This is a genomic window from Vibrio echinoideorum (assembly GCF_024347455.1).
GTDB classification, from domain to species: Bacteria; Pseudomonadota; Gammaproteobacteria; order Enterobacterales; family Vibrionaceae; genus Vibrio; species Vibrio echinoideorum.
The window spans coordinates 403,334-461,004 of record NZ_AP025484.1; the positions used below are offsets into that span (position 1 = coordinate 403,334).

The 57,671-nt window shown below is 43.4% G+C and carries 52 protein-coding genes, 2 pseudogenes and 1 riboswitch (1 of these 55 cut by a window edge); of the genes and pseudogenes, 35 read left to right on the forward strand and 19 right to left on the reverse strand.

Going from position 1 to position 57,671, the window contains the following annotated elements:
* Nucleotides 1-282: the 5' end (the start) of a glyceraldehyde-3-phosphate dehydrogenase gene (locus OCV36_RS18115; protein ID WP_017075853.1), read on the reverse strand. The gene continues 1,155 nt to the left of window position 1, outside the view; 282 of the gene's 1,437 nt are visible here — the first part of the coding sequence; it begins with the start codon at nt 280-282; its stop codon lies off the left edge, out of view.
* An 814-nt stretch (nt 283-1,096) separates the two neighbouring features.
* Between OCV36_RS18115 and OCV36_RS18120 the strand changes: the two genes are divergently transcribed.
* Entirely contained in the window at nt 1,097-3,679 is a 2,583-nt protein-coding gene (locus tag OCV36_RS18120; protein ID WP_135458377.1) for an ATP-binding protein, read from the forward strand.
* A gap of 160 nt (nt 3,680-3,839) precedes the next feature.
* Here the strand turns inward: OCV36_RS18120 and OCV36_RS18125 are convergent, their stop codons facing one another.
* The 3 genes from OCV36_RS18125 to OCV36_RS18135 all read right to left on the reverse strand — a co-directional run bounded on the left by OCV36_RS18125 (nt 3,840) and on the right by OCV36_RS18135 (nt 5,414).
* Nucleotides 3,840-4,076 carry an SMP domain-containing protein gene (locus OCV36_RS18125; protein ID WP_017075851.1) on the reverse strand — a complete coding sequence of 79 codons (237 nt, stop codon included), beginning with the start codon at nt 4,074-4,076 and terminating at the stop codon, nt 3,840-3,842.
* 170 nt (nt 4,077-4,246) lie between these two features.
* Nucleotides 4,247-4,873: a D-Ala-D-Ala carboxypeptidase family metallohydrolase gene (locus tag OCV36_RS18130; RefSeq protein ID WP_135458264.1), complete on the reverse strand. Its 627-nt coding sequence runs from the start codon at nt 4,871-4,873 to the stop codon at nt 4,247-4,249.
* Between the two features lie 226 nt (nt 4,874-5,099).
* Entirely contained in the window at nt 5,100-5,414 is a 315-nt protein-coding gene (locus tag OCV36_RS18135) for a DUF496 family protein (RefSeq protein ID WP_004742367.1), read from the reverse strand.
* Nucleotides 5,415-5,609: 195 nt separating this feature from the next.
* Between OCV36_RS18135 and OCV36_RS18140 the strand changes: the two genes are divergently transcribed.
* The 5 genes from OCV36_RS18140 to luxQ all read left to right on the forward strand — a co-directional run bounded on the left by OCV36_RS18140 (nt 5,610) and on the right by luxQ (nt 10,820).
* Nucleotides 5,610-5,810 (forward strand): hypothetical protein, encoded by a 201-nt coding sequence (locus OCV36_RS18140; RefSeq protein ID WP_135458263.1) that lies wholly within the window; start codon nt 5,610-5,612, stop codon nt 5,808-5,810.
* 63 nt (nt 5,811-5,873) lie between these two features.
* Nucleotides 5,874-6,533 (forward strand): YceH family protein, encoded by a 660-nt coding sequence (locus tag OCV36_RS18145; protein ID WP_135458261.1) that lies wholly within the window; start codon nt 5,874-5,876, stop codon nt 6,531-6,533.
* Nucleotides 6,534-6,848, forward strand: a complete 315-nt coding sequence (locus OCV36_RS18150; protein WP_135458259.1) for a GIY-YIG nuclease family protein — start codon at nt 6,534-6,536, stop codon at nt 6,846-6,848.
* A gap of 307 nt (nt 6,849-7,155) precedes the next feature.
* Entirely contained in the window at nt 7,156-8,250 is a 1,095-nt protein-coding gene (locus OCV36_RS18155; protein ID WP_135458257.1) for an autoinducer 2-binding periplasmic protein LuxP, read from the forward strand.
* Nucleotides 8,250-10,820 carry a quorum-sensing autoinducer 2 sensor kinase/phosphatase LuxQ gene (gene luxQ / locus OCV36_RS18160; protein WP_135458255.1) on the forward strand — a complete coding sequence of 857 codons (2,571 nt, stop codon included), beginning with the start codon at nt 8,250-8,252 and terminating at the stop codon, nt 10,818-10,820. Before OCV36_RS18155 ends, luxQ begins: the two co-directional genes overlap by 1 nt.
* A 251-nt stretch (nt 10,821-11,071) precedes the next feature.
* On the opposite strand, the pseudogene OCV36_RS18165 reads toward luxQ, so the two are convergent.
* Nucleotides 11,072-11,341 (reverse strand): annotated as a pseudogene (locus tag OCV36_RS18165) (PilZ domain-containing protein); the annotation flags it as partial.
* An 82-nt stretch (nt 11,342-11,423) separates the two neighbouring features.
* On the opposite strand from OCV36_RS18165, the gene tnpA reads away from it, so the two are divergent.
* Genes tnpA through tnpC form a run of 3 tightly spaced genes read left to right on the forward strand, consistent with a single transcriptional unit; the run spans nt 11,424 to nt 13,680 of the window.
* Nucleotides 11,424-11,741, forward strand: a complete 318-nt coding sequence (gene tnpA, locus OCV36_RS18170; RefSeq protein ID WP_017037717.1) for an IS66 family insertion sequence element accessory protein TnpA — start codon at nt 11,424-11,426, stop codon at nt 11,739-11,741.
* Nucleotides 11,738-12,091: an IS66 family insertion sequence element accessory protein TnpB gene (gene tnpB, locus OCV36_RS18175; RefSeq protein WP_076645428.1), complete on the forward strand. Its 354-nt coding sequence runs from the start codon at nt 11,738-11,740 to the stop codon at nt 12,089-12,091. The genes tnpA and tnpB overlap by 4 nt, the downstream gene beginning before the upstream one ends.
* 59 nt (nt 12,092-12,150) lie before the next feature.
* Nucleotides 12,151-13,680, forward strand: coding sequence for an IS66 family transposase (gene tnpC / locus OCV36_RS18180; RefSeq protein WP_135459318.1), 1,530 nt, complete (start codon nt 12,151-12,153; stop codon nt 13,678-13,680).
* Between the two features lie 23 nt (nt 13,681-13,703).
* On the opposite strand, the pseudogene OCV36_RS18185 reads toward tnpC, so the two are convergent.
* A pseudogene (locus OCV36_RS18185) lies at nt 13,704-14,108 on the reverse strand (flagellar brake domain-containing protein); the annotation flags it as partial.
* A 195-nt stretch (nt 14,109-14,303) separates the two neighbouring features.
* Here OCV36_RS18185 and OCV36_RS18190 point away from each other — a divergent pair.
* The gene (locus OCV36_RS18190; protein ID WP_102551222.1) at nt 14,304-14,654 is read left to right on the forward strand and encodes a HopJ type III effector protein; all 351 of its coding nucleotides are present in this window, start codon (nt 14,304-14,306) and stop codon (nt 14,652-14,654) included.
* 181 nt (nt 14,655-14,835) lie between these two features.
* On the opposite strand, the gene OCV36_RS18195 is transcribed toward OCV36_RS18190, so the two are convergent.
* Entirely contained in the window at nt 14,836-15,144 is a 309-nt protein-coding gene (locus OCV36_RS18195; protein ID WP_017075842.1) for a DUF1289 domain-containing protein, read from the reverse strand.
* Between the two features lie 160 nt (nt 15,145-15,304).
* On the opposite strand from OCV36_RS18195, the gene yegD reads away from it, so the two are divergent.
* The 4 genes from yegD (at nt 15,305) to OCV36_RS18215 (ending at nt 19,992) form a co-directional block, all read left to right on the forward strand.
* The gene (gene yegD / locus OCV36_RS18200; RefSeq protein WP_135457473.1) at nt 15,305-16,657 is read left to right on the forward strand and encodes a molecular chaperone; all 1,353 of its coding nucleotides are present in this window, start codon (nt 15,305-15,307) and stop codon (nt 16,655-16,657) included.
* Nucleotides 16,658-17,149: 492 nt separating this feature from the next.
* Complete coding sequence (locus OCV36_RS18205; RefSeq protein ID WP_135457475.1) at nt 17,150-18,205, forward strand: porin; 1,056 nt, start codon at nt 17,150-17,152, stop codon at nt 18,203-18,205.
* A gap of 351 nt (nt 18,206-18,556) precedes the next feature.
* Nucleotides 18,557-19,189: a fumarylacetoacetate hydrolase family protein gene (locus OCV36_RS18210; RefSeq protein WP_135457476.1), complete on the forward strand. Its 633-nt coding sequence runs from the start codon at nt 18,557-18,559 to the stop codon at nt 19,187-19,189.
* 170 nt (nt 19,190-19,359) lie between these two features.
* A complete protein-coding gene (locus tag OCV36_RS18215) occupies nt 19,360-19,992 on the forward strand; it encodes a LysE family translocator (RefSeq protein WP_017075838.1) in 633 nt (210 codons plus the stop codon).
* A gap of 118 nt (nt 19,993-20,110) precedes the next feature.
* On the opposite strand, the gene OCV36_RS18220 is transcribed toward OCV36_RS18215, so the two are convergent.
* A complete protein-coding gene (locus tag OCV36_RS18220) occupies nt 20,111-21,835 on the reverse strand; it encodes a phospho-sugar mutase (protein WP_135457478.1) in 1,725 nt (574 codons plus the stop codon).
* A gap of 523 nt (nt 21,836-22,358) precedes the next feature.
* On the opposite strand from OCV36_RS18220, the gene coxB reads away from it, so the two are divergent.
* From coxB to OCV36_RS18240, 4 genes are read left to right on the forward strand one after another with little or no spacing between them, the layout of a single operon-like run.
* Complete coding sequence (gene coxB / locus OCV36_RS18225; RefSeq protein WP_135457480.1) at nt 22,359-23,612, forward strand: cytochrome c oxidase subunit II; 1,254 nt, start codon at nt 22,359-22,361, stop codon at nt 23,610-23,612.
* The gene (gene ctaD, locus OCV36_RS18230; protein ID WP_017075835.1) at nt 23,609-25,270 is read left to right on the forward strand and encodes a cytochrome c oxidase subunit I; all 1,662 of its coding nucleotides are present in this window, start codon (nt 23,609-23,611) and stop codon (nt 25,268-25,270) included. Before coxB ends, ctaD begins: the two co-directional genes overlap by 4 nt.
* An 11-nt stretch (nt 25,271-25,281) precedes the next feature.
* A complete protein-coding gene (locus tag OCV36_RS18235; protein WP_135457482.1) occupies nt 25,282-25,956 on the forward strand; it encodes a cytochrome c oxidase assembly protein in 675 nt (224 codons plus the stop codon).
* Nucleotides 25,957-25,994: 38 nt separating this feature from the next.
* Nucleotides 25,995-26,879 carry a cytochrome c oxidase subunit 3 gene (locus OCV36_RS18240; protein WP_135457484.1) on the forward strand — a complete coding sequence of 295 codons (885 nt, stop codon included), beginning with the start codon at nt 25,995-25,997 and terminating at the stop codon, nt 26,877-26,879.
* A gap of 37 nt (nt 26,880-26,916) precedes the next feature.
* Here OCV36_RS18240 and OCV36_RS18245 read toward each other — a convergent pair whose 3' ends face one another.
* Nucleotides 26,917-27,147, reverse strand: coding sequence for a DUF2909 family protein (locus OCV36_RS18245; protein WP_029225153.1), 231 nt, complete (start codon nt 27,145-27,147; stop codon nt 26,917-26,919).
* Between OCV36_RS18245 and OCV36_RS18250 the strand changes: the two genes are divergently transcribed.
* The 4 genes from OCV36_RS18250 to cyoE are packed head-to-tail and all read left to right on the forward strand — an operon-like array spanning nt 27,035 to nt 30,662.
* Complete coding sequence (locus OCV36_RS18250) at nt 27,035-27,976, forward strand: SURF1 family protein (protein WP_135457486.1); 942 nt, start codon at nt 27,035-27,037, stop codon at nt 27,974-27,976. The two genes, OCV36_RS18245 and OCV36_RS18250, sit on opposite strands and share 113 nt — an antisense overlap.
* Nucleotides 27,969-28,577: a hypothetical protein gene (locus OCV36_RS18255; protein ID WP_135457488.1), complete on the forward strand. Its 609-nt coding sequence runs from the start codon at nt 27,969-27,971 to the stop codon at nt 28,575-28,577. Before OCV36_RS18250 ends, OCV36_RS18255 begins: the two co-directional genes overlap by 8 nt.
* A 47-nt stretch (nt 28,578-28,624) precedes the next feature.
* On the forward strand, nt 28,625-29,680 hold the full coding sequence (locus OCV36_RS18260; RefSeq protein WP_135457491.1) for a COX15/CtaA family protein: 1,056 nt from the start codon (nt 28,625-28,627) through the stop codon (nt 29,678-29,680).
* Nucleotides 29,670-30,662, forward strand: a complete 993-nt coding sequence (gene cyoE / locus OCV36_RS18265) for a heme o synthase (RefSeq protein ID WP_135457493.1) — start codon at nt 29,670-29,672, stop codon at nt 30,660-30,662. The genes OCV36_RS18260 and cyoE overlap by 11 nt, the downstream gene beginning before the upstream one ends.
* Before the next feature lie 111 nt (nt 30,663-30,773).
* Here cyoE and gbpA read toward each other — a convergent pair whose 3' ends face one another.
* Nucleotides 30,774-32,240: an N-acetylglucosamine-binding protein GbpA gene (gene gbpA, locus OCV36_RS18270; RefSeq protein WP_135457495.1), complete on the reverse strand. Its 1,467-nt coding sequence runs from the start codon at nt 32,238-32,240 to the stop codon at nt 30,774-30,776.
* Nucleotides 32,241-32,312: 72 nt separating this feature from the next.
* Nucleotides 32,313-32,402: riboswitch (cyclic di-GMP riboswitch) on the reverse strand.
* A 323-nt stretch (nt 32,403-32,725) separates the two neighbouring features.
* On the opposite strand from gbpA, the gene OCV36_RS18275 reads away from it, so the two are divergent.
* From OCV36_RS18275 to aroG, 4 genes are all read left to right on the forward strand, one after another.
* Complete coding sequence (locus OCV36_RS18275) at nt 32,726-33,079, forward strand: XRE family transcriptional regulator (protein ID WP_135457497.1); 354 nt, start codon at nt 32,726-32,728, stop codon at nt 33,077-33,079.
* Between the two features lie 98 nt (nt 33,080-33,177).
* Nucleotides 33,178-33,855, forward strand: coding sequence for a DUF3313 domain-containing protein (locus OCV36_RS18280; RefSeq protein ID WP_135457499.1), 678 nt, complete (start codon nt 33,178-33,180; stop codon nt 33,853-33,855).
* Between the two features lie 12 nt (nt 33,856-33,867).
* Nucleotides 33,868-34,083, forward strand: a complete 216-nt coding sequence (locus OCV36_RS18285) for a DUF3820 family protein (protein WP_004730103.1) — start codon at nt 33,868-33,870, stop codon at nt 34,081-34,083.
* 313 nt (nt 34,084-34,396) lie between these two features.
* Complete coding sequence (gene aroG, locus OCV36_RS18290) at nt 34,397-35,449, forward strand: 3-deoxy-7-phosphoheptulonate synthase AroG (protein ID WP_135457501.1); 1,053 nt, start codon at nt 34,397-34,399, stop codon at nt 35,447-35,449.
* Between the two features lie 121 nt (nt 35,450-35,570).
* Here the strand turns inward: aroG and OCV36_RS18295 are convergent, their stop codons facing one another.
* The 3 genes from OCV36_RS18295 to OCV36_RS18305 form a co-directional block, all read right to left on the reverse strand.
* Complete coding sequence (locus tag OCV36_RS18295; RefSeq protein ID WP_135457503.1) at nt 35,571-36,995, reverse strand: phosphohexomutase domain-containing protein; 1,425 nt, start codon at nt 36,993-36,995, stop codon at nt 35,571-35,573.
* Between the two features lie 16 nt (nt 36,996-37,011).
* Entirely contained in the window at nt 37,012-38,547 is a 1,536-nt protein-coding gene (locus OCV36_RS18300) for a mannose-1-phosphate guanylyltransferase/mannose-6-phosphate isomerase (RefSeq protein ID WP_135457505.1), read from the reverse strand.
* A gap of 74 nt (nt 38,548-38,621) precedes the next feature.
* The gene (locus tag OCV36_RS18305; RefSeq protein ID WP_135457507.1) at nt 38,622-39,737 is read right to left on the reverse strand and encodes a mechanosensitive ion channel family protein; all 1,116 of its coding nucleotides are present in this window, start codon (nt 39,735-39,737) and stop codon (nt 38,622-38,624) included.
* 184 nt (nt 39,738-39,921) lie between these two features.
* Here OCV36_RS18305 and OCV36_RS18310 point away from each other — a divergent pair, with 184 nt between their 5' ends.
* Together OCV36_RS18310 and OCV36_RS18315 are read left to right on the forward strand one after the other, a co-directional pair.
* On the forward strand, nt 39,922-40,581 hold the full coding sequence (locus OCV36_RS18310; protein WP_065205894.1) for a potassium channel family protein: 660 nt from the start codon (nt 39,922-39,924) through the stop codon (nt 40,579-40,581).
* Between the two features lie 9 nt (nt 40,582-40,590).
* Nucleotides 40,591-41,946 carry a TrkH family potassium uptake protein gene (locus OCV36_RS18315; protein ID WP_135457509.1) on the forward strand — a complete coding sequence of 452 codons (1,356 nt, stop codon included), beginning with the start codon at nt 40,591-40,593 and terminating at the stop codon, nt 41,944-41,946.
* Nucleotides 41,947-42,043: 97 nt separating this feature from the next.
* Here OCV36_RS18315 and msrB read toward each other — a convergent pair whose 3' ends face one another.
* Nucleotides 42,044-43,186 (reverse strand): peptide-methionine (R)-S-oxide reductase MsrB, encoded by a 1,143-nt coding sequence (gene msrB, locus OCV36_RS18320; protein ID WP_135457511.1) that lies wholly within the window; start codon nt 43,184-43,186, stop codon nt 42,044-42,046.
* 198 nt (nt 43,187-43,384) lie between these two features.
* Here msrB and OCV36_RS18325 point away from each other — a divergent pair, with 198 nt between their 5' ends.
* Nucleotides 43,385-43,783: an OsmC family protein gene (locus tag OCV36_RS18325; RefSeq protein WP_135457513.1), complete on the forward strand. Its 399-nt coding sequence runs from the start codon at nt 43,385-43,387 to the stop codon at nt 43,781-43,783.
* Nucleotides 43,784-43,948: 165 nt separating this feature from the next.
* Here OCV36_RS18325 and OCV36_RS18330 read toward each other — a convergent pair whose 3' ends face one another.
* The 4 genes from OCV36_RS18330 to phnW form a co-directional block, all read right to left on the reverse strand.
* Entirely contained in the window at nt 43,949-45,016 is a 1,068-nt protein-coding gene (locus OCV36_RS18330) for an OmpA family protein (RefSeq protein WP_135457515.1), read from the reverse strand.
* A gap of 336 nt (nt 45,017-45,352) precedes the next feature.
* Entirely contained in the window at nt 45,353-46,171 is an 819-nt protein-coding gene (phnX, locus tag OCV36_RS18335; RefSeq protein WP_135457517.1) for a phosphonoacetaldehyde hydrolase, read from the reverse strand.
* Nucleotides 46,172-46,282: 111 nt separating this feature from the next.
* Nucleotides 46,283-47,740, reverse strand: coding sequence for an aspartate aminotransferase family protein (locus OCV36_RS18340; protein ID WP_135457519.1), 1,458 nt, complete (start codon nt 47,738-47,740; stop codon nt 46,283-46,285).
* Nucleotides 47,740-48,843, reverse strand: a complete 1,104-nt coding sequence (phnW, locus tag OCV36_RS18345; protein WP_135457521.1) for a 2-aminoethylphosphonate--pyruvate transaminase — start codon at nt 48,841-48,843, stop codon at nt 47,740-47,742. The genes OCV36_RS18340 and phnW overlap by 1 nt, the downstream gene beginning before the upstream one ends.
* Nucleotides 48,844-49,209: 366 nt before the next feature.
* On the opposite strand from phnW, the gene OCV36_RS18350 reads away from it, so the two are divergent.
* The 6 genes from OCV36_RS18350 (at nt 49,210) to OCV36_RS18375 (ending at nt 56,684) form a co-directional block, all read left to right on the forward strand.
* Complete coding sequence (locus tag OCV36_RS18350) at nt 49,210-50,220, forward strand: putative 2-aminoethylphosphonate ABC transporter substrate-binding protein (RefSeq protein WP_135457522.1); 1,011 nt, start codon at nt 49,210-49,212, stop codon at nt 50,218-50,220.
* Between the two features lie 184 nt (nt 50,221-50,404).
* A complete protein-coding gene (locus tag OCV36_RS18355) occupies nt 50,405-51,826 on the forward strand; it encodes an FAD-dependent oxidoreductase (protein ID WP_135457524.1) in 1,422 nt (473 codons plus the stop codon).
* Nucleotides 51,827-52,054: 228 nt separating this feature from the next.
* A complete protein-coding gene (locus OCV36_RS18360; RefSeq protein ID WP_102551382.1) occupies nt 52,055-53,164 on the forward strand; it encodes a putative 2-aminoethylphosphonate ABC transporter ATP-binding protein in 1,110 nt (369 codons plus the stop codon).
* A 21-nt stretch (nt 53,165-53,185) separates the two neighbouring features.
* The gene (locus tag OCV36_RS18365) at nt 53,186-54,895 is read left to right on the forward strand and encodes a putative 2-aminoethylphosphonate ABC transporter permease subunit (protein ID WP_390903447.1); all 1,710 of its coding nucleotides are present in this window, start codon (nt 53,186-53,188) and stop codon (nt 54,893-54,895) included.
* Between the two features lie 68 nt (nt 54,896-54,963).
* Nucleotides 54,964-55,668 carry a phosphonate utilization transcriptional regulator PhnR gene (gene phnR, locus OCV36_RS18370; protein WP_017075809.1) on the forward strand — a complete coding sequence of 235 codons (705 nt, stop codon included), beginning with the start codon at nt 54,964-54,966 and terminating at the stop codon, nt 55,666-55,668.
* 113 nt (nt 55,669-55,781) lie between these two features.
* On the forward strand, nt 55,782-56,684 hold the full coding sequence (locus OCV36_RS18375; protein ID WP_135457528.1) for an EamA family transporter: 903 nt from the start codon (nt 55,782-55,784) through the stop codon (nt 56,682-56,684).
* A 103-nt stretch (nt 56,685-56,787) separates the two neighbouring features.
* On the opposite strand, the gene OCV36_RS18380 is transcribed toward OCV36_RS18375, so the two are convergent.
* The gene (locus tag OCV36_RS18380; RefSeq protein ID WP_135457530.1) at nt 56,788-57,570 is read right to left on the reverse strand and encodes a siderophore-interacting protein; all 783 of its coding nucleotides are present in this window, start codon (nt 57,568-57,570) and stop codon (nt 56,788-56,790) included.
* Nucleotides 57,571-57,671 lie beyond the last annotated feature (101 nt).

Genomic DNA, 57,671 nt, shown 5'->3' on the forward strand with positions numbered 1-57,671 from the left:
ATGAGCAAGGCGACCAACATCGATACGACATGGAGACAAGTCCATAGTGAGAAGGTGTTGAATGATTGGTTGAGTCTGTTCTGCGGTTAGCGGGGAACCAGTGTAACGTTTTGCGATGCGGTGAGCTTTGATGATGTCGATAGTTGTCGCGTTAACTAGGGTCTTACCGAAGAGGATAACTTCTACGCCTTTTTGGCGGTATAACTGACCTAAAGTTGGAGCGATGGATTCAGCAATGGTTTGACTAGTTTGCCAATCTAGGAGGTGCTTTTCGGGACTCATCTTTACTCGGGACCTTTCACGTTATTTTTGTATTTATAGCGAATGTAGGGTTGCTATAAATACAAGGGGGAATTGAGCTATACAAGCTATAGTGGTCTTTAATGCCACTTAGAATGTGCTTGATATACCTTGTGTGTAACTTGTGATTTTTATGTGGCAGGATTGTAATGTACGACTGGTTATTCTGCTAGGAAAATTAAATGCAGACAAATTAGCTGTTAACTTGCCATTATATAGCGATAAGACGTGGTTTTTATACTGAGAAAGACCATTGACTTTAACAATCTGTAGCACTTAATTTTCACCAAAAAATACTCAAATCAAAAATCAATATGTAACAAGTATCAGTACATCATTAAAAGTGTGACATTTGACTTAACTTCCACGAAAAAAGTAAACAACAAATAAGGAAATGGACGGAGTTGGTCGGACAAGTCTTTAATGAAGCGAAATCAAAGCCGAAAAGTGGATTAACCGTAGGGTTCATTCTAAAAAATGGCTTAATTTAGTCTCGCTTGCTCAATGGTTTTGTTTCGTTTTCTCTATGGTGACGAGAATTACCTCAATATTGGGCCTAATCTGATTATTTAGGTACGTTGTCGATCTTCAATATCGGCGTCTGGGTAAAGATAAATCTTTATTCTGGACTCAGAATATCGTTTGTCATATCCAATTTGATCAATAAGTTCTGTTAATGTCCTATTCTTAGTTTGGGCTAGGTAAAATTACTTGTGGGAAGGGAGTCGTTATAAAAATGATAAACATGTCAATTAGATGGCGTCTTATTTTTCTTTCCACGGTTTCTGTATTCATCATGCTTGGATTTACAGTCAATGAAGTGTTAAAGAACGATAAAAAAATGAGTCACCTTGAAACAACACGTATTAAGGTTGAAGCGCTTCAATCTTTTAATACTATTTCAAGTGATGCTTATCGATGGTTGGTTCTGTCTAATGATTCCCCCGAAAAAAGTCAGTTGCTTTCAAAACTACAAACTGAATTAGATAGGCTATCTCGGTTCGAGACAAAACTTCAATCGCTCGACATCAATTGGAATGTCGAATCGCAACTGGTAGAGCTTAAGAGTGTGTTGGTGAGCCTTGCTGGCGCAGGGCAAAATATAGACGCAACGCAAAGCAGTGATAATGCACTGCTGACAGAGCGCGCCTTCGACTTGCTAGAAAACGTATTAATGGAGCTGTCTGAATATCGCATTAACTTAGTGGATGAAAATATCATTCAAGCCGATGCGATGTTTATCAACCTGACTAACTATGTGTTTTGGACTCAGCGAGAAGCGTGGTTAAGTTATCGCTTGTATCGTTCTCCAGAGCTGAAGAATCAATATTTGATGAGCTATGTGGGTGCTTTAGAAAGGCAGCAACAGTTGTTGGACACATTTTTTCGCTCGGGTAGTCGCTCGCCTGAAATTAGAAAACTGTTAAATACGTTCTCCAAAGATGAATTTCAAGACAGTTTTACAGCTCGAATCCTCAAAGGAGACTTCTCGTCACCTGAAATATATGAACATGTTGAAGGTCTAGAACGAAAGAAGCAGGCCATTTCAGAAGCGGTTAGCGCTTACACAAAGCAACTTCAATCTGATTTAACAAAAAATATTTCATTGCAGAAAAGACAGGCACTGAGCATGACATTGCTGATTCTTGTCGTTTCAGGTGTTTTGTTATGGTTGGGTATCGCGACGTCTTTGCGTTTAAACAGAAACCTGTCACTGATACTCAAAGGGGTTTCTGAATGTGCCGATAGTTACGGTAAGCCAACGGTTATTCAAGTTACAGGCAACGATGAGCTTGCAGAGTTCACTCAAACTCTAAATAGAGTGATGGAGCGTAACCATCAACACAACAAAGAGTTAATAGAAGCAAAAGAAGACGCGATTTCGGCAAATAAGGCCAAAAGTGCATTCTTAGCAAACATGTCACATGAAATACGTACCCCGCTTAACGGGATTATTGGTATGGCAGAGATTTTATCTCTGAGTCAACTGAGCGCCAATCAAAAAGAAGTACTCAGTGATATCGAATCGTCTTCACATTCGTTGTTGGTGCTACTGAATGACATTCTCGATCTTTCTAAGATAGAGTCGGGTAACTTGATGTTGTCGCCACATAACGCTGATTTACGAGAAGCGGTTTATGATTCAGTGAGCGTGATTTTGTCGAAAGCGATAAGTAAAGATATTGAACTTGATATCAATATCGATTCTCACACTCCACCACAACTGTTTTTCGATGAGTACCGTGTTAGGCAAGTACTCACTAACCTGCTGTCTAATGCGATCAAATTTACGTCAAAGGGAACCATCACAACAGATATAGCTTATACACCGATGTCTTTGGGCAGAGGGAAGCTTGAGTGCAGCGTCTCTGATACAGGGATTGGGATTGAGCAAGAGAAATTGGAATCTATTTTTGAGCCTTTCACCCAAGAAGATGGCAGCATTACTCGTCAATTCGGTGGTACAGGACTGGGGCTTGCGATCTGTCGACAACTTGTTGATCTTATGGGTGGATACATTACCGCGCGCTCGGTGAAAGGAGAGGGTGCGACTTTCACTTTTTGTTTGTATGTTGACGTCGTTGAAACTGATGTTCCAACTTTCGATAATTTACGTAGCGCGACTATCATCTCGAACTCTTTCAACTATCTCGATCAACTAATTAAAGAGTGTCAGCGCTTAAATCTCAGCCCAAAGGTCGTATCATCTATATCGACCCTCGATGAAAGCTTGAAAGAAAGTGATTTAGTACTTTATTGTCATACGCTGCACCATTCTATGGAGAATGACCTTGCTGCGCTGAAAGAGTTATATCCACTCACTCGCGTTATTGTATGCCAGCATCACCTATTTAAAACCAATCTAATAACAGAGACGGTTCACTCGACCCACACGTTGCCATTTTTAGGTAGACGCTTTCTAAACAGCCTGAAATCTCTTGATGTAGATGAAGAACAAGCACCGCTAGTGGAGCCAAAGGATGAAGAAGTTCGTTCTCTGAATCGACGTATTTTGATTGTTGAGGATAATCTGATGAATCAGAAAATAGCTAGCTTCTTCCTTGAGCAAGCCGGTTATGAATATTTGATTGCCAGTAACGGGCAAGAAGCGGTAGATGTGATAACTCAAGGTGCTCAGTTTGATGCGATCTTAATGGATTGCATGATGCCTGTTATGGACGGCATAACGGCGACTCGTGCGATTCGACAATGGGAACTCGATCAACAAACCCCGCCACTGCCGATCATTGCCTTAACCGCCAGTGTTTTAGAAGAAGACATCAAAGATTGCTTTGAAGCGGGCATGAATGCTTATTTACCGAAACCTTATAAGTCTCATCAGCTTTACGACCTTTTTAGTAGCCTTGATATCGTTTAGCCATCTCGTTACTAGGTAGATATAACTTGAACTATCCACTAGTGAAGCGTTGGCTTAGAAGGCTGTATTCAGGGTCTTAATTGTTCTCTTAATAAAGACATAGAGCTTCACGAGTTAATAGAAGAATAGGTTGGACCACTCTCAAATGGCTGCTCAGTCTCTAGCGTACTTCCAATCCAAGGTTGTATTGTGCAAGACAACGACCTACGTAACTAATTTTGAGTAATGCGGCGACTAATATAGTACTGATGTGTGCGACGATCTGAATGGGCAGAGAGAAATGATCTGCCATAGGGTAGGCAACAATAATACTAAGTAGCATAAGTAATGCGGTAATCGCTAGACTGAAGTTTGATACAGAAAGTAGAGTTTGAAAGCGTTGAGTCATAGTCTTCATATTGAATTCCTAATTGCTATTAATAATTATGATACTTGTTATCAATAGCAATTAGCGTTCCACTTGTTCTAGATCAATTTTATCAATGGCTTGCGTTGGTTTTATGTCTTAATGCGTCAAATTGACTCTGGCACATTAGTTGTCAATATGACTCTTTGGTGTGTTAATGATTACCATTGTCTAAAACCGCAAGTGTCGATATGAAAGCGAACTCCTGAATATAAGCCCAGCCCGACATTATTTTTTTGCCCAAACTCGGCATGAATCTTTTTGAGTTTAACGTGCAGATCTTCACGAGATATGCCATTAGCAGGGACGAGATCTAAGGCGCAAAATTCCAAATGCTTGCTTCGAAGCGCTCCGCCAGCCTGTTGGTTATAGATCTTAGAACGTTCACCCGAAACAGGGATAACAACACCAATTTCAGGTTCAATATATTGTTGTATGTATTTCAAAGTATTGATCATGTTAGGCACGTTTTTCTTATTGGGAAGGGTAAACAAAGTGGTGTTACTCATTGCCCAGTCTGTTCCTTGAAGTAGCACTAAATGCAATGGCATGCTTTTGGTCACACCAGCATCTTTGAGCTGTTGCCCAACTTCCTTTACTTTATCTTCTGCATGATTAAGAAGCATCCAACCTCGAAATGCCGATCGAGTCGGAACCTTGTAACCATGAACATCTACTACGAGGTCGTCGTAAGTGATTTCCGTCTCTTCAGTGTAAAGTCTCTCAAATTCTTCGGGGTAGGGCTGAGTTGATGATAGCGCTAAGGTAATCAGAATACTTGCGTACATAGGGTCACTCCATTGCTTGCGTTTACTTAGTAACTTACCTTCACTTGATAACTTGATAACTTGATAACTTGATAACTTGATAACTTGATAACTTGATAACTTGATAACTTGCTGTCACCAAATCATTTACGTTCAATTAAGTATAGACGCTAGAATTCAGGTACAAAAAAACCCACTACAAAGAGTGGGTTGCTAACATTGTTGCAAGTCAATTAACTAGGCTAGATTATTTCTTACCTTGGATTTGCTTGTCTTCTTCTGTTAGTTCACGAATACGACGGCTGATATCGCGACGTGCTTTAGAAATCTCTGCGCTCTTAATGATGTGGTCATCAACACGGTCTTCGTAGTCGGCTTTCATGTTTTTGATAATGCCTAGGATCTCGTCATGAGTCATTTCTGGCTTGATGTAATCAAGTAGGTTATCAAGAAGGTCGACACGCTTGCGGTTGTCACGAACTTTCTTTTCGTTGTCTAAAAGTTCACGCTTAAGTTTGTTCTTACGTCGTGCTTGGTTAACAATTTCAAATACGCTGCTCATAGATTCCTTTTCCTAATCGTCAAATACATTGTCTGGTTCTGATTAAAGCACATCAATTGATGATGTAACAGTCTTTAGATCAAAGCAAAAGTAAGCTTGTATAATTATTCGACACTCACGCTGATGTGTGATTGTTTTTATCTAAGTGTTCACGTTAGTATCCAGTATAGACATGGCATTGATGCGAAATGTGAAATGAAACAACAACAATTAGAAACAGAAGATTTGGGTGACAATGTGACTGAATCTTCAGCAGAGCAAAACAAGCTGCGTGATGCGTATGTACAAGAGCGTACTTATTTGGAAATCGTGGAAATAGAGCTAAATCGTTCTAAGATCATAATGATTGACGAACAAGGCAGAAAGAAACGAGTACCGATTTTGTCTGAGCACTAGTCATCAGAGACTGCATTGTTAGGTGTTGAGATGGAATTATCAAAATAATAAAAAGGAAAAACGATGAACACAGTACTTTCCCCAATTGAAGCGAGAATCATTGGCTGCTTGATCGAGAAAGAAGTCACGACTCCTGATCATTATCCGCTGACATTAAATAGCTTAACAGCGGCTTGTAATCAGAAGAGCAATCGTGAGCCTGTTCTATCGCTATCAGAATCAGACGTTTTAGATGCGGTTGATGGCTTGATAGCGCGTCGCATGGTGAGTGATGAAAGTAGCTTCAATAGCCGCGTAAATAAGTATCAACACCGCTTCTGCAATACTGAATTTGGTGATTTGCAATTCACAGAACAAGAACGCGCAATTATCTGCTGCATGTTACTTCGCGGCGCGCAGACTCCCGGTGAACTTCGCACTCGAACTGGACGCCTAGCGAGTTTCAGTGATGTGAAAGAGGTAGAAGCGACACTCGAGAACTTAGCAGTAAGAGAGGCGGGCGCTTTGGTTGTTAAGCTACCACGCGAAGCCGGTAAACGTGAATCTCGTTACCAACACCTGTTGAGTGGCGAAGTTGATGTTGAAGCGTTTGCGACGGCATCTGTGGGCGCGGTGGCTCCATCCGCTGCGACTAACGAAAAATTTGAAGAGCTCGAGTCAGAGGTTGCAAGTTTGCGGGCTGAAGTCGCAGAGCTTAAAGAGTTGGTTGAATCACTGCGCTAAATGACGACGTCTAATAACAATGCGGATTGGGTTGTGTACCTGATCCGCAATAAAAACAACGCGCTCTACTGCGGGATTACTAACAATTTAGAGCGCCGATTTGAACAACATCAGCAAGGTAAAGGTGCTAAAGCCCTTAAGGGTAAAGGTCCGCTTGCGCTGGTTTGGAGCTTTAGTGTTGGGTCAAAAAGCGAGGCGTTGAAAACCGAGTACGCGATCAAACAATTACCAAAATCACGTAAAGAAGAATTGGTATCACTCAAACTCATAATTGAGAGGCAGGAAGGCAAAATTCTATATATCGAAGTCTCATAATTCATAGCTAAAATGTTCGCTATGGATTACACATTAAGAATGTAATTCCGCTCATTTTTCTTATTAAGTTGTTGAGTAAACTAGACTATTCATTTCCCCTTTACCCGAGCGAGATCCTCGTAACAGTCGTCAATTTCAATCTTAACTCTGAATTGATATGTTGCTCATTTAGAATGTCGTTCTAATTAGTTCTAGATGCTATCATTTATCATCGTTGTCCTACATAATATATTTTATCCATACGAAGATATGGTGTCATGCTAGGTTAAAAAATGAGCCAAAGTAGCTCATATAGAACGAGAAAAATATGAAACGTTTATTGATGTTGTTTGGACTTGCCGTATTTTCTGCATCCGCGCTCTCCCACGGTACCCATGTCCTCAATGGGTATTGGGAGTACCAAGATTACCTTTCCAATTATCCAGAGCAAAAAACATTGACCGATAAAATGGTCGAAGCTGTGCAAAATCATCCTGTGCCATTGAGACGAGTTCAAGATAAGCCTATTACGATTTCAGTCGTGTATCCGGGTCAACAGATCTCTGATTATTGGGTTCGTAATATCCAAGCTTTTGAGAAACGTCTCGATAAGCTGAGAATTCGCTATCAAATAAACCAAGTGTTTACACGTGTAAATGCAGATGTTTCTCAGCAGAGCATTTCTTTGCAAGAGGCGATTGAAAACAAGACGGATTATTTGATTTTTACGTTAGATACGACGCGTCATCGTAAGTTTATTGAGCACGTGTTGAACTCTACTGACACCAAACTGATTCTTCAAAATATTACGACCCCAGTTCGAGCGTGGGCTGATAGACAGCCATTCATGTATGTGGGTTTTGATCATGCGACCGGTAGTTTGAAACTGGCAAATTATTTTAAAGAAGTGAGCCAACCAGCCAGTAAATATTCTGTTTTATACTATTCGCAAGGTTACATCAGTGATGCGCGTGGAGATACCTTTATCCATGAAGTGAATACCGATACTCACTTTGATCTTAAGTCTTCGTTCTACACCAGATCAGATAAAGAAAGTGGTTATCAAGCAGCTAAAATCAGCATAGCGAACGATAAGGATCTAGACTTTATTTATGCGTGTTCAACCGATGTCGCTTTGGGCGCAGCAGAAGCCATTCGTGAATCTGGTCGAGATATCTTAGTGAATGGTTGGGGAGGCGGATCCGCTGAACTTGAAGCCATTGCAAGGGGTGACCTAGATGTCACTGTCATGCGAATGAATGACGATACGGGTATCGCGATGGCAGAAGCTATCAAATGGGATCTTTCAGGATTGGACGTTCCTACTGTCTATTCTGGAGAGTTTGAAGTTGTGACCAAAGAAGATTCTCCAGAACGTATTTCAGAACTTAAGAAGCGAGCATTTAGGTACTCAGGTCAATAATGAAGAAAAGTTACGCCAGTACACCTAGAAACACTTTAGCTAAACTCATTACGCGTATCATTATTTTAGTGATAGGTGTGATGGCACTTGGCGTGCTTATTCATACTTATGAAACCAGCAGCACTATCGTAAAGCAAGAGACGAATCGAACGGTTAAACAAACCTCAAGCCTCATCCAAAATATGTTTGATTATCGTTTATCGGTGCTACAAATTCACCAAGACAGTAGCTCACACAGTGAAACTCTAAGAGAGTATTTTGCTACTGGCAATGAAGAGGCTTTGAGCTACTTTTTCTTTGGTGTTGACCAAAGTGAACCTGATCATGCTCCGGATTTGCGTTTTGTGTCTACTCATGATGGTTTGGCTTGGGACGATGGTAACGGCCAGTTTTATGGATTGGATCATGCTTCATTAGAAAGTATCTCCAAAGAGGTGTCGTTTAGTAGTAATTGGCACTTTTTGAAGCTAACGACCAATATTGGTGACCGTCATTTATTAGCGCGACGAACACCTGTGATTGACAGCACAACCGGTGAGGTTCTGGGCCAGTTGTATATTGCTATCGTACTTGATAATAACTTCTCGCTCGCAGAATCGATCCAACAGGGAAGCAATTGCGAGAACATCGTCATTGAGGCCCATGGAACTCCGGTCACATCGACATTCAGTGGTGACGAAAGCTATACCATCACTGACATCCTCCACTATCAAATGTATGAGCAATTACCTCGTCATTTCGTCACCATCGCAACGATTAAGATCAATGCTGTTGAAACCCCTCTCATCATTCGAGCTGTCCAAAAGAACACGAACTTCATTGCGTTAGAAGAGAACTATGAGCGTGCGATCATTGTTGTGATTGTGGTGATCATATTGATGTCTTTCTTTGCGCGAGCTTGGATTCAAAGAAGAGTGGCTGCTGAGCTAAATAAACTGATGAGCTTTACTCGTTCTGCGAGTGGTAATGATGAGTACAATAAGTTTGATGGTTCTAATATTTTCGAGTTCCACCATATCGGTTGCACGCTTGAAGACACCTTTGAACGGTTATCGGAACAGAATCAAAAGTTCCAAGATCTCTTTAACTTTGCTCATTCACCTATCTTGGTTTGGTCTGATAAAGGCGACTTGATTCAGATGAACCCTGCAGCCCGCATGGCGCTTTTTGATGCCGACGATACCTATGGTGCAATCGCTCAAGAATTTGAGAGCCGCATGTTGCCAAATATTCAAATGGTGGTTCAAGGGGCGAAACTGACCGGGATTAATGTACCAATCGGCGAAAAGGTTTTTCGCTGGAATATGTCTGCTATTCGTGTTGAACACGGTATTACAGGTGTTGTTGTTCAAGGGCAAGACATCACCAAGCTTATTGAAGCGGAGAGACAAGCTGATCGAGCAAGAGAAGAAGCTGAGCACCTTGCGAATTTACGTGCTGACTTTTTGGCTAAGATGAGCCATGAGATTCGTACGCCGTTAAACGGTATTTTAGGTGTTTCTCAGTTACTCAAACGCTCTATACAGGGCGAAGACAATCGAGATCAGGTCGATGTACTTTGTAACAGTGCTGAACATTTACTGGCGGTGCTTAACGATATCTTGGATTTTTCCAAAATCGAACAAGGTCAGTTTAATATACAGAAGAAAGATTTCCGTTTGGGTGAGTTAGTCAATACTTTGGATAGTATCTACCGTCCTCTGTGTGAGGAGAAATCTGTTGCCTTTAGCATTGTAAATCACTTGGAAGATGATGTTGATATCTACACTGACCAAGTTCGACTTAACCAGATTATGTTTAATCTATTGAGCAATGCTCTTAAGTTCACTCACCAAGGGGCGATTTCTGTCAGCTTTGAGCTCGAAAGTATTTTTAATTCAGATAAAGCCAGCTTGATTGTTCGAGTGAAAGATAGCGGGATTGGCATTGACGAAAATAAAATTGATGCTGTATTTGAACCGTTTGTACAAGCCGAAGAAACGACCACCCGTGAGTATGGTGGCACAGGTTTGGGGTTAACGATTGTAAAAAACCTGGTGGAAATGCTAGAAGGCGATATTCAAGTCCGCAGTGTCATAGAGCATGGCTCAGAGTTCATTATCGAAATCCCAGTGGAATTACATTCCAAGCCATTGTTGGGTCATAAACCACAAGCAGATATCGAGCCTCAAACTCTATTTAGTCGGTCTTTGAACGTTTTACTCGTGGAAGATAATCATACCAACGCGTTTATCGCTCAAGCTTTCTGCAAAAAGTATGGAATGGTTGTTACCTGGGCAAAGGATGGCTTAGAAGCGTTAGAAACAGCAAAGGTGAGTACGTTTGATCTCATTTTAATGGACAACCAACTGCCTAACTTAGGTGGGGTTCAAACCACTCTACAATTACGAGATGAGATTGGAGTATCGACACCTATTTACGCATGCACCGCTGATGCTCGAAAGTCGACACGAGACAGTTTTCTGGCCGCAGGGGCAAATTACGTGATTGTAAAGCCGATCAAAGAAGAGTCTCTGCACCAAGCTTTTGTGCATTTTAAAAACTCTTACTGGAACGATGTGAGTCGTTAACAGTGAACTATCTAACGGATAACCATCTATCTAATAGCAGGTCGCAGATAACTATTAATATAATTCGTAATTCGTAATTCGTAATTCGTAATTCGTAATTCGTAATTCGTAGTTCGGGTTGTTCAAGGTTGTATCGAGGTTGGGTTAGAATTGGCGGGTGCATACATAATAAGTCACTCACCATTTTCTTTATCAAATTACAGATCGATATTGTTTTTTTTGCTGAACTTTATACTAAAAGCAGTAAGCAGTTATAAAAATCCAGCGACAAAAGCTTGTTCTAAAAGAAGTGTTTTCAATTCGTCGCTCATATCTAAATGCTCTGGGAATTGGATGCCCAATAGCCAACCTTGGCCTTGTCTTTTCTTACTCACCACTTTATAAACAAGTTCGCCATCCAAATGTTCACTTAAGATTGAATTGACTTTGATCTTCCAACCGATATCTATATCTGATTGCTGAGCTATATAGACGCCACAACCTGAGACCGAAAAATCGATCAGCGTTGCGTCAAGTGACAAGGGTAAGCGTGTCATGAACACCGCATTCTAATCTTTCAGCACGAAGAATAAGATCATCTCTCCAACCCAAAGGAGAGTTGAAATGGCAAAACGACGCACCAACCTAGAATGGCAATCACTGTTTGAACAATATGAAAGTAGCAGTGTTACTCAACGCGCTTTTTGTGAAGAGCATGGACTGAGTTTATCCACGTTCTTCGCCAAACGGCGTCAACTCCAAACAGCAAACCAATCGGAATCTGTCGGATTTGTTAGAGCCGAAATCGTTGAAAAGACAACCAAGTATCAGGCCCAGATAGCTACGGCGAACATGACACTTCTCATCAATGATGTGGAGCTGAGCATTCCTCAAGGCACGCCAGCCACCTATCTTGCTGAACTCATTGGAGCGTTGTCATGAAAGGTATGCTCAGCGCTCCAGACATTTACCTTTATCGTGAAAGCGTCGATTTTAGAAAGTCCATCAACGGCCTTACAGCGATTATCGAAAATGATACTGACTTGCCTCTTGGCAGCGGTGCGCTGTTCCTGTTTACCAATAAACAGCGCGATAAGATTAAAGTGTTGTACTGGGATAAAACAGGCTTCGCCCTCTGGTATAAACGCCTTGAAAAAGCCAAGTATAAGTGGCCTTCAAAAGAGAAAAATCAGGTGTTTACCCTCACTCAATTTGAGCTTGATAGACTGCTTTCAGGCTTCACAATTATCGGCCACGAACCCATCAAAATAAACGATTTTACAATGAGTTAATCGAGAATAAAGCCTTATTCTCCAAGCGTTAACGGCACGATTTTAGTATAATCAATGCTATGAAAAAGACGCCAAATATCAACCCAGAAAGCCAAGATGTTGCCGAGCTACAAGCGATGGTAGCTGCTCTGATGTCGGAGAAAAATGAGTGGAAACAAGAGCGCCAATCGCTGCTTGAACAACTCAAACTCGCCTTCGACCGTCAGTTCGCGAAACGCTCGGAGGTATTAAAGCCTTACGATGAATCACAAGGTGACCTCTTCAACGAAGCGGAGTGTGAAGCCGTTAAAGAAGACGAGGTTGAGGTGACAACCACGACCACAACGAAAAAGCGCGGTAAACGTAAACCTCTGCCTAAGACCTTGCCTCGTGAGGTTATCGAACTTGATGTAGACGACCATGAAAAGCAGTGCGCTTGCTGCAATCATAGCCTGCATAAAATCGGTGAAGACCGCAGCGAGAAGCTAGAGTTCACGCCAGCGGTACTCAAAGTGTTGGAATATGTTCGTCCTAAGTACGCTTGCCGCCAGTGCGAGAAAACAGGTGACAGCAGCCGTATCGTTCAGAAGCCATCCCCTCAGAGTCTCATCCCTAAAAGCTTCGCCACAGAAAGCTTGCTGACCAACATCATTCTTGGCAAATACCAATACGCGATGCCACTTTATCGCCAAGAATCGCTGTTTACCCAGTCGGGTATCGAGCTATCACGCACCACCATGGCAAGGTGGGTTATCCAAGTCAGTGAGAAGTTCGCCCCGCTGTATGCGGCCTTGAAGGATAACCTGCTTCAACAAGTGGTGGTTCAGGCGGATGAAACGCCGCTCAATGTGCTCAAAGAAGAGAAGAAGTGTTATATGTGGCTCTACTGCTCAGGCGCTGACTCACCCGAATCGGCACTGCCGAATGTGAAAAATATTGCCTTGTACGACTATCAAAACAGTCGCGCGAGGGCGTGTCCCGTGGACTTTTTAGGTGACTACAACGGTTATCTACAAACCGATGGCTACGCGGCTTATGATGGTCTGCATCACGTCACCAATGTAGGGTGCTTAGCGCATGCTCGTCGCAAGTTCATGGATGCGAAGAAGCTTCAAGGGAAAGGTAAATCAGGCAAGGCTGATAAGGCGCTGGCTAAAATCCAAAAACTCTACGGGATAGAATCACGCTTAAAAGGTGCGCCTGCCCAAGAGCGAAAAGCAGAGCGTCAAGCGCTTGCCAAGCCGATACTGGATGAGCTTTACCAATGGATGACGACCCAGAAGGTGATTGGCTCTAGCCCACTAGGCAAAGCGATAAAATATACGCTTGGGCAGTGGTCAAAGCTTATTCGTTATATCGACGATGGTCACTTATCTATTGATAATAATCGCGCTGAACGCGCAATTAAACCACTGGTCATTGGCAGGAAGAACTGGCTGTTCTCTAACACACCAAACGGTGCTGATGCGAGCGCGATGCTTTACAGCATCATCGAGACCGCGAAAGCCAACGGTCTTATCCTCTACGACTACATGGTCAAGTGCATGAAAGAGCTGGCGAAAGCTGAGCCTGATATCGACGCACTCCTGCCTTGGAACTTCAAACACTGACAAGTCGCCCCGTGGGTTCATGGGGCGGATACTGACAAGGTATCAAAGGTGACTTCACAATCGAGGCGCACTTTGTATCTTTCATGTTCGCGGATCGGCTTGGTCGCGAAATTAGAAGGTGGGCGAAGGAATATAAGATGCGCGGGCGAGGTGATATGAGCCAGTACATTAGTCTTAAACGCAATAATATGTCCAAGCTCTGTATCAGTGATAGCACGAACAATAATATCAACGTTGGAGAGCTTTCTAAGTGTTAGTGCTTCAGTCGCTTTCTGTGATAACTCTAAGATCAGGTACTGATCTTCTTTGTGCCCGATATACAGTGTACTTATTTGGATTGAGTCGTCTGGGCCAAATTCCAATACACCTGCTGTTTTTGTACCCGGTTTTAGGTATCTGAACAGTTCTAAGTTTTTATCTTTATGCATATTCATCAATGAACAATGTTGACCATCTATTGAAATGATAATAACGCCCTGATAAGACTATGTCATTAGTTTCATTAAGGTAATTGTCAGTGTTGAGTTAAAAAGCGAGTTGCTTTCCTAAGTAAACAGCAGCTTACTCTTGCCGCAAAACAAGGTAGACTGTTGTCAGTTATGTCATTGATGGAGAAATCGTAAATGGAACTGGAAACCTTGCTAAATACTCTGGCTGAAACGCCTGAGAGCGTTCAATTTGAAGAGACAATGCAAGTGATAGAAGCTAACTATGACTTTTGTGAGAGTGAGTTTCGCAATGGTGATGTGGTCAATGCTGCGGGTCAAAACAATGGATCGTGTAAGATTTTTGCATTTGGTTTAGATAAAAAACTATCAGCGGAGCAAACATTGGCTTGTTTTGGTCAATTTTATCGCAATGACGTACTTGGTTTCCCTGAGAATACCGATCACCAAAATATTCGTAATTTTATGACGCATGGTTGGAGTGGCGTTGAGTTTTCTCAGCCAGCGTTAGTGGCTAAAGCTAAATAACTTTCTTTAAGGGCCAAATCTTTAAAGATTAAATTGCTTTAAGGCTGAATACCGATCTTTAGAAGCGAGTAAACCATCACTCGCTTCTTGTCTGTATTGGGTATAGAGCTTCTTGCTTTATTAAGCAGATCGCTATTACGTATATTGCCATCTGCCATCTGCCATCTGCCATCTCGAACGGTTACTGGACAGGTAATGCTGACAAGCACTTTCTACACATACAAACACCTGCTTTTGGAATGCTGTCGGTATCACGCTTCTCTAACTCGAAACACCAACATGTCTCTTTTCCCGCACTGATATCGCATTGTGCAGGCTCACTGCATTGTGGACATTGGTGAGTTGAGCTAATGCCACTCAGATTGTTCATCACTGATTCTCTTTCGCTTTCAGATAACCCTTTCCAACCTATAATCTCGTCCATTGTTCGATGGCAGCCACTGCATATACCACCATTATTTTTACAAGCCGCTCGGCAAGGTGTTTTCATTTATCTGACCCGTGATTCATTTGTGCTGAAATGTAGCATATTTGTTTCCCTTTGCAGAGCCCTGTAAACCTCGAAATGACCCAGTAAAATTAACAAATGACCTCGTAATTTTTAGAATTTTCATGTAGCATCTCGCCCCTTTTGTCGAATGGGGGATATTATGTTTATTGGATTTGATTACGGAACGGCGAACTGTTCTGTTGCTGCAATGGTTAATGGAGAGCCAAGCCTGTTACCGTTGGAAGGTAACAACCACTATATTCCCTCAACCGTATTTGCACCAACTCGTGAAAGTGTTTCTGAACATCTATTTCGCCATTTGAATATCAAACCGAGTGATACGGTTGGTGAGCAGGTGTTGCGACGAGCTATCGCATTGAACCGCGAAGAGAGTATTGATTTAGTGCCAGAAGATATGGCATTTGGCCAGGCTGCGTTGGATCTCTACTTAGAAGATCCTCGTGATGTCTATTATGTGAAATCACCGAAATCTTTTCTTGGCGCGAGTGGGCTGCATGATGTTCAGGTGAGTTTCTTTGAAGATTTAGTATGCGCCATGATGGCGAATATTAAACATCAGGCCGAACTCACGACTCAAGAACAGATCAAACAAGCCGTTATCGGTCGTCCGATTAATTTTCACGGTCGAGGTGGCGAAGAAGCAAACCGACAAGCCGAACATATTCTTTCTCGCGCTGCTAAGCGTGCAGGTTTTACTGATATAGCCTTTCAATTTGAACCTGTAGCAGCGGGGCTTGATTACGAAAGTACCCTAACTGAAAACCAAACGGTCTTGGTGGTGGATATTGGCGGTGGTACGACCGATTGCTCATTGTTAGAAATGGGGCCAACTTGGTCGGGTAAAGCAGATCGTACTCAGAGCTTATTGGCTCATAGTGGGCAAAGAGTCGGTGGTAATGACCTTGATATCTACCTGGCATTCAAACAATTGATGTCACCTTTTGGTATGGGTAGCAAAGGCACTTCTGGTATCGATATGCCGTTGACTCAATTCTGGAATCCAATTGCGATTAACAATGTTGAAGCTCAGAAGAACTTCTATTCACGTGAAAATCTAGCGGCGTTGAAGTTGCTTCGCAAAGAAGCTTCAGAGCCACAAAAGTTGGATCGCTTGATGAAGGTTTATCACGACACGTTAGGTTATAGCATTGTGCGCAGAGCGGAAGAAGCTAAGATTGCGTTGGCGGAATGCGCTCAATATCGAACTGCGATTAATGTCGCTTCTGAGTTAGTTGAAGTCGACATCTCAGTTGAGCAGATGGTGGATGCTATCGAAACTCCGAAATCAAAAATGATTGAGTTGGTGAAAGAAGCAATCCAACAAGGCCAGAAAAAACCAGACGTTATCTATATGACGGGTGGTTCTGCTCGTTCTCCAATACTGCGTGAAGCTGTAGAGCAAGCGGTGCCGAATGTGCCGATTGTGAGTGGTAACTATTTCGGCTCGGTAACAGCCGGTCTAGCTCGTTGGGCTGAGGTTTGTTTTAAATAAGAACGAAAATTATGAGTTATTGAGGGCAACCAGTCGCTGATTGGTTGCCTTTTTTTGTGTTTGGCTTTAATGAATTTTCGCGAAGGTACTTTTTTATTCTCTAAAGTGGGAATTGTTTCACACGATTAAATATTTCAATGAGATTCTCAGTGTTACAAAATGTTTCAAGGTTAAGATTTTTTCATGTGATGGTCTGACGAGTAAATTTTAATTTTGATTTTTAATGTTTACTTGATGACTAGAAAATCAAAAATATTGATAGATTCATCTCAATAAATACCAAGTTACGCTTGTGGTTTTATTTGTATGGTATTGTTTATAAAGGTTTTTTTGTTTTTTATGGTGTGATTTTTTTTATTTTATATATTTTAATGCAACTTTCTTGTCATTCGTATATTAGTGTTTGCCTACTTGTTAAATGCAGGTAACAACTTCTCCGTAAGCACGAGGTTGTTAGTGAATAACTCACCCAGTTACATAATGGATATGACAATGAATAAGAAACTTTTAGCGCTAGCAATTTCTGGTGCAGTATTTGGTACACAGGCAGTTGCTGTAGAACTTTACAACGAAGACGGCACAACATTCTCTGTTGGTGGTCACGTATCAGTTGCAGTTGGCGACGTAAACAGCGCTGACCGTCAAAACAGCGATGATATCGGTGTAGAGTCTGTTTCTCCACGTATCAACTTCGGCGCAACTCACGATCTTGGCAACGGCTTTACTGCTGACGCTAAAGGTGAATGGGCGCTAAATATGCTTGACGGTGGTGATGAGTCATTCACAACTCGTCTTGGCTACGTTGGTCTAACTCACGATGACTTAGGTCGTGCTGCGGTTGGTACTCAGTGGGCACCTTACTACAACGTTGCTGGTGTAGCTGATATGCCAATCGCATTCGCGAATGACTTCATCTACGAAGACCACGGTAACCTAGGTACTGGTCGTGGTGAAGAGATGGTGAGCTACGGTAACGCTATCGATTTCGGCAACGCAGGTTCTCTTAGCGCAGCTGTTGCATGGCAAGGTCGTAAGGCTGATAAAGACAATGGCAACGATTATGGTAATCGTGGTCAAATCGCTTTGAACTACGCTATTGCTGATTTTACTGCAAACTACGCGTACAACACAGGTGACGTAGACTACGCTGTTGTAGGCTCACAAACTGCTGATTCTCACGTATTAAGTGCAACTTACGGTTCATACGGCGCAGAAGGTCTTTACCTTGCTGGTGTATACGCAATGAACAACTACATGAACTCTGCGACTGTAGGTAGCTTCACTGGTGTACTAGAAGAGTCTGTAGCAATTGAGCTATTGGCATCTTATGCACTATCTAACAGCCTGAACCTAAGCGTTAACTACGAAGCAGTAGAAGACGACAAGAACAGCGAAACTGTATACAGCACAACAGCTCTACAAGCTGAATACAACTTCACATCTCAGTTTGTAGGTTTTGCTGGCTACCAGTTCGATCTTCAAGGTTCAGGCCTTTACAAGAAAGATGCTGACGATCAATGGCTAATGGGTGCTCGTTACTACCTATAAGTCGCAAACTAATTTAGCATAGTGTTTACTCCTTAAGTTTACCTTTTAGGATACTGTCCTAGACACCATGCTAAGCCCTCTCAAGCCTTTGGCTGGAGAGGGCTTCTTTCGTTTTAATGCCTTCAATTCTATTTATTATCTCTGCGCTGACTAATCCATCCCTTTTTATTTAGCTGTGAACCTGACAGGTTGGCTCATCAATCCTTACTTATTACGATCTGCTTATAAATGTTTACAAATCATTTAATTGAGCTAAAGATCAGAATTTAGAGATCGGTAATCATCTTGTCGAAGACTCTCATTTTATGATGCGCTAAACTCTGCTCTCTAAAAATAGTTCAGGGACAAACTATGAGCAGCGTTGTAGATCAGGAACAATTGATGAATTCAAAACGAACAGCAACACCGACCAAAGTGCTGTGTGTTGGGCGTAACTATGTTGATCACATTGAAGAGCTCAACAATGCTATCCCTGACTCGATGGTGGTTTTCAACAAACCGAATACGAGCGTTACTTCCACCTTAAGTTCTTTTCATCAAGAAGCTCTACACTACGAAGCTGAAATCTGTTTTATCGTTGAAAAAGGCGAATATTCAGCCGTGGGGTTAGGGTTAGACCTGACCAAACGTGAGCTTCAAAGTAACTTGAAAGCAAAAGGTTTACCTTGGGAACGCGCCAAAGCGTTTGATGGTTCGGCTGTGTTTAGTCGCTTTGTTCCAACTGATCACTTAGACCTCACTGACTTGAATCTAGAGCTATTTATTAACTGTGTCCGCGTTCAAAAAGGACACGTTGAACAGATGCTATATTCCCCGAAAATTATCCTCGAAGAGTTGTCTTCTTACACGACATTACTCGACGGTGATGTGGTGATGACGGGTACCCCTAAAGGCGTTGGAGAAGTACACCGCGGTGATATCTTCCTTGGTCGTCTTAAGTGTGGAGAAACCACATTGATTGAGATCGAGTGGGTAGCGAGTTAATCACATTGGTTTTTTTAGTTAATCACATTGGTTTTTAGTTAATAAAGTGGCTTTATTAACTAGTAATGGTTGTTAATTCGAATGATTAACCATCAAACAACTGATTGCATCTGGAAGGGCGTTTGTAATTGATATAAAATCCGGCTCCGTTTTTATCAATACTGAAACCCATGATCGACTTAGCCATCTTACCTGTTTACTTGACTGCCGTTGTTGCACTTCTCCTTTTACCTGGTCCTGATATGTTACTGATCGCGAGCTCAAGTATGAGCTATGGTCGTAAGGTCGGTGTGTTTGCGAGTCTAGGTAACGCGACTTCTGGAATTATCCTGACAGTATTGGCGGCGATGGGTGTTTCGGCATTGATTGCGATGAGTCCTATTGCGTTGAAAGCACTGCATTTATTAGGCGGGACATACTTATTGAAAATGGGGTGGGACTGCCTTCGAACCGATCAGGGAGAAGCACCCGAACTCAGCGACAATGCTGCCGCTAAGTCGTATTACCAAAGAGCGTTAATTAGTAACCTGCTTAACCCAAAGGCGTTGGTTTTCTTTGTGATGTTTTTGCCTCAATTCGTTTCTACAAATATTGAAGCGACCTCAGGTGAACAAATGCTGTTTTTGGGCTTATTATTGAACGTGCTTGGTTTAACGTTTAATTTTCTTCTTGTGGCTTTGGTGGGCACTATTGGTAAGTCTCTCGTAGAAAACGCAAAGTTTCGTACTTATCAGCAGAAAGTGATGGGCGGCGTGTTTATTGTATTAGCCATGTGGATGCTGTCTTCTTTCTTTATTTCATAGACACCTCAACTAAAACATATTCTGGCGGTTAGCCGCTGAGATAAAAAATGGACGCTTAGAGCGTCCATTTTTATTGTTGAAGTTACCTGTTTGGATTCTAGTGTGACGTATTAACTCGTTAAGAGTTCAACTCTTTTTGGTGCTGTTCAATCAACTTTTCCATGTACTCTTCACCACGTAGACGAGTGTCATCGTATGTTTCTGTCCCTTCAAACTTTGTCACCGTCTCATAGTAGACTTTCACTTTTGGCTCTGTCCCTGAAGGGCGGACGATAATACGTGAACCATCTTCGAGGTGATAAATCAACACGTCACTCGATGGCAAGTTAATGGTTTCAGTATCGCCACCAACGACGTATCGCAAAGAAGATTGCAGGTCTTCAATAACAGAGACAGTGACATCACCTATCAATTTGGGTTGTGTCGCTCTGAGTTTAGAGCCAATTGACGGTGAATCGGGGTCAAGGGCAATACTTCGCTGAGCGTTAGTATGAACACCATGTTCAAGTGAAATCTGAGCCAATAGATCCCAAACGGTTCGACCTTGAGACTTTAACTCTTCAACCAATTGGGCAAAAACAACGATAGCAGACAGCCCATCTTTATCACGAACCTGAGTACCAATCGTGTAACCAAGTGCTTCCTCATAGGCGAACAAGAACTCATTGTTTTCGTCTTCCAATTGCATGCCAATATTGGCTAACCATTTGAATCCAGTCAGCGTTTGGAAATAAGTTGCACCATGGGACTGAGCTACTTTTTCAAGCAAGGTTGAAGATACAATACTGTTGCCAACTAATTGGTTTTTGCTGTGAGGCTTTGATAGTAAGTAATGAGCAAATAAAACACCCACTTGGTCGCCCGTTAGCATCTTATATGAAGCATCATCGGTTCTAGTTGTATCGTCAGTTCTAACCGCAACGGCAAATCGGTCTGCATCTGGGTCATTGGCGCAAGCAATGTCGGCATCAACACTTTTTGCCAGATTGACCACAAGATCCATTGCCCCTTTTTCTTCTGGGTTCGGGAAGTTTACGGTTGGGAAGCGACCATCAGGGTCTCTTTGTTCCGGAACACTGAAGACTTTGTGGAATCCAGCATCATGGAGAAGGTCTTCTGCCATTTGCGCGCCTACACCATGCATTGCCGTGTAGGTAATGGTTGTTTTCGCTGATTCGATACTGTTGTTTACATACGGACTCTGATTAATCGCAGCGCGATAAGTTTGATAATAGCCCTCGGTTAGCCAAACTAATTTACCTTGTTTCTCTGCATCGCTTAGACTAAGCAGAGGAATAGGTTTCGTCGAGGCTATATCAATTTCAGCCGCAATGCCTGCATCGTGGGGTGGAATGATTTGCGCGCCATTCTCCCAATATACTTTGAAGCCATTGTACTCTGGTGGGTTGTGGCTGGCCGTCACGACAACAGCGGCAGCAGCATTGAAATGCTCAATACCAAAAGCAACGATAGGCGTCGCGGCTACATTTGACGTTAGGTAGACCTTAATCCCCAAAGCTGTAAGCACAGAAGCGGTATCAATGGCGAACTGCTTTGAATCTAAGCGCCCGTCATAGCCAACAACGACGCCACGGATGGTGGCATTGGCAACATGTTCTATTAAATAGTGACCAAGCCCGGTCGCAGTTTCTTGTATCACCAAGCGGTTCATTCTATTTGGACCGCATCCGACTTTGCCTCGTAAGCCCGCCGTTCCGAATTCCAATCGTTGACTAAAGCGGTCTTCTAATTCGTCGTGCATTCCCTCATCGATGAGGTGTTGAAGCTCTTCACGAGTTCTTGGGTCTGGGTCTCTCGCTAACCAGTTCATAGCATCTTGCATAATTACTAAACCTTTTCATATCGGGATGTCTTTCTGTTGATTTAATTTAAGTGATATTGATTATCATTTCCATGAAAGCAATCGTAAAACTCGATTTAAAATAAATTCCAACAGCAAGGGAAGGGCATATGGATAAAGCAACTTCAAATAATTGACTGTTTAGTAAGTAAACTTACCTTGAACAATTGGATATCACTAACTAGCCTTTTACATAAATATAACAAAATTTAACAAATTCGCCGTTTTTGAATCTTTCATGGAAACTTCCAACGCTTATGAGCCGTATTCACTCTTAGGTTGAGATGAGGTCAGCAGCCCGTTTACAGGCTAGTTCCATGTGAGTTGTAGATTGAGATTCAGCCTTTCATGTGCAGCTGGAATAACAATGAATGTTGTTCAGCTCGCAATGACATGTAGCTCGTAGTGAAATACAGCTCGCAACGAATACAACTCGTAATGAAACACAGCTCACAACGACATTTAAGTCGCAAGTATCCAATTAGGAAGGATGAGGAGAGATCTTTTGAGAAGATTATTGGTCAGGCTAGGGTGGCTTTTGAATAGTTTTGTTGTGGCTTTAGTATCGCCATTGGTGCATGCGACGAGTGATTACAACATGACACAAGGCGTCACTGAGATCAGCGGTAAGGTGTATGAACTTCATATGTTGATCTTCTACATCTGTTGCGCGATCGCTTTCTTTGTTTTTGGTGTGATGTTTTATTCGATTCTGAGACACCGAAAGTCGAAGGGCGCGGTTGCTGCTCATTTTCACGAAAGTACCAAAGTCGAAATTCTTTGGACCATCATCCCTATTATCATCCTCATCGCTATGGCCATACCAGCCACCAAGACCTTGATCGCGATGGAAGACACCTCTCAATCAGAACTCACCGTTAAAATTACTGGGTCACAATGGAAATGGCATTACAGCTATTTTGGTGAAGACGTCGAGTTTTTCAGCCTTTTAGCGACCAGTGATAAAGAAATCGAAGGGATTGAAGTGAAAGGTGCGCATTACTTACTAGAAGTTGATAAGCCATTAGTACTGCCTATCAATCGTAAAGTCCGCTTTTTGATGACTTCCGATGATGTTATTCACTCATGGTGGGTGCCTGCTTTCGCGGTTAAGAAAGATACCATTCCCGGTTTCATCAATGAGGCGTGGACAAAGATCGATGAGCCTGGCGTTTACCGAGGTCAGTGTGCTGAATTGTGTGGTCGTGCTCATGGCTTCATGCCGATTGTGGTACGTGCCATGGAAGAAGACGATTTTGACGCATGGTTAGCGGAGCAGAAAGAATTGGCGATAGCCGCACAACAAGCGGCGCAAGATGCACTAGATGCGTCACTTTCCTTAGAAGAATTGAATGCCATCGGTGAAGAAGTTTACAAAACCCGTTGCGCCGTTTGTCATCAAGTCAACGGAGAGGGTATTCCCGGCGCATTTCCTGCCATTAAAGGAAGCCCTATAGCACTTGGTGATTTGGGTGTTCATATCGATACCATTGTTTATGGTCGCGGAGGCACCGCAATGCAGGCATTTGATAATCAATTAACTGAGAAAGAGATTGCTGCGGTAGTGACTTATCAAAGAAATGCTTGGGGTAATGACACTGGCGATGTGGTTCAGGCTTCAGATGTGAACGCTTATAAGGCGAAGCAAGAAGGTGGGTCTGACAACGAACAAAGTGAAACGAACAGTGAACAAGGCTCAACGGATGGAACGCAAGGCTTAATGGATGAAGCACAAAACGATGCTAAGGAGCAGTTATGAGTTCGCCAATCAATAAGCCGGTGAAATCGGCTCCCGCAGAAGATCAAGCACTGAGTCATTCAGCTGAAGGTTCATTGGACAGCCATGATTTACCTCATGATGATCACGACTCACATGCTGCTCCCAAAGGTTGGGCGCGTTGGCTTTACTCAACCAACCACAAAGACATAGGTACACTTTACCTTTGGTTTAGCTTTGCCATGTTCTTAACAGGCGGTGCCATGGCGATGGTGATCCGTGCGGAGTTATTCCAACCGGGGTTACAGCTCGTTGAGCCAGACTTCTTTAATCAGATGACTACCGTTCACGGTTTAATAATGGTGTTTGGTGCCGTGATGCCTGCATTCACAGGTTTGGCTAACTGGATGATCCCAATGATGATTGGCGCTCCAGACATGGCGCTGCCGAGAATGAACAATCTCAGTTTCTGGATTCTACCTTTTGCTTTTCTAATCTTAATTGGTTCTTTGTTTACTGAGGGAGGCGGCCCGAGCTTTGGTTGGACATTTTATGCGCCGCTCTCGACAACTTATGGTCCAGATAGTACGGCGCTGTTTGTATTTTCTGTCCATATTATGGGGATCAGTTCGATCATGGGGGCGATCAACGTTATCGTAACCATAGTGAACATGCGCGCGCCGGGAATGACTTGGTTCAAGCTACCGATGTTCGTATGGACTTGGTTGATTACCGCTTTCTTATTGATAGCCGTGATGCCCGTGCTCGCGGGAGCCGTAACCATGGTACTGACGGATAAGTACTTTGGGACGAGCTTTTTTGATGCTGCGGGAGGCGGGGATCCGGTGATGTTCCAGCATATATTCTGGTTCTTTGGACACCCTGAAGTATACATCATGATTTTACCGTCTTTTGGTATTGTCTCTGCGATAATCCCGGCATTCAGTGGCAAGCGTTTATTTGGTTATCACTCGATGGTGTACGCAACATGCAGTATCGCACTGCTGTCATTCTTAGTGTGGGCGCACCACATGTTCACTACCGGTATGCCAGTATTTGCCGAGCTTTTCTTCATGTATTGCACCATGTTGATCGCCGTGCCTACGGGAGTGAAGGTGTTTAACTGGGTGGCGACGATGTGGCGGGGTGCTTTGACCTTTGAAACACCAATGCTGTTTGCTATTGCCTTTATCGTTCTATTCACGATTGGTGGGCTATCTGGATTGATGCTCGCTATCGTACCTGCCGATTTCCAATACCACGATACCTACTTTGTTGTGGCTCACTTCCACTATGTTCTGGTGACAGGTGCTGTGTTCTCAATTATGGCCGCCGCCTATTATTGGTTACCGAAATGGACAGGGCATATGTACGACCACAAGCTCAGTCTGTGGCATTTCTGGACATCGGTAGTATCGGTCAATGTGTTGTTTTTCCCAATGCACTTTTTAGGGTTAGCCGGAATGCCGCGTCGTATACCGGATTATGCGATTCAGTTTGCTGATGTTAACCAAGTCGTGTCGATAGGTGGCTTTGCCTTTGGTTTGTCTCAGTTGATCTTCTTATGGTTAGTTATCAAGTGTGTGAGAGGCGGGGAGACTGCGCCAAGCAAGCCTTGGGACCGAGCTGAAGGTCTAGAGTGGACAGTTCCTAGCCCTGCCCCTCACCACACCTTTACTCATCCACCTAAAGTTGATTAAAGGGAAGAGCCATGAGTGATAAACAAAGCGACCTAAATCAAGAGAAGCAGCAGCCAAAGCATCCGTCTAAGAAGCGATCGACTAAGAAGTTGACAGGTTATTTAGTATTGAGTGTGGTTGTGATGTTTGGTTTCGGCTTTGCTTTGGTGCCGCTCTACGATGTGATGTGTGATGCTTTGGGGATTAATGGCAAGACTAATAGCGTTTCTGTGGTTCAACCTCAAGGAATGCAGCCTGACTACTCTCGTACTGTTCGAGTGGAGTTCATGTCGCACATTAAGCCAGATATGCCTTGGAAATTTTCGCCTGAAGTTCGTGTTTTAGAGGTTCATCCCGGTGAGGTGGTTCAAACTAACTACATTGCCAAAAATCTTTCTGGATCCTCATTGGTTGGCCAAGCTGTACCATCGGTTTCTCCAGGTATGGGGGCAACTTACTTCAATAAGATGGAATGCTTTTGCTTTAATCAGCAGCCATTGGACGGACACAAAACCGCTGAAATGGGGTTGATATTTTACATTGAGCCCGATATTCCAGAATCGATACATACGCTTACGCTCTCTTACACGTTGTTTAACATCACGAGTCAGGTGAGTGGAGAGGCAAGTAAGCCTGAAGTGAGTACATCAACATCGAGCACACTAAAATCTGGCTCACCAAAAGCGAGCGCACTCGCAAGTAACTAGGGATTTACAGAACCAGTATCAACATAAGGAGTTGAGCGATGAGTTCTAAAAAGGAAGTTTATTTCGTTCCACATCAAAGCCACTGGCCATTGGTGGGTGCCGTTGCATTGTTTTTGGTCGCGGTTGGGGCCGGTTTAACGGTGCAAAACATGGGTACCGATGCGGCTGGTGGTGTGTTTGGAAAAGCAGTGCTGTTAGTTGGGTTTTGTGTGTTGCTTTACATGCTCGCAGGTTGGTTTAGCAATGTGATCACCGAATCGCTAAGCGGCCTCTATTCTGAGCAGATATCTCGTTCGTTTCGACAAGGTATGAGCTGGTTCATCTTCTCTGAAATTATGTTTTTCGGTGCTTTCTTTGGCGCACTTTTTTATGCTCGTATGATTTCTGTGCCTTGGATTGGTGGCGCAGGTAACAATGCAATGACTCACGAAGTGCTGTGGCCGATGTTTCAGTCGATATGGCCGCTGACCATCACTCCAGATGGTGTGACGACGCAAGCAATGCCTTGGCAAGGTATTCCGCTAAAGAACACCATTATCCTACTGCTTTCCTCTGTGACGCTGCACATGGCACATATCAGTCTTGAACAAAATAAGCGTATGGCTTTGATCGTGTGGTTAGAGATAACCATTGTTCTGGCTGGCTTCTTCCTGTTCTTCCAAGTTGAAGAGTACCTTCACGCTTATCAAGAGATGGGGCTGACGCTTCAATCCGGCATCTACGGCAATACCTTCTTCTTACTGACCGGATTCCATGGTTTGCATGTGTGTTTAGGAACGATTTTTTTGATTGTGTTACTGGCGAGAGTTGCGAAGGACCACTTCACTCCGAAAGACCACTTTGCGTTCCAAGCGGGCAGTTGGTATTGGCACTTTGTCGATGTGGTTTGGTTAGGTCTGTTTGTGTTTGTTTATGTGCTCTAACGAAATATATCGGTCTAGCTGTTAGGTTTGTATGGGCTTAATAAGGGCGAGGGTTGGGAGTTATCATTCCTGAACCTAACGCCAGTAATAACAGTAGCACGACAACGGCTGACCACATGACTCGACGACCCAAGAAGTGACTCAGTCTTTTGCCATTGTGTTTACCTGAGGCGATTTGGATTAGCCCTTTCATCAGGTTGAAAGCGATAAAAAACAGCAAAGCGACCAATACAATTTTAAACAACAACACAAAGGTAGATGACGCCATAGTGATAACTCCAAACCGATTGATTGATGATGAACACAAGTTCCGCAGTAAAGGTTTTTGGATAGCGGTTGTTTTAACTGTGGTTTCAGTCGGCATTTTAATCAAGTTGGGTTTGTGGCAGTTAGACAGAGGTAACGAGAAACTACGTTATGAACAGCAGCTATCAGAAAGAGCGCAGCAATCACCTAGGTCATTGGATGGGGTTATCTCTGAATTGCAGAACTCGCGTACACAAGCGCAAGATTTATCTGAACAGCAGTCTTTAAATGGTTTGAAGGTTGACGTGACATTGGAAACATCAAGTGGTTTGGTGATCTTGTTAGACAACCAGATTAACCAAGGAGCGGTGGGGTATGTGATTTACATGTTGGGGGAAGTTCAAGGCCAAGGAAAGCAGTTCTTGCACAAACATCAACTACTGATAGACCTTGGGTTTGTTGTGGCAAGCCGTGACAGAAGAGAGCTTCCACAGCTAGGAAATATCACATTACCAATCAATATGTCAGGGCGTTTGTACACTCGTTCGGTGAACCCTCTAAGTCATGAGTTGGCTTTAGAAAACACAACGCCTAAAAGAATTCAAAACATCAACATCACAGCGTTATCAGAGTATACAGGGCAAGAAGTGCTGCCCTTTGTCTTCCAACCGCAAAGCTTAGAATCGTGGCCTTATGAGTTGTTGTGGCGACCAACGGCTATGAGATCTGAAAAGCACTTCGGTTACTCATTTCAATGGTTTGTAATGGCAGCGGTACTTTTGTTTTTGATGTTGTTAATTGGCTATCGGTACCTAAAAGCGACACCTATCACGGAGAACAACGATGGATAAATCTCAAGCACAAGTGAACAGGGAAAGTACCGATGCAAACATGGTTGAGTTTAAAAAGCGTCGCACTAAGGGGCGTTTAGTATTAATCGGATTGGTTCTAATTTTTGCTCTGCCAGCGATTATCGCCAAAACCGTATTGGAACAGAGCTGGTATACGTCAGGAGTAACCAACTCAGGAGAATTGATTGAACCAAGGGTCACGCTGAAAGATTTTGGCGTAACGGTACCCATGGCTGGAGAGGGTTGGTTAGTAGGTTATATCGCCCCTACAGAGTGCGAAAGCTTGTGTGAACAACAGCTTCATTATTTGAATCAAAGCTACTTAGCGTTAGGGAAAAACAAAGAAAGAGTGACCGCTGTTGTTTTCGTCTCAGAAGGTAACTCGTTGTCGGGGGCGCTCAACAAGCCTGATTTGTCGTTTTTAGCTGGTGGTGATCAATTAAGTACTGAGTTTGCGCCTGCTTCAATCGTCATTATCGATCCTCTTGGGCAACTGGTGATGGAATATAAGAGCGTTTCGGACTCTTCGGAGTTAGTCAGCCAATCGAAAGGCATGATTCATGATTTACGAAAACTACTCAAGCTGTCGAGAGTGGGGTAATGGCGAGTAATCATTAGGTGTTGATGGTTCGTATAGGGAGATAAGCGATGCAAAAAGGAGCTCCAAAGTTACTCATGTTTATTATGAGAGTGACTATCTTGCTAACTCTGACTGTTATTGTGCTCGGTGCTTACACGCGTTTGTCTGATGCTGGTCTTGGTTGTCCAGATTGGCCGGGATGTTATGGCAAGATCACCGTGCCTTCCGATGCATTAGCGGTGAATGAAGCGAATCTACAATTTCCAGAACGAGTGCTTGAAGCTGAAAAAGCCTGGATCGAGATGGTACATCGCTACTTTGCAGGATCGTTAGGAATTCTTATCTTCGTGGTCGTTACTTGGTGTATCCAGAAAAACATTTCACCGATGGGCCTTCCCCTAGTTATCTCCGCAACTGTGATCTTTCAAGCTTTGCTTGGAATGTGGACGGTGACTCTCAAGTTGATGCCCGTTGTCGTTATGGCGCATTTGATGGGTGGTTTTACGTTGCTGTCCCTTCTTTGCTTGCTCTATTGCCGTTTATCCAATATTCAGAGCCGTTTTAGTGGACCTGTTTATCCGTCAAAACTTAAAGCTTGGGCGCTGCTTGGGTTGATAGTGGTCGTTGGGCAGATCTTGTTAGGTGGGTGGACGTCATCCAACTATGCCGCTCTTGTGTGTACGCAATTACCCATTTGTGAAGGGAACTGGACAAGTTATCTCGATTTCAAAAATGCTTTCGATTTTGCTCAACACGGACATGATAATTATGAGTTTGGTGTGTTGGAGTATCCAGCAAGACTTACCATACATGTCATGCATCGTTTTGGCGCTATTGTTGCCACATTAACTGTGTTGATGATTGTGTATCAACTTTGGAAGTTGGGTAAAGCACCTCAACAGAAGCTGAGTATCATTGTTGCGATGGTGTTGTTTGCTCAAGTCAGTTTGGGGATTAGCAATGTCTTGTTCCACCTGCCGATATCCGTTGCGGTTTTGCATAACCTAATGGCGGCAATGTTGCTTGTGAGTATGGTTGTGACTAACTTTGTGGTGTGGCAGTACAAACCAAGCGAGTGTTTGGCTAAGAACAATGTATTACAAGGAGGTAATCATGGTCAGTAGAACGTCGACACAAAATAGAGTGATGGTTCAAGGTGGAGCATCAAGCAATGAAAGTGCGACCAATCATAGAATTTCTTCAGGAAACGAAGTGGTTTCAACAAGTGATTTGGTCTCGAAAAGTAAAGCAACTTGGAAGGTTTATTTAACGCTGACTAAACCCAAGGTAGTGGCTTTGATGCTGCTGACGGCATTGGTTGGTATGTGTTTAGCGGTACCCAATGGATTGCCCTTACAACAAACTCTGTTCGGAATGATTGGGATAGGGCTGATGGCCGGTTCGGCAGCTGCTTTTAATCATTTGATCGATAAAAAGATCGATGGGCAAATGACTCGCACTAATCGACGACCTTTACCGTCGGGTGAACTGAGTAGTGTGCGTGTGTTCAGTTTTGCGTCTGGTATTGGCTTACTTGGTTTTGTCACGCTAGTGGTGTGGGTCAATCAACTCACAGCTTGGTTAACTTTCGCGAGCTTATTAGGTTACGCGGTGATTTATACCATGTATTTGAAACGAGCGACGCCGCAAAACATCGTGATAGCCGGAATTGCTGGCGCTATGCCACCCTTATTAGGCTGGACGGCCGTAACCAATGAACTGCATTCAAACGCTTGGTTGTTGGTGATGATCATCTTTATCTGGACGCCTCCTCACTTCTGGGCATTGGCAATTCATCGTCGTGATGAATACGCTAAGGTGAACATTCCGATGTTACCTGTGACCCATGGTATTGCTTACACTAAAACATCGATTCTGCTCTATACCTTGCTGCTAAGCATCGTATGTATATTGCCAGTGTTGGTCGGCATGAGTAGCTGGATATATTTGAGCGCTTCTTTGGTGCTAAACGGCGGGTTTGTTTATCACGCTTGGGTACTTAAATATCGTGACGAGCCTAATATTGCGATGAAGACCTTTAAGTTCTCCATTTATCATCTCATGATCTTGTTTGTTGCTCTGTTGGCGGATCACTATCTACTTTGATAACTGATGCTTCAGCTGTTACAGAATAAGAAAACGGATGCGCTAGGCATCCGTTTTTGTTTTGCTGATTACTAGAGCGTACCTACTAGAAAGTAAGTAACTGGCTAGTAATTAGTCCACTTTGTTCCAAGCATCTTGCCAGTGTGAACCAACACCTGGTTCGTACTGAGTTGCTGTTGGAGCCCATTGAACACAGTAACCAGAGTATGGGAACTCTTTACACTGATAAACGCCGCCGTCGCTGCTCAGTACCTTAGTACCTGCTGTGTAAGACTCAATGCTTTCTGGGAACACGAAGTCGTAGTCGCCTGTTGGTGGCGGTGTTTGCTCGTCCATTAGATGGAAATCAAGCGTGTTCTGATCTACTAGGTTACCTTGGTCATCTTTCGTCACGACCACAAGCATGTGGTGGCCTGGTTCCGACTTAGATAGAGTGAGTTGAACATCTTCAACTTGTCCATCTGATAACTCAGATTTCTGAGATGCAAGTGCTTCACGGTGATGGTTGTAAACGGTCAGTTCTGCTTGAATATCGCCAGTTGCTGCTAATGTAAGATCAAGCTGTGTAGGTTGGTTTTCATCAATAACATACTCAGACTCTAGGCCTGTGACTTCTAACTCATGATCTGGCTCTGGAGTATCAATCTTGTAACCGATCTCTACGCTCTTAAAGCCTGAACCTGATTTTAGATAAACAGGGTTCGTGCCGTACACTGGCGCGAAATCGTTTTGATCGTTTAACTGGCCCGCTTTGATTTGCGTTTGCTCTTGATTGATCTTAGAAGCAAGCGCGTAAGACCAGTTGTTTGCTTTACCTTGCTCGTTGCTCTCAATCACTAGCTCTGTACTGTATGAAGCGTTCTCACCAGATTGGTCGAATACGCGAGTGTAAACAGCGTCACCTACATTCAGGTTTTGCGTTGGGTTGATTTGACCGCCTTGATCCCAATCAGGAATGATAGGGCCGTCGCCATCAAACTTCACATCGATAACATTGTAGAAAGCCGCAGCAGTGTCACCTACATCCCATACCGCAAGGATCACTTGATAACCTTCACGCTCTGGTACATTACACAAGTGGCTGACTTGCATCGGTGGTTGTTCCATATTGCCTTCAACGACGCAGAATGGCGTTAAATCAAAAGAACTGCGTGCCAAAGGTTGGTTTGGGTTCCAATCTGGTTGAGTAATGTAATATTTCCAATCACGGGTTTTGTGGTTCGCTGTGAACGTCCACTCAAAGTACTGAGATCCAGATTTGATAGGGCGCTTAACCCAGCGGTCTGCGGTTTGCTCGTCTAGCGCTGCCGCTAAAGAAGATTGTGCACTAGCGATTTTTCCATCGGCAGGGCCGCTTTCAGGAAAGCCCTCAGGGCCTTCTACACTTTGTGGTTCATATTGAATACCACCACAGCCTGTGTTTTTTTGTTGTGTATCACTCGCTGGGAATTTACACAACGCGACACGGCTTTCTGCTACGCCATTATCGTATGCCGAGACATAACCGTGACCGAAGCTTGCTCCACTGACACTAAGTAGCGATAGCGCGATGAGCGATTTTTTTGGGAGTTGTTTCATTATTTGTCCTTACTGTATTTGGCCGACAAAAAAGAGAACACTCCGGCATGCATTTACACTTAAATTCTATTAAGTGGCGGCCCCGCTATCATAGACAGAATATATGTCGACAGACCGGTGGCTTTGCGTCCTATTCTTTCAAATAGTTTGCCAGAAGTGAGTTTGAGCAAACGAAATGTAGCCAACAGCTTTTATAAATGCGACACAATAGATTTAAATGTGGAATGCTAATCTCGAACTTATAATTCTTAATACAAATTAACTTGCCATATGTGTTCCTAGGTAACATATAAACAATTGATATAAATAAAGAAAGTAATTGCTCTAATTGTTTCTGTGAATGATTAATGGTTATTATTCTTTGTTCCGTTCACCGATTGAGCGCATATCAAAACCAAACCTTTGGTTTCCACTAACCGAACGCTGACATGCTGTGTATGAAAAGCCGGACAATTGATTGGTACGAATTATATAAAGGAGTCGGTATGGAATTTACAGAGCAAGACAGAGATGCGTTGTATCAAACGTGGATGTCACAAAAGTCGCGAATGCGAATTACGCAGATGGAGTTTTCGAAGAAGCTAGGCATGAACCAGGTTGATTTCTCAAGAGTGCTAAGAGGGGAGACAGCATTGACTATGTCTTTCATTAGCCACTTTTGTCGCTTACTTCACTTAGAACCTAGGAATGTGTTTCCTTCGCTTAAAGAAGGTAACAAGTCAGGGCCTAAAGTCGTTTATTTGAAAAGTAGAATGAGTGTTGATGGTGAAATTCAAAATGCTTACATCGAAGGAAATCAAGTAATCGTAGAGTATGCACACACCGTTCAGCATGATTAATTTTAGATCCAGCTTTGATTTTTAACTCCTTTTCTACAATCCTTTCACTTAGGGTATGGCATACTTGGTTGAAATATTGAATTTAATCTAAGTGCGCTATGAAACCTTTAAAATTTCTCTTGTTTGTCGCAACCTGCATTTTCATGTTTGGTTGTGCCGGCGGCCCGATTAAAACCGCAACCAAATTTACTACTTATGAAGATTTTCGACCTGGACCTGGACCTGGTGGCGGTGTCGATTTAGTGTGGGCAAGAGTTGGGCTACGTGACGAACAACGTTTGAAATCCAAGTTGGATGACTATGACTCTGTGGTGATCGACCAAATCTTTGTTCTTGCAGAAGAAGGGACGTTGAATCAAGAAGAGATTCAAGAGCTCACTGACCATATGATTACCCGTTTGGAAGAGAAAATATCGCCTCACAAAACGATTGTTGATGGGCCTACGGGTAAAACGTTACGTTTAAGCATTGCCTTGAGCAACGTTGAAACACCAAATCCTATCCTAGCCGTAACCAGTAGTGTTCTACCATTCGGTCTTGCTATATCGACCATATCTAAGGTGGCAACTGGTGAGCACACCAATGTGGGTAGCGCTAGTGTCGAACTATTGGTAAGCGATGCTCAAGAGGGTACGCCATTATTTGCTGCCATCGACCGTGAAGCGGGTAATAAAGATTTTTCGACGATGATTGATTCGTTGGACGACGCCAAAGACGCGATCAACTATTGGGTTGAACGTTTAGGTGATACTCTACAGAACATCGACGATGCATAGAAAGAGCACGTAATGCTAGAGAAAGAGAACCTGATTAAACTTGCTAGAATGCAGATGCCATTTGGCAAATACGCTGGTCGCACATTGATCGACTTGCCTGAAGAATATTTGCTGTGGTTTGATAAAAAGGGATTCCCTAGCGGTGAGCTAGGCGACTTATTAAAACTGTGCCTTGCGTTGAAAATCGAAGGGCTTGATAGTGTCGTCAAACCTTTGAAAAGAATGTAATTTAATTGAAGCTCACGCTAATAACGTGAGCTTTTTTATTTTAGATTATCATTAGATATTACGTGTATAGTGGGATTTGAAAAACAATGGACCTTATCCCGAGATAAATTGCGCAATCGATAGCGTGTAAATAATGTTATACGGGGTGTTTTAAATATAAAACACAAAAAAAATTGCGTTTTTTTTGAATTAGTGATTGAAACTAGAGTTTTTACTAGTTAAGTTACAGGGAACAAGAAGATAAGTGCTGATGGAAAGTTACGTGAGATAACCTACATTCAGCTCAAGGATAGAAAATAGGAAGAAGTAAGCGATGTTTCAGACTGATGATGTAAGAATTAACAAAGTAAAAGAGTTATTACCACCTGTTGCTGTTTTAGAAAAGTTTCCAGCGACAGAAATTGCTTCTTCTACAACCTTTGAAAGCCGTAAAGCGATTCATAATATTTTAGAAGATAGCGACGACCGCTTACTTGTTATCGTAGGCCCATGTTCTATTCATGACACAGAAGCTGCACTTGAATATGGCAAACGCTTGAAAGTGTTACGTGATGAACTAGGCGACAAACTTGAAATCGTAATGCGTGTTTATTTTGAAAAACCACGTACAACTGTTGGTTGGAAAGGTCTGATTAACGACCCATACATGGATGATACGTTCAAGCTAAACGATGGTCTTCGTCTAGGACGTAAGCTACTGCTTGACCTAACTGATATGGGAATGCCGACGGCAAGTGAATTCCTAGATATGATCACGCCTCAATACGTTGCTGACCTAATTAGCTGGGGTGCAATTGGCGCACGTACGACTGAATCTCAGGTTCACCGTGAACTTGCTTCAGGTATATCTTGCCCTGTAGGCTTTAAGAATGGTACTGATGGCAACATTAAGATCGCAACCGACGCGATTCGTTCAGCGAGTGCTTCTCACCACTTTTTGTCTGTAACTAAGTACGGTCACTCCGCTATCATTGAAACTGCAGGTAACCCTGATTGCCATATCATCCTACGTGGTGGTAAAGAGCCAAACTACAGTGCAGAGCATGTAAGCAAGATTAAGGAAGAACTAAAAGCTTCAGGTCTTCCAGAGAAGGTGATGATTGATTTCAGCCATGCGAATAGCTCTAAGCAGTTTAAACGCCAAATTAACGTATCTGATGACGTAAGTGCACAGATTTCAGGTGGTGATAAAGCTATTTTTGGTGTGATGATTGAATCTCACCTTGTTGAAGGTCGCCAAGACTTGGTTGACGGCAAAGCAGCGACATACGGTCAGTCTATTACCGATGCTTGTATTGGTTGGGAAGATACTGAAACAGTACTTCGCCAACTGGCAGGTGCTGTTGAAGCTCGTCGCAACAAGTAAACTAATTACAGTCAGCGACTAAGCGACTGAAAATTCAAAGCCCTTATTAGCAATCGCTAGTAAGGGCTTTTTTGTGGCTCTTAGTTGAAAATTAGTTAAAAACTGGAAGTGCTTTGTATTCTTAAATGAAAAAAGACAGTAGCTCGTCGACTTTAAGCGACAACAAAGCTTTATCTTGCTTGGTTTCGACGTTGAGGCGTATCAACGGCTCTGTATTGGACTTTCTTAAGTTGAAGCGCCATGTCCCCATATTCATGCTGAGCCCGTCTGTGTGATCGATCTCAACAGCATTATCTTGATAGTGCGACAACACATAAGCCATGACTTGTTCTGAGTCTGAAACTCTGCGATTTATCTCTCCGGAAGAAGGGAATCTATCCATACTTGCGCTGGTCAATTGGTGAAGAGATTGTTGGGTTTTCGACATCAGTTCTATCACTAAGAGCCAAGGAATCATTCCTGAATCGCAGTATCCAAAATCACGAAAATAATGGTGCGCACTCGTTTCACCACCGTACACAGCGTTTAATTCTCGCATCTTCTCTTTGATGAGCGCATGCCCAGCTTTGACTGCAACAGCCTTCCCATCAAGCTTATTGGCGACTTCAATCGTGTTCCATGTCATACGCATATCGTGCAACACTGTGGCGTTAGGCTCTTTTAACAAAAATGCTTCAGCGAGCAACCCGACAATATAGTAACCCTCAATGTAATTGCCATTTTCGTCAAAGAAAAAACAACGGTCAAAATCACCATCCCACGCAATGCCAAGGTCGGCAGAATGCTCTAAGACTGCATCTCGAGTCGCTATTTGGTTGTTTTTGATCAATGGGTTGGGAATGCCATTAGGGAATTTCCCGTCAGGAGTATGGTGAACCTTGATGAAGGTGATAGGGGCACTGAGTTCGTTAAATTTCTTCTCTAAAGCATCAATGACATGTCCTGCAACGCCGTTTCCTGCGTTAACCACAATCTTCATGGGTGAAAGTTTAGACGGTGTTATGTAGGAGAGTAGGTGGTCTACATAGGGAGCGAGAATACTGGTCGATATGCCTGAGTTATTTGATTGAACATGAACGATCGGTAAATCGGTGTTCAGCTCTTGATTCAGTACTTTAATGCTTCGTTTGACTTTATCTAAACCACTGTTTTTACTGATGGGGCTAGCATCAGCACCGACCAATTTCATTCCGTTGTAATTGATTGGGTTATGGCTGGCTGTGATTTGTATTCCGCCAATCGCTTTTAGGTGACGAGTCGCAAAGTAGACTTCTTCAGTGCCAGTCATACCTAGGTCTATGACGGCTATCCCAGACTCGATTAAGCCTTTGGTCATGGCTTCTTGTAATGAAAGGGACGTTTCTCGGTTATCACGACCAATCACCACTTGAGCCAAGCGATCTAATGAAGTTTCAGGTGTCGTGGATAGGGCGTACTCGCCAAATGCCTTTCCGAGCAGATAGGCGAACTGCTCGTTAATTTGAGAGCCAATAATGCCGCGAATATCGTTGTTCTTAAAGCAGCTAAGATCTAATGTTGGTTTCATTTGATTGTCGCCGCTTCTATTTCGATTTTTTGTTCCGAGACGAAGAAGCTTGTTCGCTTCGAACGTCTCGCCCATAGCTGTCTTGATATCGAATGATATCGTCTTCACTTAAATGGCTGCCGGTTTGAACTTCAATCATTTCAAGAGGTGTCTCGCCAGGGTTCTCTAGGCTGTGGATGTGACCTAAAGGGATGTAAGTCGATTGATCTTCTTCGACGAGATAGGTTTTCTCATCGTTGGTCACTTTCGCAGTGCCAGCTACTACTACCCAATGTTCCGCTCTATGATTATGCATCTGTAGTGAAAGCTGATGACCCGCTTTTACGGTGATACGCTTAACTTTGTCTCGCTTTCCTAAATCAATTACATCGTATTTACCCCAAGGTCTAAATACCTCACGATGATGAATATGCTCCGTTCGACCTGCTTGACTTAGTTGACTAACAATCGATTTAACACCCTGAACCTTGTCTTTATCTGCGACTAATATGGCGTCTTTGGTCTCGACAATAATCAGGTTATCGACACCAACAGTAGCAACTAGCTTGTTTTCAGCATGAATGTAGTTGTGTTGAGAGTCGACAGTCAACACGTCACCTTCAATAACGTTATTGTGCTCGTCTTTGTCGCTTACATCCCATATAGCAGACCATGAGCCAATATCATTCCAACCGACATCCATTGGGATCACAGCTGCGTGCGAGGTCTTTTCCATCACGGCATAATCGATAGAATTGCTTGGGCTGCTTTTGAATGCTTCAGCGTCGATACGGATAAAATCTAGGTCGACATTTTGCTTTGCAAGAGCGAGTTTACAAGCGGCCAAGATCTTTGGGTGATGTTCGGCTAGCTCTTCAAGATAGCGTGATGCCTTGAACATAAACATGCCGCTGTTCCATAGGTACTGTTCTGAGCGGATGTATGCTTCTGCGGTTGCTTTATCGGGCTTTTCTACGAAGCATTCAATGGCGTAAGCATGATGAATTATCTCCCCCATAGCATCGGTCTTTGCTAGTAAAGTTGAGGATAGAGGTTGCCCCTGTTTGATGTAACCATAGCCAGTCTCTGGAGCATTTGGGGTTATGCCGAATGTGACCAGTTTACCTTGTTTGGCGTAATCTAGACCACGACTCACGGCTTGTTGAAACTCCGACGTTTTGGCTATGTGATGATCGGCAGCTAGTACCAGCAAGATTGGGTCATGATTTTCTTCTGAGCTATCTGTGGCTGTGCTTAACGCTTGCAAGGCTGCGAGTGCAATAGCGGGCGCAGTATTTCTGCCTACAGGCTCCAATAGAATGCCACTGTGTTGAAGCTCTGCATATCGAACTTGTTCAGCTGCGATAAAACGATGTTCTTCATTGCAGATGATGAAAGGAGCACCGCAATTGATATCAACGACAAAGTTTTCTAAACCATCAAGGCGCTGCAGTGTTTGCTGCAACATTGAATGCTTGCCAGCAATACTTAGAAATTGTTTAGGGTAAAGTTCTCGAGACAATGGCCAGAGGCGGCTACCAGAGCCGCCAGCTAAGATGACAGGTAAAATCATAAGGTGGTAATCGGTTGTATAGGGTTACTACCACCATATTACCACGCCTCACGCTTATTTCTTATCGACCTTAACTATCGATGAGCTTCAGGATGTGAATTGATGACATATTGAGACTGGCTGACTTCCTGAGAGTCTATTTTGAGGGTCTGAGTTGGGAACGCGATGTCTGCATTGTGTTTATGAATAATCTCCAGAACCTGTAACAGAACGTCTTGCTTCACTTTGTGGTACCTGATCCAGTTGACCGTTTTTGTGAAGGTATAGATAAAGAAGTTCAGCGTTGAAGGTCCAAATTTATCAAAGTTAACGATCAGCGTCTGTTTGGCATCAATATCAGGGTGGGTCTCGAGCATGGTTCTGACTTCATCAACAATGAGCGCTAATTTGTCTGCATCTTGATAACGAAGACCAAAGGTTTCATTGATTCTGCGATTTAGCATTCTGGATGGGTTCTCCACCACAATACTACTGAACACAGAATTTGGAACGTACAAAGGGCGCTTATCAAAGGTGCGAATGATCGTCATGCGCCAGCCAATGCGTTCTACGGTTCCTTCAATTTGACGATCGGGAGAGCGTATCCAATCACCGACTTTAAAAGGTCGGTCGAAGTAAATCATCATGCCGCCAAAGAAATTAGACAACAGATCTTTAGCCGCCAAACCGACAATTAAACCACCGACACCACCAAAGGTGAGTAAGCCAGATAAGCTGAGCCCAAACGCCTGCATGATCGTTAGGCCACCCATAACCATGAAGAACAGTCGAGCAACCTTTGCGATAGCTTGAACTGTGGTTTCATCTCTGGTTTTTTGTTCTAAAACATAGGCCTCTGAGTTAGTAATCATTCTCAGAGTAAACCAAACAAATGTACATATAATTAATATGTGTTTAAGCGTTTTTAACCAGTTGATTTCATTGCCAAATTGGTCTTGAAGTATCAGGCCGATAGATACCATGCCTGGCCAGCACCAGATCAGGGTGCTCACTGGTGTTTTTAGGGCATCTAGAATTAGGTCATCCCAGTGGAACGGGGTCTTCTGAACCAGTATTTCTAAGCGATTATGGACAATTCGCCAAATCACCCAAGCAAAGAAACTTGCAATGGTGATAAACAAGACGCTATTTCCCCAGCTATTGTGGCTCTGGGTGATGTAAGTTTGAACTTGGTTTATGAATTCATTCATAGTGTGTACTGCCGCAGAAATTATGTGTTCGAAATTAGCAGAAATCACTTTTGTTCTCTACCTTTATAAATCAAGCGATTAGCTGACAATCGTATCTATCTATGGATATATAGTCGTTTTTTTGTATGAAGACAATTTAGTTATTTGTTTTCGACGTTACGTAGCTTTGCAAGTGGAGCAATGAATGAGTGACAAACAGTTTGCCGTTATTGGGTTAGGGCGATTTGGCCTTTCTGTGTGTAAAGAGCTTCAAGATTCAGGAGCTCAAGTTCTTGCTGTTGATATCGACGAAGATAAAGTGAAAGAGGCTGCTGCTTTTGTGTCGCAAGCGATTGTTGCCAATTGTACCAGTGAAGAAACGGTGGTTGAGCTTAGGTTAGACGATTATGACATGGTCATGGTGTCAATTGGAGCTGATGTTAACGCCAGCATCCTGGCTACATTGGTCGTCAAAGAGGCCGGGGCTAAAACGGTTTGGGTAAAGGCCAATGATAAATTTCACGGTAAAATCCTTTCGAAAATAGGTGCTGATCATATCATCATGCCGGAACGAGATATGGGAATACGTGTCGCTCGAAAAATGCTAGATAAACGCGTCCTGGAATTCATAGATCTCGGTAGCGACCTAGCGATGACAGAAATCGTAATAGGACATAAATTCTTAGGAAAACGACTCTGCGATTTAAACCTGTGTAAAGAAGCGGATGTACAAGTCTTGGGCTTTAAGCGCGGTCCTAACCTAACCAAAGCACCGTCGTTGGATATCAGTTTGGAGATAGGTGATGTCGTTATTATTGCAGGACCGAAAACTCTCTTGGCTCATAAACTCAAAAACTTATCGTAAGGTGAGTATATGAATTCGTTAAAGCGAAGAGGGCTGTTTTACGCTTTAGAGCAAGATAACAAGCGTAAAAAAGGCTCTGAACCTAAGGTTATCCTGACGAGCTTTCTTGCGGTGCTTATTCCTTCTGCGATATTGCTGACTCTGCCTGTTTTCTCGGTTACAGGATTAAGTTTTACTGATGCATTGTTTACGGCTACATCAGCGATCAGTGTGACAGGATTAGGCGTGGTCGATACTGGTGAGCATTTCACCTTGTCTGGAAAGATCTTGCTGATGTTTTTGATGCAAGTTGGTGGCTTGGGGCAGATGACGTTGTCTGCGGTGCTGCTCTACATGTTTGGAGTTCGGCTAAGCTTGAAACAACAAGCGTTGGCGAAGGAAGCGCTTGGACAAGATCGTAAGGTTAACCTCCGAAAATTAGTCAAGAAGATTATCATCTTTGCATTGGTTGCGGAGTGTCTTGGTTTCGTGTTGCTCTGTTTCCGTTGGGTTCCTGAAATGGGTTGGGCAACGGGAAGCTTTTATGCGCTTTTTCATGCGATTTCAGCGTTCAATAACGCAGGCTTTGCCCTATTTTCAGACAGTATGATGAGTTTTGTCGATGATCCATTGGTGATCTTTACCTTAGCGGGCCTATTCATTTTTGGTGGACTAGGTTTTACGGTGGTTGGCGATCTCTCGAGTAATTGGCGTAGAGGATTCAAACACCTTCATCTACACACTAAGATAATGTTAACGGCGACACCGACTTTATTGTTAGTAGGCACAATGATGTTTTGGTTATTGGAGAGGAATAACTCAACAACGATGGAAGGTTTGTCTATCCAAGGTCAGTGGCTTGCGGCTTTTTTCCAGTCTGCTAGCGCACGTACTGCTAGTTTCAATAGCGTGGATTTATCGCAGTACACACAACCTGCATTGTTGGTGATGATAGTACTGATGCTGATTGGCGCAGGCTCAACTTCTACAGGGGGCGGAATTAAGGTATCGACCTTTGCCGTGGCATTTGTTGCGACCTGGACTTTTCTACGTCAGAAAAAACATGTGGTGATGTTTAAACGTACGGTAACGTGGCAAGCGGTAACAAAGTCATTGGCCATTATTGTGGTAAGTGGGGCGTTATTAACCACTGCGATGTTTTTGTTAATGCTTACTGAACAAGCGGCGTTTGACCGAGTTATGTTTGAAGTGATTTCTGCTTTTGCAACGGTTGGGCTAACAGCTAATCTTTCTGAACCTGGGAAATACATCATGATTGTCGTGATGGTAATAGGGCGGATTGGTCCTTTGACTTTAGCTTATATGTTAGCTCGTCCAGAACCGTCCTTATTGAAATACCCAGGAGATACTGTGTTAACGGGTTAATAATGTTAACAGGCTAATAAACAAAGTTTTGTTAGTAATAAAAAAGCCAGCGATCTGCTGGCTTTGTTGTTTATGCTTGGATTTTATGCAGAGCTATTTAACCCTCAAACATTTCCACGTATTCCTCATAACCTTGTTCTGCTAATTTATCGGCAGGGACAAAACGCATAGCAGCTGAGTTCATGCAGTAGCGTAAACCTGTTGGTTTTGGACCATCTTTAAATACATGCCCTAGGTGAGAGTCACCAAATTTACTACGAACCTCTGTTCTTGGGTAAAGCAGCTTGTAGTCAGTAGTCGTTACGACATAAGCCTCGCTGATTGGCTGTGTAAAGCTAGGCCAACCTGTACCTGATTTGTATTTGTCTTTTGAAGAGAATAGAGGCTCACCCGTCACGATATCAACGTAAATACCTTCTTGTTTGTTATCCCAGTATTTGTTGTCAAACGGACGCTCTGTCGCGTCGTCTTGTGTGACATCGTATTGCAGTGAAGTTAGAGAAGCTTTGATCTCTGCATCAGACGGCTTGCTGTATGTCTTAGCATTAGCTGTCGCATTTTTGCCATCGATGATCTGACGGATGGTTTGCGGGTTTTCTTTTCTATCATCGCCGAAGATTTTATCTAGGTACTGATCACGACCAGAAGCGTAGCGGTAGTAGTTATAACGAACCTTGCTCTTCTTGTAATAATCTTGATGGTAATCTTCCGCTGGCCAGAATTTTTCAAATTCAATCAGTTCTGTTTTTAGTGGTTCACCAAAGATCTGAGCTTTGTCGATCTCCATCATGAAGTTTTGAGCGACGTCTTTTTGCTCTTGGTTATGATAGAAAATAGCAGGTCGATATTGTGGACCTCTATCAACGAATGAACCCTTGTCATCAGTTGGGTCGATATGTCTGAAGAATTGGTCAAGCACCTGTTCATAGCTAACCACATCAGGGTTATAAGTCACGTTGATCACTTCGATGTGGCCAGATTTACCCGATGAAACTTGCTTGTAGGTTGGGTTTTCTAATTCACCACCAGAATACCCAGAGATAACGTCTGTCACGCCTGTCAGTTTTTCTAGATCGGATTCTGTACACCAAAAACAACCACCAGCCAGTGTCGCGATTTCAGTTTTACCTGAATTAGCCGTTTTATCCATTGTATTGGCAGTGCCAGTCTGGCTTACAAACAGCGAAATCAGTGGCAGTGCAACCACGAGTGATACCAATATTTTAGATAATTTATTCATAGATACCTCATCTTGACGTTTTTCTCATTCGATTTTGAATGTACGAATAGAGACAGGTTTTAGATGGAAAAAATTGCATTATTCACAAAAAAATATGTCATTGAGAAAATCTTGCTCATAAATGCCGCCAGTAGTAGGGTGTAGGCATTAATATAAATAATAGATAATGATGACGTTTACGTACATCTAAGGAACAGCATGCAAGCAGAAGTTAAATGGGTCGAAGGCTTTAAATTTCTAGGTCAATCTCAATCAGGCCATTCTGTCGTTATGGATGGAAGTGGTGGTGCTACCGCGCCAAGCCCTATGGAAATGGTGTTAATGGCTGCTGGTGGTTGTAGCTCTGTTGATGTAGTTGATGGCTTGAAATCTGCTGGTCAGAACATCACGGGTTGTAATACAAAACTAGAAACGACACGTCGTGAAACCGCGCCAAAAATCTTTACCGTGATTAATATTCATTTTGAAGTGTCTGGTGACAACCTTGACCCTGAGCTAGTAGCTAAAGTATGTGCTGATTCATTAGAGAAGTATTGTTCAGTATGCCTGATGCTGGGTGCTGGCGTAGAGATGACCCACAGCTGGGAAATCGTCTAGTCTTCTGATTGTATAGCTTGGCGTTAGGCTGTTTTTTACGGCTTACGGGTTAAAGTTTACGAATTATGGACAAAGACAGATAAAGAAAAGGGCGGAGTACTTGAAAGTGCTCCGCCCTTATTATTTCAGTTATTGTCGAGAGATCTTAGTTACTGTAGATAGCTTTTATTGAGCAGTTTCTACGATAACTTCTTCAACTTGTACTTCTTGCTGGTATTCAAAACCAGGAATAGTTGCGTCAACACGACGGTTTTGAGAACGGCCTTCTGCAGTATCGTTTGTTGCAATAGGGTTCTCTTCACCTTCACCAGACGCTGAAATGCGGTCTGCTTCAATGCCTTGCTCTTCGATGTATGCTGCTACAGCTGCTGCACGCTTCTTAGAGATCATCATGTTGTATTCAGCTGCGCCTGTCGAGTCAGTGTGACCAACAACATCAACTGACGATTGAGGATGAGCTTTAAGTACTTCAACTAATGGCATTAGCGCAATTTTACCATCTGTAGACAGTTCAGTACTGTTAGTCGCGAACATTTCTTGAGAGTAGCTCTCTGTTTGCGCTTTAGTCACAACAACGGTTGTCTTCTCTTCAACAACAACTGCTGGCTCTGTGATTGGCTCAGATGGCGCTTGTGTTACTGCTACCGCAGAAGCTGTAGCCGCCGCTGACGCTGTTGTGTTACCTGTACCGAAGTTGTAGCTAACACCAACAGACAGTAGATTTGAGTTTAAGTCTTGAACGTAGTTGTCGTCGAAATCATCAAAGTATTGATATTCAACACGCAGTGCCCAATCAGAAGATAGTTGCTTCTCTACACCGATACCAGCAGAAAGAACAACGTCGTCTTCACCACCGTGTGAAATGTAAGCAGGACCTGCTTTGAAGAATACGTCAAACTCTTGTTGCACTGGCAGGCGGTACATTGGCGTTAGTGATATGGCGATTAGAGGGTCGCTGAATGCTGCTGTTGAACCATTCTTAGAAAAGCTTGTTTTATAATCACCTAAGAAATCAGAGCTTAACTCGATACCAAGTCTGTCAGTGAAGTTATAACCAGAGTAAATACCGGCACCAATTGCATCATCATCACATTTAGCACCGCTTACACATGCGCTGTCTAGCCAGCCCACGCCCACTTTAGCACCAACGTAAGTAGTTGCAGCAATAGAAGGAGTTGCTGCTAGGCCTGAAGCCGCAACAATAGCACACATGATTTTTGACAGTCTTTTCATAATCTTATCCTTGGATTAACTCTTATTGTTATCTGAACCTACCAGGAAAACGATTACTTATTGGGTATGACACTGCTTACAATAAGTAAATCAAGGCGTTGGTTCAGCTGGATCTATTTTTTACTTAGTACTTATATTGTTAATCTGATTGCGTATTGTAGTCAATGAAATTGTTAAAAATTATATATTTAAGGTGCTATTTACTGTTTTATTTGTCAATAATATGTTGTCTTAAATGTTGGAATCGGATGAACCTCGTATCACCGACGTAGTTTTACAAGGTTTTGGTGTTGTTTTTTTATACAGAGTGCAGATTTATTGAGCTGGCTTATAGGTTTATGGGCGCTCACCTGCAATTAAACGTTTTTCAATATCGGCAATGACACCTGGTAGATCTGCAATAGTATCGATCAAATAGTGCGGGTTTGACCTATTTAGCTTCACACTTGCTTTCTCTCGTGCTGTTTGAAGTGTTGCTTCTTCTGCATCCAAATATTCTTGGTACGTCAAGCCAGCTTCGTTACCTGATAGAACAAGGCCAACTGTCCACATGCCTGCGTTATGACCTTCTTCAATACCGGGTGCTGCGTCATCCACTTTCACACACGCTGCAACGTTAGTTACGCCCAAATCAATCACGTTTTTAAGTGCCATGAATGGAGCAGGGCGACCACCTTGCGGTAAGTCATCAGTTGCTACTACGTTATCAGGAAGGTAACCGTAATCAGCGGCTGCAGGAATTAAAACATCCATCACTTCTCGTGGGTAACCAGAACAAGAGCCTATTTTTACGTTCTTCTCTTTTAAGTTATTTACAACTTCAATCGCGTTTAAAATTGGTGCTGCGTGGTCTGCTACTTTCGCTTTCTGAAGAGGCATAAATGCCGCGTAGATCGCATCAACGTCTTCACTGGTCATCGAGCGTCCGAATTGAGCATTCCAACGAGCGTTAACAACTGGGATTCGACCGACCGCTTGGATGTGGTCCCATTTGCCAATACCCATAGGTTCACGTGCTTCTGCTAGGTCGATATCAAAGTCGAAACCTTGCTTGAATGCTTCAACAAAAATACTGGTTGGAGCAAATGAGCCAAAATCAACGATAGTGCCAGCCCAGTCAAAGATAACCGCTTGGATAGGTGATGTCGTGTTCATAGTAGTGTCCTATTTTTTTCTCCCAATTCAGGTAGTTCTGGGAGATGAATAATTGTTTTAGGTTATTGGTTGCTTGAAATTATTGCTTCAAGGCATGCTTTCAACGGTGGTTCAAAGGTATTCAAAGTCTTTGCTGACTTTGGCTATCGCTTTTTCGAATACAGACAGAGCGACTTCTAGCTCGCTACGGCTGATAATCAATGGTGGGCTCAACTGAATCACGTTACCTTGTGACACCTTAAAGCTCAGGCCATCGTTCAGACATTGATAAAGTACTGCTTCTGCTTCATCGAAAGCTCGGGTCTTAGTGATATGGTCGGTGACCAACTCCACGGCCCAAAGCAGGCCGATGCCGCGAACGTCACCAATAACTGGGTATTTCTCTTTCATTTGAAGCAGTTGTTCACGCACGAATACGCTGTCTGCTTGCACTTTTTCAAGTAGATTTTCTTGCTCAATCACTTCCATGGTCGCGAGTGCTGCTGCACAGCCAATTGGGCTTTTCTCATGGGTGTAGTGCCCAAGAGATACCTGCGCTGCTGTGTTGTATTTGTCTTTGGTGACCATGGCTGCAATTGGAACCAAGCCGCCGCCAAAGCCTTTACCGATACATAGGATGTCAGGTTCGATATCAAACGCTTGGTGAGTAAACCATTCACCGCTACGACCCATGCCATTTGGGATGTCATCAATGATCAACATGACGTTATGTTTGTCACAGATCTCACGGATACGTTTCCAATAAGCTTTGCTTGGCACTTGAACGTCCGTATTACGAACAGCTTCGGCAATGAAGGCACCGATGCCACCTTCTTTTTCAATGACGTACTCAAGGTAATCGGCATAGTGCACATCACATGCAGTTTCATTGTCATCGCTTGCGCTATTTCCACTTAACGGAAAACTATCGCGAAGCGAAAAAGAGTCACGAAGCGGGAAAGCACCACGATAAGAGACTGCCGGAGGAATACGTTCTACGCCTGCCATTAACGGCCCCATACCTTCGCGGAAGCAAGCTTCACCACCGACAGAAATCGCATCGAGTGACGCACCATGGAATGAATCCCACAATGAAACGACTTTGAAGTTGTTGGTGACATGTCGCGCTAATTTGAGAGCCATGCCAATCACAGATGTACCTCCGGGAGCAAACAACACGCGATTCAAATCGCCACCACAGATCTGGGTGAGCTTCTCAGCACACTGAACAGCCGTTTCATTGGTGAAGCGACGCGGTGAAAATGGCAATGACGCCATTTGCTGAGTCACTTTATTAATAATATGTGGGTGGCCATAACCTAACTGGTGAACATTGTTCCCGTGAAAGTCCATGTACTTCTTGCCCGTCGCATCTTGAATGTAGATGCCTTCTGCGGCTTCAAGCGTGTCTAGGCAAGGTGTTGACATCGCTTGATGAAGAAACACGTCAGCATCACGCTTTAACATCGCTTGAGTCGCATCATCGTTTAGCGATTCGTTCCATTTTTTGCGTGCTGGCGTGGTGTTCACATCGCCTTCGCTTCGAAAGTGCGTTGCCTTTAGATCTGGCTCTTGATTGGTCGTCGTCATTATTTGATGTCCCAATACATAGCGTTTTTCACCGCACCGATGAGGGCTTTAATGTCAGACGGGTAAACCTCACCGATGTTGCCGATACGGAAGCAGTCTGCGTTTGAAACCTTGCCCGGGTAAATCACAAAACCTTGTTCTTTCAAACGGTCATAGAATTCCTTGAATTGGTAATCGCTATGAGTTGGAGAGTAGAAAGAGGTGATGATAGGTGAATGAAGCTCATCATTAAGCAGTGGTTCAAAGCCAAGAGTTCGCATGCCTGCAACCAATGTGGTTTGATTGGTTTGGTAGCGATTGTGACGAGCTTCGATACCGCCTTCTTGTTCCAACTCATGCAGAGCTTGGTAAAAAGCACGCACTGTGTGAGTCGGAGAGGTGAAGCGCCATTTACCATGGTTGCTTTCCATGCAGTGCCATTGGTCAAACAGGTCAAGGGTTAATGAGCGAGCTTGGCCTTTACATTTCTCAAGTTGCGACTGTTTAGCAATAACAAAGCCGAATCCAGGTACACCTTGAATACACTTGTTTGCTGAGCTGATCATGTAATCGATACCCAAGTCAGCAATATCCATAGGGATACCGCCAAAACTCGACATCGCATCAAGAATGACGGTTTTGTTGTGCTGTTTTGCCAATTTGGCAATCTCTTCAATTGGATTCAGCATGCCAGTGGTGGTTTCACAGTGGACAATCGCCACGTGGGTAATGTCTGAATCCATGGCTAATGCCGTTTCCATTTCGTTCAAGTCAGGCTGTGATGTTTCACCTGGGGAAACGACATGGCATGGAATGTTTAAATATTCTGCGATTTGAGCAATACGAGCACCATACGCACCGTTATCAACCACAAGAAGCTTACCGTTGTTAGAGATAACACTACCAATCGTTGCTTCAACTGAAGCGGTACCGCTGCCTTGCATTAATACGCTTGTGTATCCCGGCTGCTTAGTGGCTAAAGTCACTAGCTTGCTACGAATCACTTCAACAACGTCTTTGTTGTATTCATCATCCCAAGTACACCAGTCTTTTAGCATCGCTTGGCGGACGGTTTCAGAAGTAGATAGAGGGCCTGGTGTCAGTAGTAAGTATTCGTTTCTCATGTTCAATTCTCGTGATTTTTATTTTGGACTATACCAATATTTAAGGTTACTTTAACAACCAAATTAAACGGTCGTAAATAGCCCAAACGTCATTTTCACAAAAGCTTCATATTTAAAACTGACCACTTGTCTGAGATATTCTCCGATCTTGAAACTGCCATTTTTTGTTCATTTAACCGTCACAAAAGTCGATTAGGTTAATACTCGTTATCTGGTACATACCAAGTTGTGGGTGTGTGCTAACAACCTAAATGAATTTATGGATATAGGTGCCTTTTAATGAGGCTTCTAGCTTTAACAACCTTAACCTTGGCAATTTTTAATTTTGGCAACTTCTCATTTTAGAGTTGAGCCTGACTGGAGAAAATGATGAAAAACCGCTTTATGAAAGGATCACTTGCAGCATTAGTTACGCTATTAGCTGGTAACGCTTATGCAGCACAGGAAGTGACGGTTTACACTGCTTTTGAAACTGACATTTTAGCTAAATACAAAAATGCTTTCGAAAGTGAAAACCCAGACATCAACATCAAGTGGGTACGTGATTCAACTGGGATCATGACGGCAAAATTATTGGCTGAGAAAAACAACCCTCGTGCAGAAGTAGTATGGGGACTTGCGGGTTCTTCTATGGCTCTGCTTAAAGAAGAGGGCATTCTGAAACCTTACACACCTCAAGGTGTAGAAGCGTTACGCGCTAACCTTAACGATCCACAATCTACTCAAGCTTGGTACGGCAATGATGCATTCTTTAATGCCGTTTGCTTTAACGAAATAGTTGCTAAGCAACTGAACCTGCCAGTGCCTAAGTCTTGGGATGATCTAACGAAGCCTATCTACAAGGGCCACATTGCGATGCCAAACCCAGCGTCTTCTGGTACGGGCTACATGCAGGTTTCAGCTTGGTTACAAAACATGGGTGAAGACCAAGGTTGGAACTACATGCAGAAGCTAGACCAAAACATTGCTCACTACACACACTCAGGTTCGAAGCCATGTGTTCAAGCGGGTATGGGGGAAGTGGCTATCGGAATTTCTATGGCGAGCCGAGGTGCGAAGCTAAAAACTCAAGGTGCGCCACTTTCTGTGATTACGCCTGAAGGTATCGGTTGGGAATCTGAAGCGGTAGGTCTTGTTAAGCCTTCCGATGCAGCACAACGTGTTATCGATTGGTCAATATCTAAAGCAGCGAATGAACTTTACATCGAAATGTACCCAGTTGTTGGTCACCAAGATGTAACAGGTAAAGCAGAGAACTTCCCGAACGTAGAGAAGAATATGGCAAAAATGGACTTCGCTCGCATGGGCAGCGAACGTGCAGATGTTCTGAAAACATGGTCTGAGAAGTTTGACGCTAAATCAGAGCCAAAATCTTAATCGACTGAGATCTTTAGTCTATTAGCTACTTGGTTCATTAACTACTGAGCTTATTAGACACATAGTTTATTAAGCACATAGTCCATTAGATATGCAGCTCATAAGAAGTTAGAAATCAGTAAAGGAAGGCTTCGGTCTTCCTTTTTTTGTTTTACGCCTTTAGGTTTTTAGTAAGGTACAACAAATGAAAAAGCACTACTCATATTGGTTCAAGCAAGCATTGGAACAGGAATTTGGCAGCATCAACGTGGGACTAGAATCCGCTAAACCGCTGCAAAAAGACGTTGACTGCGACATCGCCATTGTCGGCGGTGGTTACACAGGGTTATGGACGGCAATTTTAATCAAACAGCAGCAACCTCAAAAGCATGTTGTGGTGATTGAAAAAGGCTTGTGTGGCAGCGGTGCTTCTGGTGCGAACGGCGGATGTATGTTGACGTGGTCGACTAAGTATCCGACGCTGAAAAAGCTTTACGGAAAAGAACAAGCGAAATGGTTGGTTAAGGAATCGGAAAAGGTTATATACGAGATCGAAGCCTTCTGTAACGAACACAAGATTGACGCGCATCTATATCGAAGCGGTACTTACTACACGGCGACCAATGAAGCTCAAAAGGGTGGAATGGAGCCTGTCGTTAACGAACTGGTTAAGCAGGGCATTAATAGCTGGAAGAAATGCGACAATTCTTTGGCTGGTAAAGCGGGATCTGATCGCCACATTGAGGGTTATTACTCAGAAGCTGCTGGTAGTGTGCAGCCAGCGTTACTAGCTAGAGGTTTACGTCGAGTGGCTCTCGATTTTGGTGTCGAAATTTACGAAAATACAGAGATGGCTTCTCTTGATTACGGCTCCCCAGCTCGTATCCAAACTAAGGGCGGGGCTGTGTTTGCAGACAAAGTGATCTTAGCGCTCAATGCATGGATGCTCGATCACTTTAAAGAGTTCAAGCGCAGCATAGTGGTTGTCTCGTCTGATATGGTGGTGACCAAGCCTATTCCAGAAAAGCTCAAGCTGTTTGGCCCAGAGAAAGGGGCGGCGGTGGTGGATTCGCGTATTTTTGTCCACTACTACCGTGACACCCAAGATGGACGACTCATGTTGGGCAAAGGCGGCAATAAATTCTCGTTTGCGAATCAAGTCGAAAGCATGTTCAACCAGGCCACCAACTATCTGCCGATTCTCAATCAATCATTCCAAAAACTGTTCCCTAAGTTGGAGCAAAGTGAATTCGATTACAACTGGTCAGGCGGCTCAGATCGTTCGGTCACAGGTTTGCCATTTTTCGGTAATCTAAAAGGCCAAAGTAATATCTATTATGGGCTTGGTTACTCTGGTAATGGCGTTGCTCAAACCCGTATGGGCGGGAAGGTTTTGTCAGCAATGGCACTCGATATCGACAACGATTGGACACGAAGCGGTTTAACTAAAGGCCCGTTAGGACACTTCCCGCCAGAGCCATTCCGTTGGGTAGGTGCCATGATGGTTCGTGATGCGGTACGAAGAAAAGAGAACGCGGAAGATTCGGGTAACACGCCTTTGTGGCTAGATAAACAGTTATCCAAACTCGCAGGTGCGGCGGGTAAAGCCGACAAGGTTGAATCATAGATTAATCTAGCGTTTAAATTTAGAAGTTTACATTTAGGCTCTCAGTGATTTATAGGCAAGTCACTGAGGGTTTTCAACGTTGAACTAACTTTTAGTGTTGAACAAGTAGCAATCTTTAATGCTTATTATATCTGCAATATAACTGTCATTTAGCTTCTATAAATTTGTCACTCAACTGCAATATTCTCAGTTTAAATTTGGTATATACCATATGGAGAGTGCTGTAGTATGAGCAACCAAACTTATTTGAATATTGAAAACGTTGTAAAGCAATTTGGCCAATTTACAGCGTTAAAAGACATTTCCTTATCAATAGATAAAGGCGAGTTCGTCTGCTTCCTTGGCCCATCTGGCTGTGGAAAAACCACCTTATTACGTGCGATTGCAGGTCTAGATTTACCAACTTCAGGCTCTATTGAGCAGAACGGTAATGATACGACCTTCCTGCCACCAGAAAAGCGTGACTTTGGTATCGTGTTTCAATCTTATGCTTTGTTTCCCAATCTCACAGTGGAAGAAAACATTGCGATTGGTCTGAAGAATCAAGGGATGTCGACCAAAGAAGCTCTGGAAACAGTAGAGTCTTGGTTAGAAACGATTGGTTTACCGACGTCTGGTCAAAAATATCCGAATCAACTGTCTGGTGGACAACAGCAGCGTGTTGCTCTGGCTCGCGCACTGGCTCTTTCTCCAGGTTTGTTGTTACTCGATGAGCCGCTTTCAGCGTTGGATGCGAAGGTAAGAACACACTTGCGTGATGAGATCTGTCAGCTGCAACGTAAACTGGGTATTACGACCATCATGGTGACGCACGACCAAGATGAAGCCTTGACGATGGCAGACCGAATAGTGGTGATGAACCATGGTGTCATTGAGCAAGTAGGTGCCCCACAAGAGATCTACCAAAAACCAGTCAGTCGTTTTGTGGCTGAGTTTGTTGGCAGTATGAACTTCATTCAAGCTTCTGTCGCAGCGCAAGGCAAGATACGTATTGCTGAGTCGATGTTACCGTTGCCGGGTTTAGATAACCTCACTCCAAAACTTGGTGATGTTTTCGATATTGCCGTTCGTCCAGAACAAATTCAGTTTGTGGATCGTTTTAGTGAATCCTTGCCAGTGAGGATTGTATCAAGCGAATTCTTAGGGGCGTTTTATCGTGTTGAGTGTCAATTGCAACATGACTCAACGGCGAAAGAGATCATCGTTGATGTATCAGTCAAAGAGTTCAATCGATTGAAGCTCCGCCGCAGTGATATTCGTTATGTTGCGTTTGATCAAGATGGCCTGAGAGCTTACCCATCGAAAAGCCTGCAAGTGATGGAAGACGAGGCGGCGTAAACAATCATGGAATCGACTCAAATGATGCAATCTAAACTGTTAATTCAGCGACGAGTACAACCTTTCCTTGCTCGGTTAAGTAAAGACAACGTAATTCTATTTGGGCTGTTGGCATTTTTGTCTGTAGTCATGACACTGTTTATTCTGATGCCACTGTGGGCAATGTTGAAAAAGAGCGTTCAGAACGCAGACGGTGAATTTGTAGGTTTACAAAACTTCGCAACTTACTTTTCTTCTCAAAGCCTTTGGCAATCAGTAGGTAACACCTTCACGTTGGGCTTGTTGGTTACTACAGTGGTTGGCGTTTTAGCGTTTGGTTATGCCTATGCTTTGACTCGTTCATGCATGCCTTTCAAAGGGCTTTTTCAGGTGTTGGGATCAGCGCCGATTCTTGCTCCTTCATTGCTTCCCGCGATTAGTCTTATCTTCCTGTTTGGTAACCAAGGTATTGCTAAGGAAGTATTAGGGGGTAATTCGGTCTATGGTTTGATTGGCATATCATTGGGCTTGATATTCTGGACGTTTCCACATGCCTTAATGATTTTAACTACTTCATTGAGAACCTCTGACGCTCGTCTTTATGAAGCGGCACGAGCCTTAAACACTTCACCTTTGAAAACCTTCTTTATGGTGACGTTACCAGCAGCAAAGTATGGTTTGATCAGCACTTTGATCGTTGTGTTTACATTGGTAGTTTGTGACTTTGGCGTACCGAAGGTGATTGGTGGTAGTTACAACGTGTTATCTACCGATATCTTTAAGCAGGTAGTAGGGCAACAGAATTTCTCGATGGGTGCAGTGACCAGTATCATCTTGCTGTTGCCTGCATTATTGGCGTTTACCGTTGATCGCTGGGTTCAAAAGAAGCAGAAGAGCCTATTTGATACTCGCTCTGTCGCGTACCAACCAGAACCAAGCACTATGCGTGATGGGTTGTGCTTTCTTTATTGCGCCATCATATCGGCGGCTGTGATTATTGTGTTGGGTATGGCGATATACGGGTCAATGGTCACGTTCTGGCCTTGGAACAAGGCGTTAACACTAAATAACTATAATTTTTCTGAGATGAGTACTTACGGTTGGACGCCATTCTTCAACTCTTTAACGCTAGGTGCATGGACAGCAATTGTCGGCACGGTATTGATTTTCTTGGGTGCTTATTGCATTGAGAAAGGCAGAGCGTTCGGCCCTATTCGTCAAGCAATGCAAATGCTCAGTGTGGTGCCTATGGCCGTTCCGGGTATGGTACTTGGTTTAGGGTATATCTTTTATTTCAATGATTTAAGTAACCCTTTAAACTTCCTATACGGAACAATGGCGTTCTTGGTTATTAACACTGTGGTTCACTACTACACAGTCGGTCACATGACGGCGTTGACTGCATTAAAACAACTACCTGATGAAATTGAAGCGACCGCAGCCTCGGTGAACTTACCGCAATACAAGCTGTTCTTTAAGGTGACGGTGCCAGTTTGTCTGCCTGCGATTTTAGATATTGCGACATACCTGTTTATTAATGCACTTACCACGACATCTGCGGTAGTATTCTTGTATTCTACCGATACGATACCTGCGTCAGTTTCAGTACTGAATATGGACGATGCAGGGCAAACGGGTGCAGCAGCTGCCATGGCGGTGATGATCATGATATCGGCAGCGAGCGCGAAGTTGATTCATATGTTAATCAACAAGTTATTCGAGAAGCGCACCCAAGCTTGGCGTAAACGCTAGCAAACCATTTTATATTGCAGTTGGCCAAGGAGTGGCTGACGACAAGAACAAGAATAAAAGGAAATGAAGTGCAGTACGTAAAAATCAAAGATGTCATCGTAGAGCAGATAGAGTCGGGGATGTTAACGCCACGACAGAAACTGCCTGCTGAGCGTAAACTGGCTGAATCGTTCGATACCACACGTGTTACGTTGCGTGAAGCCTTGTCTTCACTTGAAGCGGAAGGGCGTATTTATCGAGAAGATCGACGTGGTTGGTTTATCTCTCCTGATCCGCTTCGTTACGATCCTACGCAAACGTTGAACTTCACTAACATGGCTTTGTCTCAGAACCGTAAGCCGAAAACAGAGTTGGTGTCGGCGAAAGGGATGTTAGCAACCAAGGAAGCGACAAAGCTTCTTAATCTTCAACCGTTCTCAGATGTTTATCGAGTGGACAGAGTTCGCTACCTTGAAGACAGACCGGTTGTGTATGTGACGAACTACATTCGACCTGAGCTGTTCCCTAACTTGCTTGACTACGACTTGTCTAAATCGTTGACTGACATCTACCGAGAGCACTTTGGTGTTGTGTATCAGAAGATCCGTTACCGCGTGAGTACAACGTCTTTGCTTGGCGAAACAGCACAAGCACTGCGTGCGACCTCAGGGTCTCCGGCTATGGTGGTCGAGCGTGTTAACTACAATCAAGATGGTGATTTGATTGACTGCGATATTGAATATTGGCGCCACGACGCGATCAGTATCGAGTCGATAGCGCAGTTAGAACGTTAAATGTGCTAGTTACTCCTTAGTTTTTATAGATTCATTGGAAAGCCTCTTACTCGGAGGTTTTTTTATCACTTGTGTTTAGCCATTCGCTGATCAATTAATAGAACAGGAACGAAATGGAAGTCTCTGCCATTGTTATCGTGATTATTTCAGCTTTGCTGCATGCGGGTTGGAATGTTCTAGGCAAGTCTAATCAAGGATCGGGTTCGTCTTTCTTTCTGGCTTCTGGCTTTGCCGCTGCCGCGATATTGACGCCTTACTTGATCTGGTATGTTCACAGTGTTGGCCTGTCAAATATCTCACTTCCATTTTGGCAACTGGTTTTCTTGAGCGGGATTTGCCAAATCATCTATTTGATTGGGCTAGGGACTGCCTATAAACAAGCCGACATCGGCGTGATTTATCCAATGGCCCGAGCTCTTCCGGTTCTAATGGTTGGCTTGGGTACAGTGTTGATTGGTTATGAACTGTCGTCTAATCAATGGATTGGGTTCACCTTGATTACCTTGGGCTGTTTGTTTGTCCCGTTGAAGCAATTCTCTGAGTTGAGGCTTAAGGCCTACCTAAACCTTGGCGTGTTGTGGGCGCTCATCGCCGCAATAGGTACCACGGGTTACTCGATTATTGATAAAGAGGCACTTCTATTATTGGAGCCTCTAAGCACGCCTAGTATCACTAACAAGCACACCGCGATTTTCTACCTAGGTATTCAGTTTTGGGCGATTGTGATTCCGCTGAGTATTTGGTTATTCGTGACCAACCAAAGAATCGAGTTTACCAACGCATGGATACTACGCAAGAAAGCCACTGTTGCAGGCATCATGATGGCATCGACCTATGGTCTGGTGTTGTTTGCAATGACCATGACAGAAAACGTCAGCTTGGTTGTGGCACTTAGACAAGTAAGCATCATCTTCGGCGTAGTGATGGGGATCTACTTTTTAAAGGAAAAGTGGCATACCACTCGCGGTGTAGGCGTGGCTTTTATCATTGCGGGCTTAGTTATTTCACTGACTTAAAAGTCATATTGAGGTCTTGGAAGTTTGAGTTTTTGCGTTAGAAACTAAAACGCCCTTAACTATATTACTGTCGTTAAGAGCGTTTAGTCTTCGATAATTAACTTTAGCCAGCGAGCGCCTGAGCATCTTGTTGTTTTAGCGCTTTGTGGCCATCTTCAGTGACGCCACGTTTCCAGTAGCTGCTGATATAGATATTTTCTTTGGCGACTTCTTTTTCGTTGCGGAAGTATTGTCTCAGCTCGCGCATGCTTTCAAATTCACACGCTGTCCAAATCGAAACCTGACCGTCTAACCACTCTGTGTTACGCACTGTTTTTGACAATGCTTCTTCAGTTTCATCTTCAATTAACCAAGTGACCTTGATCCCTTGAGGTACTTCAAGTGTTTGCTTATCTGCTGCTGAATTAATCTGAATGACAGCGTGACCCGTTGCTGTTTCTGGAAGTGTTTTCATTTTTGCAGAAAGTGCAGGCAGTGACGTCATGTCAGCAACCAAGAAGAACCAATCAGATTCAAGGTTCAGCCCTTGAATTAAGCCTGGTCCTGCCACTGAAATCGTGTCTCCGACTTCTGCATTCATTGCCCACCTTGCGGCAAAGCCACATTGCAAATCTGTGGTGATGTGGCGAACGAAATCAACCTCTATCCATTTTTTTACAGGGTTGTACTGACGAATGGTGTAAGTGCGCATGGTTGGGCGCTCACCTTCGTTCAGTTGGCTTAAATCAGTGGTGCCGAGTGGCGAGAACAAAAGCTTGATGTAGCCGCCGGCACATTCGGTTGGGTATTTACTTAACCCTTCACCGCTCAGCGTTATACGCTGCATATTCGGTGTAATTGTTGAGGTTTGAGTAACGGTTAATGTGATAGGGCTAGGCTTGCTCATATAAGGCTCTCTTAGATTTTGATTTTTACATCATAATCCTGAATAAGAAAACACTCAATACTAATAGTTATCATTTACCTTTATTTACACAAGCGCAGCGT

Excerpts from the sequence above, each read along its gene's own strand:
- luxQ (WP_135458255.1), top strand. The coding sequence starts at position 8,250 with ATGAAGAAAAGTTACGCCAGTACACCTAGAAACACTTTAGCTAAACTC.
- OCV36_RS18365 (WP_390903447.1), top strand. The coding sequence starts at position 53,186 with ATGATGCAATCTAAACTGTTAATTCAGCGACGAGTACAACCTTTCCTT.
- OCV36_RS18210 (WP_135457476.1), top strand. The coding sequence starts at position 18,557 with ATGAGCAGCGTTGTAGATCAGGAACAATTGATGAATTCAAAACGAACA.
- tnpA (WP_017037717.1), top strand. The coding sequence starts at position 11,424 with ATGGCAAAACGACGCACCAACCTAGAATGGCAATCACTGTTTGAACAA.
- OCV36_RS18215 (WP_017075838.1), top strand. The coding sequence starts at position 19,360 with ATGATCGACTTAGCCATCTTACCTGTTTACTTGACTGCCGTTGTTGCA.
- OCV36_RS18315 (WP_135457509.1), top strand. The coding sequence starts at position 40,591 with ATGAATTCGTTAAAGCGAAGAGGGCTGTTTTACGCTTTAGAGCAAGAT.
- OCV36_RS18240 (WP_135457484.1), top strand. The coding sequence starts at position 25,995 with ATGAGTTCTAAAAAGGAAGTTTATTTCGTTCCACATCAAAGCCACTGG.
- OCV36_RS18255 (WP_135457488.1), top strand. The coding sequence starts at position 27,969 with ATGGATAAATCTCAAGCACAAGTGAACAGGGAAAGTACCGATGCAAAC.
- aroG (WP_135457501.1), top strand. The coding sequence starts at position 34,397 with ATGTTTCAGACTGATGATGTAAGAATTAACAAAGTAAAAGAGTTATTA.
- yegD (WP_135457473.1), top strand. The coding sequence starts at position 15,305 with ATGTTTATTGGATTTGATTACGGAACGGCGAACTGTTCTGTTGCTGCA.
- OCV36_RS18285 (WP_004730103.1), top strand. The coding sequence starts at position 33,868 with ATGCTAGAGAAAGAGAACCTGATTAAACTTGCTAGAATGCAGATGCCA.
- OCV36_RS18275 (WP_135457497.1), top strand. The coding sequence starts at position 32,726 with ATGGAATTTACAGAGCAAGACAGAGATGCGTTGTATCAAACGTGGATG.
- OCV36_RS18380 (WP_135457530.1), bottom strand. The coding sequence starts at position 57,570 with ATGAGCAAGCCTAGCCCTATCACATTAACCGTTACTCAAACCTCAACA.
- OCV36_RS18360 (WP_102551382.1), top strand. The coding sequence starts at position 52,055 with ATGAGCAACCAAACTTATTTGAATATTGAAAACGTTGTAAAGCAATTT.
- OCV36_RS18375 (WP_135457528.1), top strand. The coding sequence starts at position 55,782 with ATGGAAGTCTCTGCCATTGTTATCGTGATTATTTCAGCTTTGCTGCAT.
- OCV36_RS18125 (WP_017075851.1), bottom strand. The coding sequence starts at position 4,076 with ATGAAGACTATGACTCAACGCTTTCAAACTCTACTTTCTGTATCAAAC.
- OCV36_RS18330 (WP_135457515.1), bottom strand. The coding sequence starts at position 45,016 with ATGAAAAGACTGTCAAAAATCATGTGTGCTATTGTTGCGGCTTCAGGC.
- OCV36_RS18355 (WP_135457524.1), top strand. The coding sequence starts at position 50,405 with ATGAAAAAGCACTACTCATATTGGTTCAAGCAAGCATTGGAACAGGAA.
- OCV36_RS18195 (WP_017075842.1), bottom strand. The coding sequence starts at position 15,144 with ATGAAAACACCTTGCCGAGCGGCTTGTAAAAATAATGGTGGTATATGC.
- OCV36_RS18350 (WP_135457522.1), top strand. The coding sequence starts at position 49,210 with ATGATGAAAAACCGCTTTATGAAAGGATCACTTGCAGCATTAGTTACG.
- tnpB (WP_076645428.1), top strand. The coding sequence starts at position 11,738 with ATGAAAGGTATGCTCAGCGCTCCAGACATTTACCTTTATCGTGAAAGC.
- OCV36_RS18300 (WP_135457505.1), bottom strand. The coding sequence starts at position 38,547 with ATGATTTTACCTGTCATCTTAGCTGGCGGCTCTGGTAGCCGCCTCTGG.
- OCV36_RS18245 (WP_029225153.1), bottom strand. The coding sequence starts at position 27,147 with ATGGCGTCATCTACCTTTGTGTTGTTGTTTAAAATTGTATTGGTCGCT.
- phnW (WP_135457521.1), bottom strand. The coding sequence starts at position 48,843 with ATGAGAAACGAATACTTACTACTGACACCAGGCCCTCTATCTACTTCT.
- OCV36_RS18325 (WP_135457513.1), top strand. The coding sequence starts at position 43,385 with ATGCAAGCAGAAGTTAAATGGGTCGAAGGCTTTAAATTTCTAGGTCAA.
- OCV36_RS18305 (WP_135457507.1), bottom strand. The coding sequence starts at position 39,737 with ATGAATGAATTCATAAACCAAGTTCAAACTTACATCACCCAGAGCCAC.
- phnX (WP_135457517.1), bottom strand. The coding sequence starts at position 46,171 with ATGAACACGACATCACCTATCCAAGCGGTTATCTTTGACTGGGCTGGC.
- OCV36_RS18135 (WP_004742367.1), bottom strand. The coding sequence starts at position 5,414 with ATGAGCAGCGTATTTGAAATTGTTAACCAAGCACGACGTAAGAACAAA.
- OCV36_RS18295 (WP_135457503.1), bottom strand. The coding sequence starts at position 36,995 with ATGAAACCAACATTAGATCTTAGCTGCTTTAAGAACAACGATATTCGC.
- OCV36_RS18155 (WP_135458257.1), top strand. The coding sequence starts at position 7,156 with ATGAAACGTTTATTGATGTTGTTTGGACTTGCCGTATTTTCTGCATCC.
- OCV36_RS18140 (WP_135458263.1), top strand. The coding sequence starts at position 5,610 with ATGAAACAACAACAATTAGAAACAGAAGATTTGGGTGACAATGTGACT.
- tnpC (WP_135459318.1), top strand. The coding sequence starts at position 12,151 with ATGAAAAAGACGCCAAATATCAACCCAGAAAGCCAAGATGTTGCCGAG.
- OCV36_RS18260 (WP_135457491.1), top strand. The coding sequence starts at position 28,625 with ATGCAAAAAGGAGCTCCAAAGTTACTCATGTTTATTATGAGAGTGACT.
- OCV36_RS18205 (WP_135457475.1), top strand. The coding sequence starts at position 17,150 with ATGAATAAGAAACTTTTAGCGCTAGCAATTTCTGGTGCAGTATTTGGT.
- OCV36_RS18310 (WP_065205894.1), top strand. The coding sequence starts at position 39,922 with ATGAGTGACAAACAGTTTGCCGTTATTGGGTTAGGGCGATTTGGCCTT.
- OCV36_RS18120 (WP_135458377.1), top strand. The coding sequence starts at position 1,097 with ATGCTTGGATTTACAGTCAATGAAGTGTTAAAGAACGATAAAAAAATG.
- OCV36_RS18190 (WP_102551222.1), top strand. The coding sequence starts at position 14,304 with ATGGAACTGGAAACCTTGCTAAATACTCTGGCTGAAACGCCTGAGAGC.
- msrB (WP_135457511.1), bottom strand. The coding sequence starts at position 43,186 with ATGAATAAATTATCTAAAATATTGGTATCACTCGTGGTTGCACTGCCA.
- gbpA (WP_135457495.1), bottom strand. The coding sequence starts at position 32,240 with ATGAAACAACTCCCAAAAAAATCGCTCATCGCGCTATCGCTACTTAGT.
- OCV36_RS18130 (WP_135458264.1), bottom strand. The coding sequence starts at position 4,873 with ATGTACGCAAGTATTCTGATTACCTTAGCGCTATCATCAACTCAGCCC.
- OCV36_RS18150 (WP_135458259.1), top strand. The coding sequence starts at position 6,534 with ATGACGACGTCTAATAACAATGCGGATTGGGTTGTGTACCTGATCCGC.
- OCV36_RS18340 (WP_135457519.1), bottom strand. The coding sequence starts at position 47,740 with ATGACGACGACCAATCAAGAGCCAGATCTAAAGGCAACGCACTTTCGA.
- OCV36_RS18220 (WP_135457478.1), bottom strand. The coding sequence starts at position 21,835 with ATGCAAGATGCTATGAACTGGTTAGCGAGAGACCCAGACCCAAGAACT.
- OCV36_RS18280 (WP_135457499.1), top strand. The coding sequence starts at position 33,178 with ATGAAACCTTTAAAATTTCTCTTGTTTGTCGCAACCTGCATTTTCATG.
- OCV36_RS18235 (WP_135457482.1), top strand. The coding sequence starts at position 25,282 with ATGAGTGATAAACAAAGCGACCTAAATCAAGAGAAGCAGCAGCCAAAG.
- ctaD (WP_017075835.1), top strand. The coding sequence starts at position 23,609 with ATGAGTTCGCCAATCAATAAGCCGGTGAAATCGGCTCCCGCAGAAGAT.
- OCV36_RS18145 (WP_135458261.1), top strand. The coding sequence starts at position 5,874 with ATGAACACAGTACTTTCCCCAATTGAAGCGAGAATCATTGGCTGCTTG.
- cyoE (WP_135457493.1), top strand. The coding sequence starts at position 29,670 with ATGGTCAGTAGAACGTCGACACAAAATAGAGTGATGGTTCAAGGTGGA.